Raw genomic sequence first — 57671 nt, forward strand, 5'->3', positions numbered from 1 at the left:
GCCGCAGGCATTGCGCCGCATCGTGGGCAACCTCGTCGACAATGCATTGAAGTTTGGCGGCGCAGCCGAGATCAGGATCACGGCGGTGCACGATGGGCAGACGACGATCAGTGTGCTCGACAGTGGGCCCGGCATTCCGGCCGAATCGCTGGAAGCGGTGTTCGAACCGTTCTACCGGCTGGAGACATCGCGCAATCGCCACACGGGCGGCACGGGGCTCGGTCTCGCCATCGCGCGGCAACTCGCGCTGGCGATGGATGCAACGTTGACGTTGCAGAACCGTGAGGGGGGTGGTCTGGAGGCGCGTCTGACGCTGAGCAAGCTGCTTTAGACGCGGGCAGTTCAGTGAAATGGTGCAGCGCGATGAAGCGCGAGATGCCGGCCGCGATTCAAATGTGGAACGCATCATTTCATCGAATGCTCGCGTTTAGAAAAATCCGCCGATTAAGCGCAGGCGATTTGTCCGTGCGAGAACGTTGGGTGATTGGTTTCGACCCAATATTGCCCCGATTCACGTCTTCCCAGTCATCGCCGCTGATAAAAACACAAAGTCGCCCTATCGAAAGTTCTTGTCGATTGTCGATGGTCGACATGCTGAATGTCGAGCGATCGGCCCTGCAGCGACTCTCTTTCTAATTTTTCCCTGTGCGAACGAATCGAGCCAGCAAGTAATCGGCCTGACCCGGATTGTCGTATTAACCAGGATTGAACCGGCGACATATAAGCGTCATGCATGTCGATATGCGTGGGTCAATGCCAGAGTCGACACTGGGTAAAGTCATACAGTGCGCAGAGGCGTCTGTAATATTGACTCCCAATCAATTGACAAAATCGTGTCGACGTACCATTCTTTTCCAGGTGGCGGTTGCAGAGTAGTGCCGCCGCGCTGCGCATGATGAAGCTGTGATAGATACGTTACGTTCGAAACTACCACCCTGGTTAACAAGGTAACTAAAAAGGAATCCGAATGGCGTCCACAGCTCAGAAAATGTCAAAGATGCAGCTCACGGCCATGGTGGTGGGCGGAATGGTCGGAGCGGGGATTTTCTCCTTACCTCGAACTTTTGCAAACGCCACCGGCCCACTGGGCGCCGTCATTGCGTGGCTGATTGCCGGCACCGGGATGTATATGCTGGCGCGAGTGTTCCAGTCTCTCGCTGAACGAAAACCTGAACTCGATGCCGGTGTGTTCGCCTACGCCAAAGAGGGCTTCGGCGACTACCCCGGCTTTCTTTCCGCCTTCGGCTACTGGATTGGTAGTTGTATTGGTAACGTTTCCTACTGGGTGCTGATCAAGTCGACACTGGGGGCCTTCTTCCCGGTCTTTGGCGAGGGCAATACGGTCGTGGCGATTGTCGTCGCCTCGATAGGGATATGGCTCTTCCACTTCATGATCCTGAAGGGCGTGCAGCAGGCCGCCTTTATCAACACCGTGGTCACGGTCGCGAAGGTCATCCCGATCCTGGTTTTCATCCTGATCCTGATCTTCGGGTTCCGGATGGGGCTGTTCCGGGTCAATTTCTATGGCGCAGGGTTGGAAGGCGGCATCTTCGAGCAGGTCCGGGCGACCATGCTGGTTACGGTGTTCGTCTTTTTGGGCATCGAGGGCGCGAGCGTGTATTCCAGGTACGCGAAAAAGCGCTCCGACGTGGGTGCGGCGACAATCACGGGCTTCATCATCGTCACCACGCTGATGGTGCTTGTGACTTTGCTTCCCTATGCCGTCCTGATGCGCCCCGACGTTGCAGTCATGCGTCAGCCGTCGATGGCGACCGTTCTCGAGGCAGTAGTGGGGCCGTGGGGTGCGGTCTTCGTCAGTATCGGGCTGCTCGTCTCGGTGTTGGGTGCATACCTCGCGTGGTCGCTGATTTGCGCCGAGGTGCTGTTTACTGCCGCCAAGACGAAGGACATGCCGTCTGCCTTCGCGAAGGAAAACAAGAACAAGGTTCCCGTGGTCGCGCTGTGGGCGACCAACATCGTCGTGCAGTTGATTGTCATCACCACGTACTGGTCGCGGGACGCGTTTTCGCTGATGCTGAATCTGACCAGTGCGATGGCTCTGATTCCGTTCCTGTTGGTGGCGGGGTATGGCCTGCAATTGACCAAACGCAGGGAAACCTATGACGTCCGGCCAGGGGAACGCAACCGCGATTTCATCATCGCCGTCATCGCCACGGTTTATACGGCTTTCCTGCTCTACGCCGGGGGCATGAAATTTATTGTCCTGTCAGCGGTTCTCTATGCGCCGGGAACGGCGCTCTACTTCTGGTGTCGACGCGAGCAGAACGTACCCGTATTCACCAAAGCGTCCGACTGGATCATTTTCGTTCTCGCGGTTATTGGCGCAGTCGTCGGTATCTACTGGATCGCGACAGGTTACATCACCATTTAACGAATGGAGTTCGTCATGGCGACTACAGATGTGAAAGATGCTGGGTTTGGTGTGCACTCGGAAGTCGGACAATTGCGCAAGGTGATGGTGTGCGCACCAGGGCTGGCCCATCAGCGGCTCACCCCTAGCAACTGCGATGAACTGCTATTTGATGACGTGCTATGGGTCGAGAACGCCAAGCGCGATCACTTCGACTTCGTCACCAAGATGCGGGACCGCGGTGTGGAAGTGCTGGAGATGCACAACCTGCTGGCGGAAACCGTGGCGGTGCCCGAGGGCAAGAAATGGATTCTCGATAACCAGGTCGTCCCCAATCAGGTAGGACTCGGTTTCATCGACGAGTTGCGCAGCTATCTTGAAGGTCTCGAGAATCGCAAGCTCGCTGAGACGCTGATCGGCGGGCTGTCGACTCACGATTTCCCGGAAGCGCATGGTGGCAAGGCGCTGGAGATCGCGCGCGAAGCGGCAGGGGCCACCGAGTACCTGCTGCCGCCTCTGCCGAACACACTTTACACGCGCGACACGACTTGCTGGATTTACGGCGGGGTGACGCTGAATCCGCTGTACTGGCCGGCGCGTCATGAGGAAACGATCCTCACGGCGTCGATCTACAAGTTCCACCCCGACTTCGCGGGCAAGGTCAACGTGTGGTGGGGCGACCCGACTCAGGACCATGGTCTCGCGACGCTCGAAGGCGGCGACGTGATGCCGATTGGCAAAGGCGTCGTGCTGATCGGCATGAGCGAGCGCACCTCGCGCCAGGCAATCAGCCAGTTGGCGGCGACGCTGTTCCAGAAGGGCGCGGCCGAGCGCGTCATCGTGGCGGCCATGCCGAAGATTCGCGCGGCCATGCACCTCGATACGGTGTTTACGTTCGCCGACCGCGACTGCGTATTGCTCGCGCCGGACTTCATGAACAAGACGCGTACGTTCTCGTACCGCCCGAGCAGCCATCCGAGTGGCGTGGAACTGCATCGTGAGGACAAACCGTTCGTCGACGTGGTGGCTGAAGCACTGGGGCTCAAGAAACTGCGGGTCGTGGAAGCGGGCGGCAGCGACTATCAGCGCGAACGCACGCAATGGGACAGCGGTGCGAACCTCGTGTGCGCGTCGCCGGGTGTGGTCTATGCCTACGACCGCAATACTTACACCAACACGCTGCTGCGCAAGCAGGGCATCGAGGTGATCACGATCGTCGGCGCGGAACTCGGTCGGGGCCGTGGCGGTGGCCACTGCATGACCTGTCCGATCCAGCGCGATCCGGTGGACTACTAACCAGCGAACCGCGTTGGCGCCGCGTCGCCCGCCTGCCGATGTCGCGGCGAGCAGGCGGCGCGCTCGCGCCGCTACGGGACTTCATCGAAGCATTATCAGATGGGCCACAGTTGTTGCCGACATGGGGACAAGCTTAAATGAAGAGGCCCGAATCACCCGAACCGGTGACGATGATCGAGGCGATCATCCCCGTCGCCAGCCTGATTGTGCTGGTGGGCCTGTCGTACTATCTGTTTGGCGATGCCGGTGCCAGCGGCCCGAACCAGGTGGGCCTCGTCGCCGCGACGATGATCGCGGTGTTTATCGGCTGGCGTCGCGGGCATTCGCTGGCCTCTCTCGGCGAGGCCGCGGCCGCGAGTGTCAGCACGGGTATCGGTGCGATCTTCATCCTGTTTGCGGTCGGTGCGCTGATCGGCACGTGGGCGCTTAGCGGGACGCTCGTGGCGATGGTCTATTACGGCCTCCAGCTGCTCAATCCCAACTACTTCTACGTCACCGCGGCCGCCATTTGCGCGCTCGTTGCGGTGAGTATCGGCAGTTCGTGGACGGTGGCCGGCACCATCGGCATTGGCCTCATGGGCATTGCTCACGGCATGGGGCTGAATCCCGCGATCGCGGCCGGTGCGATCATTTCGGGCGCCTATTTCGGCGACAAGTCTTCGCCGCTCTCCGACTCCGCCAATCTCGCTGCTGCTGGAGCCGGCGTCGATCTGTACCGGCACATTCGCGAGATGTTTCTGACGTCGGCCGTGTCGATGACCATTTCACTCGGCGTGTTCTATCTGTTGGGGCAGCCCGGCGATTTCGACGCGAGCGCCGAAGTAGAAGCCATGCGTGGCGCCTACCACATCTCGTTGTGGTTGTTCGTGCCGCTTCTTCTCGTGATTCTGCTGGCGATCTTCAGAATGCCGCCATTCACGGCAATCTTTCTCGGTGCGCTGGCGGGCGGTGTGCTCGCCGTGTGCGTGGCCCCCGAGCGTGTGATCGCGTTTGCGTCGGCGAAAGAGGGCGTGCCGGGGTGGCTCGCGCTTTTCAAGGGCGTATGGCTCGCATTGGCGAGCGGCTACAAGGCGTCGACGGGCAATACCGAGCTCGACATACTCGTGACACGCGGCGGCATGGACAGCATGCTGAACACGATCTGGCTGATCATCACGGCGTTGGCGTTCGGCGGCGTAGTCGAAAAGTGCGGGGTGCTCGAACGGCTGATTGGCCCGGTCATCGAAAAAGTGAAATCGGCCGGTGCGCTGGTCGCTTCACTCGTGGCGGCGATCGTCGCCACCAACGTGGTCACCGCCGACCAGTACATCGCCGTGGTGCTTCCCGCGCGCATGTTCAAGACCGCGTTTGCGCGGCGCGGGTTCGAGCCGGTGGTGCTGTCGCGCGCAGTCGGTGATGCGGCCACGCCGACCGGCGCGCTGATCCCATGGAATAGCTGCGGCGCCTATATGGCGGCGACGTTGGGGGTATCCACGCTGAGTTACGCGCCTTTTGCCGTGTTCTGCTTCGCGAGTCCGCTGTTGACCATAGCGATTGCGTATGCGGGCATCCGGATGTGGCGTCTACCCGCCGCGCAGATCGAGACTGCAACTGGGGCCGCTGCGCCGCCTGGCGATAAATGAGGGCCGCTGGCGAACGATTTAGTGGGCCGAAATTTTGCCGGCCATTTTGAAAGCGCCGGCTATTGCCGGCTTGACCTCGCGGGCTATTGGCTATCAACGGGCATCCCGGCTTGAAGTCGAACGTCCTTTTACTATACTCAGATCGACTACGAGTAAAACCCGAATTAACACTTCTTTCCTGAGCATGTCGGGTAATTGCATTCGGAATTTCTGTCGCCGAATACAATGAACATCGAGTCATTCGATTGGCTACGGTATCGGCCCCAGATACTCTTCGAACCTTGCATTGCATAACCAGGCAGTCTATCCATGGCATGAATGCGGGTGTCGCAACGATGCACGATTACCTTCACATGAGTCGAGCAGTCTGTGGAGAGAATGGGCATGGTGACGTCGAGAAGGCATTGGACGCTGTGACACCCTAACCTTTCTTCCACAGCAGGGAGGTTTGATCATGAACAAGCGGATCATTGTGCAACTCGTCGCCCTTTCTCTCTCCGGCATTTCGCTCGTTGCCATCGCGGCCGGTCCGCCGCCGGGAGGGGGCGCGCCGATGGCCAATTCGTCAATGGGCCGCCAGCAGGTCATGCCGACGATTCCCCATCGGGACTGGAAGAAGGGGCAACGCATTCCCACCGAGTACCGTACCTACAACTTCATCATGGACGACTGGCGTGGTCATGGGCTCAATGCGCCGCCGCGTGGACAGAAGTGGCTAGGCGTCAACGGAGACTACGTGCTGGTCTCGACCAGGAACTGGACTATCTCCAACATCGTCTCCGGAACGCCCTGACGCGGCATACAGGAAGCGGATGCAACACACGTGCCGCGTACGCAAGCGTGCTGCCGGATCGGGCCGAAAGAGACGCTCGCGTGCGTTGGGTGCTACTGCGGATTCCCGAACGTCCGCCGCTCATTGCCTACACAGTTTGGCGGCCATGTTCGGCCCGATCGTTCACACGCGTTTCAGTGTGCATGGCGGGCTAGTTGTGGAACCGGCTGTTCAATCGCCTGCGCCGCGAGCAGCACATTTGCGTCATAGGTACTCGGCGTTTGCGTCCACGCTATTGCAGGAAACGTGCGACAGGCTCATCGGCGAGACGAAGACGTCGGTAGCGTATCCGTGAGATGTATCAGATGTTGATGCGTCAACCCGGCGAGTTCCCGGGCATGGAAGTGGTCGCGAAAGCGCTGCAGATGACGAGCCGCACGCTGCGGCGTCGGCTGGAAAGCGAGGGCACGTCGTTTGTGGCGATTGTCGATGACGTACGTTGCTCGCTAGCGACCGAATACCTGAAAACCACCAGGATGAGCACCGACGACATCGCGATGCTGTTGGGATTCAGCGACCCGGCGAACTTGCGGCGCGCGCTGAAGCGCTGGACGGGCAAAGGGCCGGGGGAATTGCGTCGCTAGACGGCTAAGTCGATTGCGCAAGCTTCCTGTTCAACCGGCGCATTCCATCGAAGACCGCATCGGCCACGTCCATCGGGAAATCCGTGGGCAAGCGCGACGACACTTCGTCGATCACTGCGTCGGTGCGTGCCGTCAGTTCGCCAATCATGCCCTCGACGGTCGCCGCGGAAAAGCCGACGCGTTGCCCTTCGGCAATCCAATGCCGCCGCTGGATCTGATTGAGCAGATAGTGAACGTTCCTGCCGTGCACGGCCATCGCCAGCTTGACCTTCTGCGCCGGCAATCGGCCGGCGCCCGCACCGATGATCGGATGAGCGGACAGCACGTCGTAGAGCGGCGTGGATTCGTACTGGTTGCCCGGCAGGTGCGCGATGCTGAAGTTCTTTGCATGACCGTCGGTCGCGGCGAGTAGCCAGAAGACCATCTGCGTGATGAAGAAGTTGCGCCGATCGAGCGCCGCGCGCGCGGAGCCGGAGAGTACTTCCATGATGGCCTCGATCCCTGGGCCGCCATCGGACTCGTACTTGTGGAGCGCCGAGGTGGCCGTCGCCTGGCACATGTCCTCTTGCGGCAGCCGCACGATCCATGTTGCGTCGCTGGACGGACGGCGATCGAATCGCTCGACGATCAGCACCTTCTGATCCTCGAATCCGGCGATCTCGCAACGGGCGACGGGCAGTCCATAAGCCGCGACGATTTGCGAGCAGAGCCACTCGTTTTCGACGGAGGTGCGCATGTCCGCTCGCATGTTGCCAACCAGTCCCAGTGGCAACTTGAAGATATGCGTGGTCGGCGTGCTACCTTCGGGCAGCAGCCAGCGGTCACGATGCCGGAGCAGGGCGGTCTTTTCCTGCGCGCCCGCGATCGACAGACGTAGATCTTCCAGGGGATCGTGTTGTCCCAGCGGTGACGTCGAGGTCGTGCCGCGCAGCAGCTGGGCGATCTCGCCGTCGCTGAGTTCGCGGCCGTGGATGCTCGTCAGGTTGGTGGGGGACTCGTCCGGCGGCAGCATCTGCAGCGCGCCGACGCAGTCGCGGCCGAGCGTGGCGAGCAGTGCGAAAGGCGCGGTGCTGCCGGTCCGGTAGCGTGTGGCGATCCGGCGGCGGATCGGTTCGCTGTCTGGGAGCAGGTTGTCGAAATAGTCTGCGACGACCTGGCCGCGATACGGCTGGTTACCCGGCGTGAAAGGCAGCGACAGCGACAGCGGGCGTCCTTGCGGATCGTCGAGCCAGTCGTCGCGGTATGCCAGACGTTCGCCGTTACGCGCCGTTTCCCAATGTCCGACCTGCAGGCCGTTCATCCAGAGGTTTAGCCGGCTGGGTTGCGTGCTTCGCGCCATGCTTACCAGTTCTCCCGTTTCTTGCTGACGCGCCTCGCCTTCGCGGGGGCGCGTTGGGCCTCAGAGGCGGTATTGCCGCCGACTTCCCGCGTGTTTGTTCTCGCGCCAGGTTTCGCCTGGCTTTTGATGCGCGCCGGGGTTTCGGCGGAAGTTGTCTGCTTGCGTGTCGATGGCGTTTTGCGTTTGACGTCGCCCGTTGCTGCGGCCGATGCTTTCTTTGCGGGGCGTGCGGACGTGGTGCGAGCTGCTACAGGCGTGGCGGCGCGGACAGACGCTGCATTTTCCACGGCGGCGCTTTCGGCTGACTCGCCAGCGGCTTGGGTGAGCTTCAGATCGACCTGGAGCACTCGCAGGACCTTGACGAGCCGCTCCACGCTGACCGCGGCTGGATTGGCCTCCAGTTGCGCGTAGGTCTGCTGCGTCACGCCGAGATGACTCGCCATCGCGGCTTGGGTGAGACCGGCGGTTTTTCTGAAGCCCTGCAGAATTGGCCTCAATTGGCTCAGTGTTTTGATGGAGTAGTCCACGGCGATTCTCCGGCAGGTGCGTTGGCACCACGACAGGCTAAAACCTGTAAATTGTCGCTACAGTCTATACGCTGTATTTTGCAAATACAAGCTAAAGACTGTTAATAGTAGATGCAGGCAAAACGGACCCGGCGTCGATGCCGTGTGCGCTCCCGGTTCGGACTTTTTACGCAACTAACGGTCAAGTCGCTTTTCCCGCCCCAGGCGCGGCCGCTGCTGCAATACCGCTATCCGAGAAACCGGCCGCGATCAATGACGGCACCGGACGGTAAAGACACATCTCCCAATTCCGCATCTTCTTTCGGAATTTTCAATGTTTATTAGATAGGCTGCGAATTATTCTGACGTCGGCTGAACGCACGGGCGACGGACATGAGAGTGAATGAATAAAAGGCTGGATTCGTTGCATCAAATGGTCAACGAGGAATTGCCTTTTGCGGGTCCGATCAACCTTCAAGGCCGTTCAGAATTTTGCGCAAACGCGCTGCTGCAACCTATCCCGCGAGCCAACGTAAAAAATTTCTCGAAGCAGAAATTGCCAAATGGCGCTTCAAATTGCAAAGCGAGGTGCATGACGCACGATTCGATCATGTTCGTCATGTTGTTCGGGAGGAACAGCTACGCCTGCCGCCCAGCCAATAACGCGCCGCAAACTGAGCATCCCTTCGACGTGTATTGAACAAAGACTCAATTGAGATAGAAGTGCGACGGCACGGGGAAACTGCAGTCCATTTTTATGATTGGAATTTTAAAAAGATAACTTTTTATATTTAAATAACAAAAATGCGTGAAATTGCTGTGGTCGGAATGGCGTGCCGCCTTCCGGGCGGGCTGGACGATCTTGATTCGCTGCTGGCCGCCCTTCGTGAACGTGTCGTCACTGCCGGTCCCATACCGGCGGATCGCTGGGACGCCGCCCGCTACTATTGCGCCAACGAGAGCGTGAAGGGCAAGGCGTATGTCGACAAGGCCAACTTCCTGAAGCAGGACGTCCGTTCGATCGACGCGGAGTTTTTCGATCTGCCCGCGCGCGTCGCCGAAAACCTCGATCCGCAGCAGCGGCTGCTGCTCGAACTGATCTGGGAAGCCTTCGAAAACGCCGGCCTCGATCTGCCTGCCCATGCCGGTCGCAAGGTCGGCGTGTATGTCGGCGGCTTCATGCTCGATCACATGATCACGCTGATGCAGGTCGAGAATCGCACGCGGCACAACGCCAGCACGGCGGCCGGCATGATGATGACGATGTTGGCGAACCGCCTGTCGCATGCCTTCGATCTGCGTGGGCCGAGCCTGTCGATCGACACGGCCTGCTCGTCGTCGCTGGTCGCATTCAGCTATGCGTGCCGCGACATCTGGTCGGGCGACTGCGACGTCGCCGTGGTCGGCGGCGCGAACATCATGACGCGGCCCGAGTATTCGATCGGTATGAGCAAGGGGCAATTCCTGTCGCGCGACGGGCAGTGCAAATCTTTCGACGCTCGCGCCGATGGCTACGGCCGAGGCGAAGGCGGCGGCATCGTGCTGCTGAAGACGCTGGAAAAAGCGCTGGCCGACGGCGACACGATTCTCGCAACGGTCGCGGGCGCAGGGGTCAATTCGGACGGCCGCACGCCCGGCATCTCGATGCCCAGTGCCGATGCACAAAGCTTGCTGATCCGCGAGGTATGCGAACGCTTCGACATCGATCCGGCGCAGGTGCGCTACGTGGAATGTCACGGCACCGGCACTGCCGTCGGCGATCCGCTCGAAGCGGCGTCGATCGGCTCCGTGTATGGGGTGGGCCGCACTGGGGACGAGCGCGTCGTGCTGGGCTCGATCAAGAGCAACATCGGGCATCTGGAAGCAGGCGCCGGCATTGTCGGCGTGATCAAGGCGGTGCTCACGCTAATGCATCGCGAGGCGTTCCCGCTCGGCAATCTGCAAACGCCGCATTCGGGCATTGCGTTCGAAGACCTCGGGGTGCGTCTGGCCGACAAGGCGATCCCGCTTGCCGCTTCGCACGAGCCGTTCCTTGTCGCAATCAATTCATTCGGCTACGGCGGCACCAACGCGCACGTGGTGCTGCGCTCTGCGCCGGAAGCTGCGCCCGCTGGCGCGGCCGAAACAGTGGCGGCCGCGCGTCCTGAAGGCTTTCCGCTCTACCTGCCGCTGTCCACGCGCAGCGCACCGGCGCTCAAGGCACTCGCGCGACAGTATCTCGACCGGCTGTCGAAGGTCGACGCTCCGCTCCAGGACCTGCTGCATTGCGCCGCGCTGCGTCGCGCTTCGCTGAGTCATCGCGCGGTCGTGCTGGGCGCCGACAAGGGCGAATTGCGCGACGCGCTTGCTGCGTTGCTGCAAGGCGAGAAATCCGACCATGTGGTCACCGGCCAGCAGCCGGTCGCAGGCCGCCCGCTGCCGGTGTGGGTGTTCACCGGCATGGGCCCGCAATGGTGGGCGATGGGCCAGCAACTGTATCGCGACGAGCCGGTGTATCGCGCAGCCGTCGACCACGCGGACGGTCTTTTTCAGCAAATCGCCGGCTTCTCCATTCTCGCGGAAATGCTGAAAAGCGAAGCGCAATCGCAAATCACGCGGACCATTTACGCGCAGTCGGCGAACTTCATGATCCAGTGGGGCATCGCCACCGTGCTGCGCGCCGCGGGCGTCACGCCGGGCGCGGTCGTGGGCCACAGCGTCGGCGAAGTCACGGCTGCTTGCGTGAGCGGCGCACTGAGCCTCGAAGACGCACTGCGCGTGAGCTACGAGCGCAGCCGCCTGCAGGCGCGCACGGCGGGCTGCGGCAGCATGCTCGCGGTGGGCATGGACCATGAGGGTGTCGTGGCGTTGCTGCAGCCGTTCGAAGGGCGCGTCGAAATCGCGGCGGTCAACGGTCCTGGCACGCTCACGTTGTCGGGCGAGACGACGGCGATCGAAGCGCTCGCCGCCGAGCTTGCCACGCGCGAGGTATTCCATCGCGTGCTGAATGTCGAGGTGCCCTACCACAGCCACTTGATGGACCCGATTCTCGACGAACTCGCGTCGTCGTTGCACGCAATCGTCGCCTGCGAGCCGGCGGTTCCGCTGTATTCGACGGTCACCGGCGGCCGTGTGGAAGGCCCGTCCTTCGGCGCAACCTACTGGCCGCAAAACGTGCGCCGGCCGGTTGCCTTTGCCGGCGCGGTCCAGTCTCTGCTCGACGATGGCTTCACCACCTTTGTCGAAATCGGACCGCACCCGGTGCTGTCGGGCGCGCTGCGTGATTGTGCAAAAGCGTGCGCGAAACAGATCCAGCTTGTGGAGACACTGCGCCGCAACGAAGCGGAGCGCGTGCGCCTGCATCGCGCCGTGGCGCACGTGTTCGCGAGTGGCTGCGAGATCGACTGGACGCCGCTCAATGGGTTGGGCCAAGCCGTCGTCCTGCCGAACTATCCGTGGCAACGCGAACGTGCGTGGGTCGAAACCGAGCGCGCGGTCCATCAGCGCGTCGGCACGACCGAGCGCCCGCTGCTCGGCTGCGAGCAATACCCCGCGCCCGACGTGTGGGTCAACGATCTCGAGCATCAGGGCCTCGCCTATCTGAAAGACCACATCGTCATGGGGACGTCGATCATGCCGGCCGCGGGTTATGTCGAAACGTTGCTCGAAATCGCCGCGTTGCTGCATCCAGACGCGCCGGGCTGGCGCGTCAACGATGTGGAAATCCACGCGCCGCTGGTGATCTCCGGGGACCGCGCGATCGACTACGTATCCAGCTACGAGCGCAACACGCGCCGCGTGGCGATTCGCAGCCTTGAAAGCGGCAAGATCGGCGATGGGCAATTGCATCTCACTGGCAGCGTCGGAGCATTGGAGTCGGCGGAAGCCCGTGATGTCGATCTGGCATCGCTGAAGGCAACGCTACGTGTCGAACGGGACCCGGCGGTGTTCTATCGCGAGTTGTCACGCATCGGTTTGCAATATGGACCGCACTTCCAGTCGGTGCGGTCACTGCGTATCGCCCCGCAAGGCGGGCGCGTGCTCGCGCTGATCGAGCGCGGCCCCGATCTGGCCAGCACCGGCTATTGCGCGCAGCCTGCGATGCTCGACGCGTGCTTCCAGGTGCTCGTCAGCATGCTCGACGACAACGAATCGACTTTCCTGCCAACCGGCTTCAAGGAGTTGCGCCTGCTCGCGCCTGCATTGCCGGATCGTTACTGGTGCGATGCGGTGCAGGTCAACGCCACGCCGCATCACGTCGACGCCGACCTGACGATCGTCGACGACACGGGCCGCGTGCTAGCGGTGATTCGCGGGCTGCGCGTGAGCGCGTCGTCGGCAAAGGTGGAGCGTACCGACGCGCACGGCGATCCGGTGAAGCTGCAGATGCCGCGCTATGAATGGAGCGATGCCGGGCGCCTGTCCGAGCCAAGGCGTCTCGGTCACTGGCTGATCGTGCAAGCGCGTGATACGGCGGCGCTGGCCGAGCGCCTGGCGGGCGGCCTGGAAGCGTTCGGCGCGCGAATCTGCGCGCGGCTCAGCGCGGGTTCATCGTTCGACGTCGAGGGTGTGCGAATGACCGCGCGCTCCGACTCGGCCGACGACATCGCCCGCGCACTGGAAGCCGCCGGCACGCTGCATGGCGTCGTGTTCGTCCACGGCGCGAATGCGAAGCTCGACGGTGCTGATCCAACCGGCACGCAGGCGCTGCTTTTCATGCACGCGGTCACGCGGCAGCTGGCAGGCTTGCCGGTGGCGCAACGGCCGCGCGCCTATGTGCTCACGCGTGATGCGTTCAGCGTCACCGAGCATGATGCGCCGGTGCAACCCGCGCAGTGCGCGCTGAATGGTTTCGCTCGCGTCGCCTTCAACGAACTCGAAGGCATGCGCTTCAGCACTGTCGACATTCCGGCGTCCGCCGCTGATGACGATCTCGATGCGGCGATCCTCGAATTGCTGTGCGACGCGCCGGAAGACGAAGTTGCGATCCGCCGCGGTCGCCGCTATTTCAGCCGACTTGCGGTAAGTCCGGTGCTCGCGCAGCCGCGCATTGAGCCGATGTCGCTGAGCGCCGAGCGCGCAGTCCAGGTTCGTCATGTCGGCGAGCATGAAGAAAGCGCAGGCAGCGTCAAACTGATCGAGATCGCCCGCCTGCCGCTGCGCGACGACGAGATCGAACTGAAGGTCGATTGTGTCGCGTTGACGATGCGCGCGTTGCGCGACTCGAACGGCGACTCGCTCGATGCGGATTTCGTGGAAGTCGTGGCAACGGTCCAGAGCATCGGCGCGCAAGTGGCCGACCTGCACGCCGGGCAGCGGGTCTACGGTCTTGCGCCTGCCGAATTCGCCAGTCACATTCGCGGCCCGCGCTCAGCCTTCCATCTGGTCGAGGTGCCCGACGACGTCGCCGCGGCGTCGTTGTTGCTGGCAACGGTGCGTGAGGCCGTGTCCGAACGCGTGATCGAACAGGCCGATCTCGACGAGCACGCTCGCGTGCTCGTCGAAGCGGACGAACTCGGCGTGTCGGTGCACGCTGCGCTGCGCCGGCGCGGCATCCATACGACGCTGCTCGCGCGCCCGGACGCCACGAACGCGCAGCAGGTGGCCCGCTGCACGCCGATCGCCGGCACTCATGCCGCGCTCGAAGCGGCGGTCGCAGGCAGTACGAACGGCAAGGGCTTCGACGCGATTGTCGGTCCACTCGCCGCATGGGCCGATACCTTCGGCTGGCGTGCACTTGCCCCCGGCGGCGTGCTGATAGACACCGCACGGCGTGCAAATGCATTCACCGTGCCGAATTCGGCATCGTCGATCGTACGCGCCGATCTGTCGGTGCTGACGCAGCGTGCCGGCCGTTTTGCCTCAGCGCTGCACAAGGCCGTCGAGCGCGCGCGTAGTGGCGAATTCGCCCGGGCCGAAAGCCTGTCGGTGTCGATCGTCGATCTCGCTACGAGGAAGTTCGCGCTGCCCGATTCCGACCTGCCACTGATCGTCAGTTTCGACGATGCGTTGACCGCGTTGCCGGTGCACGTGCTCGAAGCGATGACTTTCAGGCCCGATGCGACTTACCTCGTCACGGGCGGCCTTGGCGGCTTCGGTCAGAAGACCGCGCGCTGGATGGTGGAGCGTGGCGCGCGCCACCTCGTGCTGGCCGGGCGCAGTGGCGCGAACACGCCCGAGCGGAGCGCTTTCCTCGACGAACTGCGTGAGCGCGGTGCGAACGTCGTCTGCGTGAAGTGCGATCTCGCGCACGAAGGTCAGGTTCGCGACCTGTTCGCCACGATTGCGTCCGAGGCGCCTGCGCTGCGCGGCGTGTTCCATGCGGCGGCGGTGATCATCGACCAGCCGATCGGAGAGCTGGTCCCGCAGGACCTTGTTGCGGTGATGAACGCGAAGGCCGAGAGCGCGAGGTTGCTGCACGAGCTGACCCGCGAGATGACGCTCGATCATTTCGTTCTCTATTCGTCGATCGCCAATCTTGTCGGCAATAGCCGGCAGGCCAGCTATGTCAGCGCGAACGGTTTTCTCGACGGCCTCGCATGGCACCGCCGCGCGCTCGGGCTGCCCGCGACCAGCATCAACTGGGGGGCGATTGCCGATGTCGGCGTAGTAACGCGTGACGAAAAGCTTGAACAGTTCATGCGCTATATGGGGCTGCGCGGCATGGAGTCGGCCGAGGCTTTGCACTGGCTCGAAAGGGCGATGTCGCGTGAGCTCACGCAGCTCGGCGTCACGCTGATCACGAACTGGAGCGAATGGGGACGCTACGAAACGCTTGGCGCGCAGTCGCCCCGCTACGCCGAACTGATTGCCGCCGACGCGAGCCCGGACGCCAATCCCGCCGCCGTGTTGTGCGCCGAACTGGCGGAGCTGCCGGCTGCCGACCGCTTCACGGTACTGGCGAGTCTCGTCGCGTCGCTGATCGCCGACGAGCTGGAAACCGCTCCGGAGGCGATTCCGGTCGACCGTCCGATCCTCGATCTCGGCGTCGATTCGCTGATGGCCACCGAAATCCAGTTGTTGCTCAGCCGTGATCTCGGCATCAGCGTGTCGGTGCTCGAGATTCTGGACGACCTGACGATTCGCGCGATCGTCGACAAGGCGCTCAACGCTTTCGGCTGGGGCGACACGGGCGACGCCGTCGCGCCGGCCGCCCAAGCCGCATGACGTTGCAGCGAGCGGCGCTTGCCCGGGCAATCTCAAAGAGAGTTGAAGATGAGTTCTGATATTCACGTCGAGCGCCTGCGCGCCAGATTGCTCGGCAAACAGGGGGGCGCGCTGGTGGACCGTGAGGCGCAGGCCGCGCGCGCGGTGGCGCCGAAGGTCGCAACCGGTCCGGAGCACTACGACTTCGCGCAGTTCCCGGAGTTGCGCGAGTACGCAAACACGCGCTGGTACTACGACAAGCAGGGCTACGAGTGGAACATGTTCCGCGAGCACGCCGGCGTGGTCAGTGCCGAGGTCGACGTGGCCGGTCGGCGGATGATCAATTTTTCGTCGTACAACTATCTGGACCTGTCGGGAGACCCCCGCGTGCAGGCTGCTGCGAAACAGGCAATCGACGACTACGGAACTTCGACCGGGTCCGGCCGCATCATCATGGGCGAGATTCCTCTCTTCGCCGAGTTCGAGAGGGAGCTGGCCGACGCACTCGGCGTCGAAGACGCGGTGCTTGGCGTCAGCGGCTACGGCACCAACGTCGCGACGATCGGCTACCTCGCGCGCAAGCAGGACCTGGTGCTGTACGACGAACTGGTCCATAACAGCATGCTGGTCGGTGCGAAATTGAGCGGCGCGCGCCGCTTCGCGTTCGCGCACAACGATTGCGACGCGCTCGAGCGGCTGCTGATCGAGCATCGCAGCAACTTCGAGAGGGTGCTGATCCTGACCGAAGGCGTGTTCAGCATGGATGGCGATATCCCCGATATGCCGCGGCTGATCGAAATCAAGAAGCGTCACCATGCGCTGCTGATGGTCGACGAAGCGCATTCGATGGGCGTGATCGGTGCGCGCGGCTTCGGCGTCGTCGATCACTTCGGGCTGAACGGCGCGGACATCGACATTCACTACGCGTCGATGAGCAAGGCCTTCGCGACGATTGGCGGCTATGTCGCCGGGCGCCGCGAGCTGATCACGATGCTCAAGTACTACGCACCGGGCCTCGGGCTCTACATTGCGTCGCCTATGCCGGCCAACGCCGCGGCCGGACTGGCGGCGCTGCGCATCATGCGCGACGAACCGCAACGCGCGCGGCGCGTCGTGGAGAACGCCGGCTATTTCCGCGCGCAGGCGCGGCTCGCGGGCTTGAACGTCGGGCGCAGCGAAGGCTCGGCTGTGATCCCGGTGATGCTGCCCGACGCCGAGCTGGCGCTATGGATGGCCGCGCGCATGTTCGAGAACAACATCTTCACGTTCCCGATGATATTTCCGGTCGTGCCGCGCAACGCCGCGCGCCTGCGCTTCTTCGTCAACACCGCTCACACGCGCGAACAGATTGACCGCACGGTTCGCCTGCTGGTCGAACTGAAGGCCGTCGCGCCGATCAGCAAGGGGCTCTTTTGAAACAGATTCGTTTCGACAGGTTCGGCGTGCCGTCGCAGGTGGCGCGCTGCTGTGAAAGCGCGGCTCCCGGCGCGCCGTCGGCGTGGGAGGTACTGGTCGACGTCGAGGCTTGCACGGTCAATTCCGCCGACCTCGCACGGCTCGCCGGCCGCTACGGCGAATTGCCGAGGTTACCCGCCAGCGTGGGCCTGGAAGCCGTGGGGCGGGTCGTCGATTGCGGTGCATCGGTGCACGAGTTGGCGATGGACCGGGTCATCCTGGTCGGCAACGACAACTGGTGTCAGCAGAAACGACTCGCCGCGTCGCAAGTGTTCAAGGTCGCGGCGGATCTCGATCCGCTGCAACTCGCCGCGCTCAAGGTCAACGCGTGCACGGCACTCGAACTGGTGCGCCGTCACGCGGCATTGGAGCGCGGCGCGTGGATCGTACAGACGGCGCCGCTGTCGGGCGTCGGCCGCGCGGTAATGCAGATCGCGCGTCACGATGGCTTGCGCACGGTAAACGTCGTGCGACGCGCCGATGCGATCGCGCAGGTTCGCGCGGCTGGTGGCGATGCCGCCATCGTGGACGGTCCCGAACTGGTGCAGGCGGCCAAGGCCGTGACAGGCGGTGCGCCGATGGTGCTCGCGCTCGACGCGGTCGGCGGCGATGGTGTCGCGCGCCTCGCACCGCTGCTCCAACGCGGCGGCTCGATCGTGAACTACGGGATGTTGTCCGGTAAGCCGATTCAACTCGATAGCGACGCGCTGATCTTCAGGGACATCGTCCTCAAAGGCTTCTGGCTGACGCAGCGTTTGTCGCGCATGACGCTCGTGCAGCGCGACGCACTGATGGCGGAAGCCGTCCTGCTGCTGCGCGCGGGCGTACTGCATGCGGAAGTGGCCGCGACCTATCCGCTCGAAGCCGTTGGCAAAGCGCTGCGTCATGTCGACGAGCCTGGGCGCCGCGGCAAGGTCTATCTGCTGCCCAATGGGCCTATCGGGTCGTTTGTCCCAGGTGGCTCCGTCGATTCGATCGGCAGTGCCGCCGCAAGCCCGCACGCGATAGCGGCCCGCACCGCTTCCGGTTCGACTTCGCAAATACATTGGGGACACTCGTGAAACTCGAACCGCGTGAAACCGCGCTGCCCGGCGCGGACATCGCGTCGGCCGCGAGTTGTGCGGCGCCGGTCGTACGTCTGAGGGGCGTCGGCAAGACGTATGGCCAGATCCACGCGCTTGCCGATATCCATCTGGATGTTCAGGCCGGCGAGATGCTGGCGATCGTCGGCCCGTCCGGCAGCGGCAAGACCACCTTGCTCAATCTGATCGGCCTGCTCGACAAGCCGTCGACTGGAGCGATCGAAGTGCTGGGCGAGCCGACCGCCTGCCTGAGTGCAGCCGGGTACGCGCGACGTCGTCAGTCGTCGATCGGCTTCGTGTTCCAGAGCTACAACCTGATCCCCGTGCTTGATGCGCTCGACAACGTGCTCTTGCCGCTGCGGCTTGGCGGACGCACGAGTGCCGCGCAGACCGCACAGGCGCGCGAACTGCTCGATGAGGTGGGGCTCGACGGGCATCACCACAAGCGCCCGGACCGCATGAGCGGCGGACAACGGCAGCGCGTGGCGATTGCACGCGCGCTGATCGCGAAGCCGTCGCTCGTGATTGCCGACGAGCCGACGGCCAGTCTCGACGGCGGTAACGTGCACGCCGCGATGCAATTGTTCCAGCGGCTGAACCGCACACATAGCGTGACCTTTGTGTTCTCAACCCACGATGAGCGCGCGCTGAGCTATATGACCCGCTCGATACGCCTGTGCGACGGGCACGTGCGTGATGGAGACAAACGTTGATGCATTCGCTGGTTCTTGCACTGAAGAACGCTTTCCGCCACCGTCGCCGGAGTGTTGTCACGCTCGCGGCGATCGCGCTCGGCCTCGCCGCGATCAATCTGTTTAGCGGCTACATCGCGAATGTGTACGCGGGCCTCGAGCAACAGGCCGTGATGGGCGAGCGGCTCGGGCATCTGACTATCTTCAAACGTGGCTTCCTGCTCGAAGGCAAGCTGCAGCCGAAGCGCTATCTATTCACGCCGGAAGAAGCCCGCAAACTGGAGGCGATCGTCATGCACGAACCCGGTGCGAGGCTGGTGTCGCCGCGCCTGAGTCTGAACGGCCTGATTTCGAACGGTGAGGCGTCGACCGTGTTCATCGGCGAAGGCATCGTCGCCGAACATAACGACATGCTCGGCGCGGCCGACGAGAGCGACGCCGGCGGCCGGCTCGACCGGCACCGGCAAGAAGGCGTGGCGGTGTCGTCGGATCTCGCCAGGCTGCTCAATCTTCGCAAAGGCGAGACGTTCAGCCTGCTCGCATCGACCATCGACGGCCAGGCGAATGCGGTGGATGCGGATGTCGTCGATATCTTCAATACGGGTAGCGCGGGCACCAATGACAAGTATGTGCTGACCAGTCTGGGACTCGCGCAGTCGCTCATGAATACCGACTCGGTGGAACGCTTCATCGTGCTGCTCGACAACGCGGCATTGACGCAGCGGGCGAAGCGGGACCTTCTCCATCGACTGCGCGCCCGAGGTTTCGACGTCGAGATCAGAACATGGCAGGAAATGTCGAGCTTCTATACGCAGGTGAAGGGGCTGTTCGACATGATCTTCTCGTTCATTGCGAGCATCGTGCTCGTCATCTCCGCAATGAGCGTGGCGAACACGATGTCGATGGCGGTGGTGGAGCGCACACGCGAAATCGGCACGTTGCGCGCACTGGGGTTGACCAATGCGGGTGTGATTCGCCTATTCGCGTTCGAGGGACTCTGGATTGCGCTGCTGGGCTGTCTGCTCGGGCTCGTCGTCACGCTAGCCGCCGCGTGTGCGATTAACGCATCCGGGATCGGCTATACCCCACCCAATTCGTCCGATCGCGTGTTGCTGCAGATCGATCTCGACTGGCTGCGCATGGGCGCGATCGCCCTCGCGGTGAGTTTTTTCGCCGTGCTGTGCGCGGCTTATCCGGCCTATCGCGCAACCCGTATCGAAGTCGTCGACGCACTGAGCTTCGTGTGACGGCGCGGCCCGCTTTATTGTTGATTAATGAGCCATCGCGAATATGCAGTGTTATAAAAAATCCATTCTTCTGCTGGCTTCATTGCTTGTGGCGAGCGCGTCCTTTGCAGTCGGTGCATCGGCAACGGAAACCCTGGACGCCGCGCAGATCGTCGCGGCAAGTGATCGCGCGCGCGGCGGTGGGCTGAGCGGCGTGCAATGGACCATCGATATCACGGGCCAGGATTCCGGCGGCCCGATCGACAGAAGGACTTACATGGTCCGCGCGAGCGGCGAAGACAGCCTTGCGCAGGCCACGTATCCTCCGCGGGAAGCGGGTAGCCGCCTGTTGCAGAATGGCCGCAGCATGTGGTTCGGCAAGCCGACGCTGACCAAGCCCGTGTTCATTTCGACGCGCCAGAAGATGGTCGGTCCCGCGTCGAACGGCGATATCGCTTCGACCAACTACGCGAAAGATTACGACGCAACCGTGCTGCGTACCGAGCAGGTGAACGGCGAAGACGCCTACGTCCTCAACCTGGTCGCGAAGAACAAATTCGTCACCTACGACCGGATCGTCTACTACGTTTCCGTGTCGCATCTCGTGCCGTTGAAGGCCGAGTTTTATACGGTTTCGGGAAAGCTCTTCAAGACGGCCGTGTTCGAAATGAACAACCGGCTCGACATCGACGGCAAAGCACAGCCGTTCATCAGCAAGATGAGCATTCAGGACACGATTGAAAAGTCGAACTTCTCGCTATTGCAGTACAGCGAGGTGCGGACGAAGCAATTCGGTGCCGACACGTTCAATCTCGGTTCGCTGAATCGTCCCTGATCGCAGGTTGTCGAAGTGATGAAGCTGAAACGCGCCGGGGGGCGGCGATGTTGCGAGTCGCGCAGGCCGCGCATCCTGCTCGGCCTGTTTCATGCATTCGCATTGGCTTGCACCGGCATCTCGGGGCCGGCATCGGCGGCCGATGGGCAGGACGGCGGCGCGTTCGGCGGCATTGCTTTTCAGCATCACACGCAGATTGTCGGCTTTGGGACGGGCGCCGTATTAAACCGGCGCTCGCTGGCCAATCCGGACAACCAGATAGCGAAGCTGCCGGAAACCCAGGGTGAAATCGATCCTCGTGTGGATCTGACGCTCAAGGTCGATCCGTGCTATCTGCAACTCAAGCCGCGCGGGTTCTTCGTCTGGCAAGGCAGCACGCCGGGCGCGGGCGCCCGCGCGTCGACCGATGCTTACCTGAACGAAGGGCGGCTGTCATGCCAGATGCCCGGCAACGTGAACCTGGAAGTGGGCCGCGGCGTGCTGCTATGGGGCAGCGCGATACTACTGTCGCCGAGCAATCCGTTCTTTGCGGAAACGGGCAGGACCGACCCTGTCAGGGAGCAACTCGGCCGTGATATGGTGCGTGCGAGCGCGCAGATCACCCCGTCGTGGAGTGTCGAAGGCATCAGCAACTTTCACGTCGATACGCGCGATGCAACGAAGGCCTACTTCTCCCCGGTCACGGCGATCAAGGTCAACTGGACCGGCGACTCGGTGTCGGCAAGCGCGCTTGTGTCGCATCGCGACAATGGCGTGGACCGGCTCGGCGCATACGGCACGTGGACGGTGTCGGATGCGCTGTTGCTGTACGGCGATACGTCGGTGGGGCAGGGGCGCAACGCGCTATTCGCCGAACAACAGGCAACGGCGCCAGCGGGCTGGACGCTCTCGCAGAATCAGACACGCGACAGCGCATGGCGCGTCAGTGCGCTGCTGGGCGCAAGCTACACGCTGCTGTCCGGATGGACCCAGACACTGGAACTGCTCTATAACGGCGACGGCTACACGAGCGGCGAGAGACGTGCGTATCAGAATGCGATCCGCTCTGGCAACACCGCGCTTGCTATGGGCGACGCCGCGGCCGCCGGTTTGTTGGGCCAGGCGTTGAACCCGCAGCAGAGCTTGCTCGGACAACGCTATGCATTAGTCCAGCTGGGCCGCACGGACCTGTTCAATAGACTCGATCTGACACTGCGGTATATCCAGGCATTCGATATGCCATTTGGAGGAAACTTGGCATTGTCACTTACCTACAAATTGGGTCCCTCCGCCGAGTTGTTTGCATTCGGCCAATGGAACGTCGGCAACCCGCAATCGGAGTTCTTACAGCTTTATAGATATTCCGTCATCAGCGGCTTTCGCTACTACTGGAACTGAATTCAACGCGGTATGCACGAGTGACAGTTTCTTGTTTCCCCGATTGACCGGCGCCGCTTTCCTTCCAGACCAAATTGTATTGAATTGTGACACGAGGCAAATACGGTCCTCTGCGGTTTCGACCGGGTGGAAATGACCTTGGAAATTATAGGAAACGGCCCTAGACTCTATATCGCGCCGGTTGTTCAGGTTAACTGACTATGCCGGCCGGCCGGTCGTATCCGCAATCAATGCCAGTTATCCATGTGAACATCTGTCACCTGGCGTCGTTGGAATAGCAGTCCGGTAACGCCGGAGCGAATGACTTCACTGCGTGAGTCGAGTCTGAACAAGGAGACCCCAACAGACCCCAGACCATTCCTCGACACAACTCGATCGGCGCCGCCGGAGACGGTCGGCAGCAAGCTGCTGGAGCACATAACTTCCATGGAGTACGTGATGGCAACTAAACCACAATGGCGAACGCTGTTATCTCTCGGTTGTCTGTCGTTCGCCCTGATGGGCAATAACGCCCGCGCAGAAAGCATTCCGATTGTGACAGGCGAGCAGTGGGTCGCGTCGTCGCCGGAGGCCAAGAAGGCGTATCTCGTCGGCGTCGCCAATATGCTCGAAATCGAGCGCGCCTACGCCGGCAACGCGGCCGCCCATAGCAACGATATCGCGCCGCGCTTCTCGAAAGGCATGCAAGGTCAATCTCTCGACAGCGTGCGCCAGGGGCTCGACAACTGGTACGCCGCGAATCCGACGAGAATCCAGCACCCGGTGATTGAGACCCTGTGGTTTGAAATGGTCGTGCCCGGCCTGAAGAAAAACCAATGAGGAAGACGATCATGAAACGACTTGGATGGATCATGGGCATTGGCGTTTTCGCGGTCGTCGTCGGATGTACGGACATGAGCGCGCGACAACAGGGAACGATGAGCGGCGCGGCGATCGGCGCGGCCGGCGGCGCGGGCATTGCGGCGATCTCGGGCGGTGACGCATGGACCGGCGCACTCATCGGCGGTGCGGCGGGTGGGGTGGCCGGCAATATCAGGGGCGGGCGACAGTAAGACGTCGGGACGGGGCACGGAGTGGTCTGTGCATCGCGCCCCGTCCGCGTTCGCGGCGCGTGTCGACGCGCTTTGCATCAAGCCGGGCGGGTCGACTATCGAGTCGTCCGGCCATCTAACGGCATGGGCTTGAGTGTCTGCTGCCGCATTACAAAAAGCTATCCGATTCTGCGGGTCGAGAGTGATTTGCCGCAAGGCGACGCCATGTGAAAGCCTTCCGCTGTCGTCACGTCGCGTTTTGCATTCAAGGCGCGAGACCGGTCACCCCATTCATCCTTCCAGCACTGCCCATCGCGGCGCCTGCGCCCTTCGCAGCTCAGTTCATCGCACCCATGGCCTCCTATGCAAATGTCAAAAGTGCATTGCGAGCGCCGAAGCGATTCATCGGTCTGCGCGAGAGTTTGAACGGATGGATAAAAGACCTTAGGATATCCAGGCGGGAACAGGCAACGAACGCGCGCCGTGATCGCAGCCAGACCGGAAAAACCATCGCGGCGCTCTTTCATAGCGTCGCTCAGTCCGCTCGATGAACGACGTTCGCCTTGCAGGCCGCTGCAAGGCCCGACCGGCGCGTATGATCGGACCACGGACACTGCAAGCCGAGGCTTGGCGCTCGAGCCCTTGAACGCCGTCGAGGTGGCGGCATGAGCACAAGACGCAAGCGCCAAGCCTGCGAGAATGTGCAATCCTCACTAAGAGAGCACGAATGCTACGCACGTCGCTGAAGGTAATAAAGATAAGTGCATTGATTCTGGTTCTGCTGATCATCGCCGCGCTAGGGATGCGCGCATGGTACGCGCAGCGTGCTCCGGACTTGTCGGTCTGGCATACCTATGTGCCGCGCGAAATGACGATCGAGGAAATGGACGCCGGCGACTGGAACGCCTATATGAAGGCAGAGGCGCGGATTTTTAACGACGTGCGCGTCAATGTTGTCGAGAAACTGAGACCGGCCGAGCGCGTGCCGTCGAACCGCTACTACAAAGGCTCGCCGATCTATCCGGAGCAGTTCGCGGAGAACTGGAACCGCTCGTACATACTTGAACCATCGGGGCCGCCCGTGGGCGCGGTGGTATTGCTGCATGGCCTGACGGATTCGCCTTTCAGCTTGCGCCATATTGCGCGCCGCTACCGGGACCGGGGCTTTGTCGCAATCGGCATTCGTCTGCCGGGACACGGTACGGTGCCGGCCGGGCTGACGCGCGTCGAATGGCGTGAATGGGCCGCCGCGACGCGGCTCGCGGTGCGCGAAGCGCGCCGGCGTATCGGTCCGGACAAGCCGCTCGAATTGGTCGGCTTCTCGAACGGCGGCGCGCTGGCGCTGCAATATGCGCTGGACTCCATCGAGAATCCTGCGCTCTCGCGTCCGACGCGCGTCGTGCTGATCTCACCGATGATCGGCGTGACCCGTTATGCCCGCTTTGCCGGACTGGCCGGCTTGCCTGCGGTGTTCCCGGCATTCGCGCGGGCCGCTTGGCTCGGCATCGTGCCGGAGTTCAATCCGTTCAAATACAACTCATTTCCGGTCAACGGCGCGCGTCAATCCTACCTGCTCACGAGTACGATTCAGGATCAGATCAACCGGCTGCATCGTGAGAACAGGCTGCTTGCCTTGCCGCCGGTGCTGACGTTCCAGTCCGTGACCGATTTCACCGTCAGCACGCCGGCGGTGATGTCGTCGCTCTACGATCAGCTTCCCGAGAACGGCAGTGAAGTCGTGTTGTTCGACGTGAATCGCAGTGTGAGATTCAGAACCTTTCTGCGCGTGGCGTCGTACACCGCGCTCTCACGATTGCTGCGCACCGGGCCGCAAAACTATCGCACCACGGTCATCGCAAACGCGTCGCCGGATTCGAGCCATACCGTCGCGCGCAGTGTCGATGCGGGTCAAGTGGAGACGCATGTCACGCCTCTGAACATCGAGTATCCACAGGATATTTTTTCGTTGTCGCACGTCGCGATTCCGTTCCCGGTGACGGACGCACTCTATGGCATCGCTCCGAACGACGAGGAAAATTTCAACGAAAATCTGGGCACGCTCGCCCCGCGAGGCGAACGCGGTACGTTGATTCTGACGCTCGACTCCATGTTCCGGATCGCATCGAATCCGTTCTTCCCCTATCTGCTGGAGCGCATTGACGAGGGCATCGGCAAGCTGCCGAATCCGGTGGTCAAGTCGCCCGAACGTTCTCACGAAACCGCGGCGGGGCAGCCGGACGCAACGGCGGACGAGCTACCGGAGCTCAACGAGGTCGGGTCTGATGAGCCGTGACAAGCCGATGCCGCGGTAGTCGGCCATCCACGAGAGACTGCGCCCGCTCATCGCAGTCTCTCGAATCAAGCGAAAATTACGGCTGATAGGACGGATCGACGATCGTCCAGAACGCCGCTTTCGGCTGCAGGTTGGCCGCGAACAGCAGCGGCAGATTGTTGCGCGGCACCGGCGTCGATGTCAGCCATGTGTGCTTGTCGGTATAACCCCACAGTGTCACCGCCTTGATGCTCGCCTCCTGTTCGAACAGGTCGAACACGGCGCGATAGCGCTGAGCCTGGGCGCGCATCACGTCGTTCGGCACCGGACGGCCGAGGTCGGGCAGACACGCATGCGGGTTGCTCCAGCATTCGCCGGAGTCGGTATAGAGGCTCACGTCGAGTTCCGTCACCTGGTTTTCGAGTCCGAGCGCGGCGACGTCCTCAATAGCCTGCTTGATGTTAGGCAGTGGCGGCCAGTTGACGCTGATGTGCATCTGATGCCCGACGCCGTCGATCGGCACGCCCTCGGCGCGCAACTCGCGAATCACGGAGAGCAGTTTCGCGCGCTTGGCTGTGTCGTCGGTGTTGTAGTCGTTGATATAGAGCTTGACGTTCGGATCGGCCGCTCGCGCCGCGCGGAACGCAATCGCAATGTAGTCCTTGCCGAGCGCGCGATACCACGGACTGTCTTCGCGATAGACCAGATGCGGGTCGTCGCTGATGACTTCATTGACCACGTCCCACGCATAGACCTTGCCGCGGAAATGTGTGACCACGTCGGTTACATAGCGGCGCAGCCGTGCCGCGACGATGTCGTGATAGTGCGGATCGTTGGGGTCGCCGGCAAAGAACCAGTCCGGCGCTTCTTTCCAGCCGCCGCTCTTGAAGTGCCAAACGAGCGTGTGCCCGCGCACCGCGATGCCGTGGGCCTCGGCGAACGCGACGATCTCGTCGGCCGGCGCGAAGTTGTACTTGCCCTCGGCGACGCCGATCGTGCCCGGCTTCATCTTGTTCTCGGCGGTCAAGCTCGAAAACTGTGTGGCGAGGAGCGCGGCGTCAGCCGGGTTTTCGATCGAGTCAGGTTCGATCGCGGCGCCTACCTTGAAATGCGCAGCCATTACGTTTCGCAGTTGCGGCGGTGTTTCTGCGGGCACGGCGGCGAGGGGCGGGCCGTCTTGAGCGGCGCTCGCCTGGCTGCTCGCGCAGCCGGCGCTCCAGACAACCGAGCACAGAGCGGCGGCCATGCAGAGCAGGCGTAACGGGGGACGTCGAGTGCGCATTTATCTGTCTCCTGGCGGTGTGTTTTCGATTCGAGCGATTTTTAACTACGTGTAACGTTAGCGGTAACATCATGATGTTAAGGAGCGCCGGAGGCCCTCGCTATGCGGGGTTAACCTGACTGATCCGGCGCAGCCGATGCGATGCGCAGCAGGCGCGCGACGCTGCACCGTCATCGATACGCCGGAACTCGCGGTGCCCACAAACTCGTAAGGCAGCAGCGCGCCAGTTTGATAAGCGTGGCCGGATCACATCCTTGGCCAGACCAGCGCATGGGCATTCGACAGCTCGCCGGCGAGCTCAATCTTCCTGTTTCGACGATCTCGCGCGCGTTGAACGACAGCGACGAAGTCCGCGCCGAGACCCGCGAACGTGTGCGCGCTGCCGCGCTTGCCCACGGCTATGCGCCGAGCAAGTCGGCCGAGAGTTTGCGCAAGGGCCGCCTGACATCATCGGACTGATGCTGCCGATGCGGCGAAGAAGAGAAATACACGCTCGGCGTCTTCATGACCCTGGCTGATGACCAACCGCCATTTCCCGTTCGTAGCGTTGGGCCGCAGCGAATCGGGCGGCGAGCACGCCTGGGTCGACCTCGATTTCGAAGCCGTGGCTGATGCGGGTGTCGCGCGGCGCGTGGCGCTCGGGCATCGGCGCATCGCGCAGGGGTCGACGCCATTCAAGTCGACAGAAGCCGTGCGCTATCGACCGTGCGCACCGCCGAAATCCATTCCGATCTAAACGTATCAAAGCCGCATCAGTTCTTTTGTCATCCACTCGTGGACGGCTCTACCCAGTTCTTGCTGTGACAGGTCTCGAGGGGAAAATGCCGGACCGACAACCACACGAATTTGTCCGCGGCCGCTGGGCCAGCCTTTGGCCGGCCAGACTTTGCCCGCGTTGAGAACCACCGGGACAGCAGGTACGCCAGTCGCGCAAGCCAATCGCACGCCTCCCGATGTCATCCTCAACGGGGCATCATGTGGCACCCGTGTACCCTCCGGAAAGATGACAACGACGTCTCCCTTCGCCAGTCGATCGGCGCTTTCTTGCGTTACAGCCTGGTGAGCCTGTCGAGCGGAGCCGCGGTTCAGACTAACCATATCAAGGCCGCGTAGCACCCATCCAAAAAAAGGAATACGAAGAAGCTCTTCCTTGAAAACGAAACTGATACGCTGTGGAAAAAGTGCGAGAAACGCGAGGGTCTCCCACGTCGATTCGTGACGGCACAGTAGTATCGCCGGTCCTTCGGGAATATGTTCAAGCCCGTCTACCGAACAGGAGACTCCCGGCAGCACGCGCATCACAATCACCAGTGCCCGGCACCATTGTTTTGCCAGCCAGTATCGTCCAGCCCGGCCGACGAAAGGAAACAGGAGCAATATGACCATCGAATACAGTGTCCCGCTACCGAGAAGGTAGACGATGAACAACCATTTGGTGAATGTCGAGCGCATCGGGGCCTGATTTAGATTGGTTTCCGGCGAAACACCCCACCGTTGACAGGTAAGACCACGCCATGAACGATGGGTTCTCTCCCCAAGACTGAAAGTGACAACCCGCGCCCGAAATATGACGCACTCAGCAAGCCATCGGTTCTAGCTGCATGTGCGTCCGGCGAATTCAAAACTTTTCTGCAGTTCTGCCTCTTGGGTACCGAAGCATCAAAGATTCATGAAATCGGACCGCAATAATAAAGACGTGGTGGCGGGCATCGCACCATCATGACCACGTCATCGCGCGGGTTGCTGTCTGCGGAGAAGCACAACAAGCGTGCGCATCCGCCAGCAATTCACGAATCATCGCGCAGGGAATGCAGTTGCCGAACTTTCTCGAACAGCCACTGGAAAACCGAATGGTCTGTGTCCTTCGCTACAGGAATAGCGGTCATTAGTTTGCTAATCGCATCCTGACGATAGGCCAGCAATTGGCACATCTGCTTCGCCACTTGGGGATGCTCTTTCAGGAACGAAGTCATGTCGTCCTTGCTTACCTGATATAGCAGGCAAGGGGTAAGAGTCGCTATGGAAACATGCATGGGAAGTCCGGCGAGCAGCCCGGTTTCGCCAAATGTTTCGTCCGGCCCGATACGAGCAATCTCACGGCTGCCGGACGATTCAGCATAGGTAACGGCAAGTACGCCGGAGTGGACAATTGAAAGACTGTCTGGGACTGCTTCAGACGCCAGAATTTGTTGATTGGCCTGATATTCGTGTCTCGAAAGCCGCGCTGCAAGCCGTGTGATTTCGTCGCCTGTCAGGCTTTCGAACAGGCTCACCCGTTTTAGAAGTGCTTCCCTCGCGTCATGCGCGGTAGGGGTTGGCGCGGGCATCCCCAATGCACGCAGTGCTACGCCTGACGCGGCGAGATGCCGATAACAGAGGTCGAAAAGCTCGTTGGATGCATTGAGCTTTTTGTTCATATCGTCGACGAAACCAACCACCTCGTATTGCACCGAATTCAGCGTAGTACGCTTCATGCGGGCCGAGGGAGCAGGGGCGGCAAGGATGGCGTTGCAACCGGTCAGCGCCTGGCCTAACGCATCGAGCACCGTCTTAGGCCGTGCCTCTGGCTCAATCTCCAGGACCAACGATAGACCATGAACATTCGCCGGCCTGCTGTTGTTAGAAATCTTTGCCTTCGCGGCGACGGCATTGGGAACAATAAGGGTGTTTCCCTGACCGGTGAGCAAATGCGTGGCGCGCCAGTTCATCTCGACCACCTTGCCTTCAACGTCATCAATCATCACCCAGTCGCCAACTGAGTAAGGTTCGGTGGTGTTAAGCACGATGCCTGCGAAGACGTCGCTGAGTGTGCTCTGGATTGCCAGGCCAAGTACGATAGCGAGGGCGCCCGATGTGGCGACGAGCCCACGCACCGGCAACTCAAGCACAAAGCCAAGAGCTGCCACGACCGCGGCAAGAAAGACGACAGCGCCGAAAACGTCCGAGAATAACCGCTGCCGTCGCCATGCACTCGGGAGTAACAGCGTATCAAGCGAGAGAGTGAGCAGTCGCGCGGCCATCAACCACCAGATTATTTCCAGCACCTGGCCCAACCAGTGCTGTTCGACCGCGTTCAGGTCGGGTGCCTGTGTGAATGGACTCAGGCCGGACCAAAAGAGTACCCAACTCAGCACGGAAAAAAGCGCAAGCCGTAGCAGCAGTCGCGAGAATTCGTGAGCAGGAAGTCGGAAACGCCACACGATGACGTCGATAGCGACGATACCGAATCCGAGAATAAGTGGATATTTCACAGGCGGTTCCCCACAAGGCAACCTTGGGAGGATACACACATCGCATCAATGCGGGCTTGCGGGAGCGCACGAAGAGATACATCTGCCACGTCCCGCTGGTGGCTGTAGCGCCGGCCATGCAGCGTCAAAAAACCTGTATATTTATACAGTATCGTACGCGCGATTTCGCGGCTGTGAACTGGCACTTTTAATTGAGGCCATCGCTACACGGCTTCGCGTCGGCGGCCGGTTCCCGAGCGCAAGGCTGACACGCCCAAGGAAGCGGTGGCGTACCGCGTGCGTCACCGCTTACGGCCAGGCGCATACGGCAGCGGAGCTGTGTTGGTCGAATTCGTGACTTGAGCAACAGGCGATGCCCTGGCATGAGCACAGGCATGACGACGTGCTTGCTTCATTGAGAGGAGATTCCATCGTGAGAGCGGATGAATGGGTCAGAGAGGCCGAACGGGAAACGAAACTTGTCGATGCTCTGTACAAGGCGCGTTCCCTGATTTCGATGCACAACGGTATGACCGTGAGGTGCGACGGCGAGGAATGGGCGCTTGACTTTGGGCAGGAGCTGAAGATGATTGACGCAACGTTGAAGATGGCTGGAGTCGACACTCGGCGCCCTAGGCAGTAGCTAGTTGTCGAGCCGCTCGAGTCGAGGCAATTATTGGTGGAAAGCGGTGCGAAGGACGACGCGTAATTTAGTCCGGTTTGCGCAATTGCCAACGGCCGGCGCGCCTGCGTCAATACGTTCCGCCAACTCTCCAAATCTACGCATGGGACGCTCCGCATCACAGGGATGGAGTGCAGACATACCACTCCAATTTGCTGGCTTCCGTTGCGGGTAACGCAACAACTCGCGCGACCGCGCCAGGGGTCACGCGATCGCCGAATCTGAGAAATAAGATGCCTGCTTTCGTCTTGGGGGCACGTCGCCCTCCAGCGGGAAGGCATCCTGCCTGGCGGAGCGCTATACGGCCAGCGGGAAACTGATTAGGCGCTTGGGATTCTCAGCTACTAACGAAAGTGAATGTTGGTAACCGCACTCGGCGCATCGTCACGCCAACCACTGCACGAAGAGCGACGTGAAACCCGTCGATAAGGCATAGCTTTTAAAGTTACCCGACGCTCGGCCACATTTTATTGTCACCGGCACCGTGCCTTATTGGCCCGGTACAAACTTTATTGCCACTCGTTACCGCGACGCTCGCCTGAATCGCCGACCATCTTCACATTGTGTGTCCGGGAAACCGGTGGGCAGGTTGCCGATGCGGGTCGGGGAATCGGGCGTGAACATCACTTTGCCGATGGGCGAGGGCGAGGTGACGGAACGCGTTCGATGGCTCTATCGTGTCGAGCCGGGCGTTGCGCACCGGGCACTGACGTTCCCCGCAACGCTTGCGGACGCCGTGCTCACCGCGGGCGCTGCCGCTTAAGTTGACCGATTGATGTAGTCACTGACATGACCTCGCTGTTGTTCAGGTAGTCCAGCGCAGGTCCATTTCCCCAGCGATCAAAACTGCCGAAGCAGACCGACATTGAGCGCGCGGACGGTTTGGCCGTCGTCCGCGCAGCGATATCGTTTGACTTCAACGTCAATTCAATCTTCCCCCCGATCGCGAAAGCAGATTGTTCACCGAGGTGACACCGTCAACCGTGCGGGCGCTTTGCTCCGCTAGCGCGACCTGGGTGCCCTCGGGCACCCATCCGACCAGCGTGACCTGTCCCGATCGCGCGAAGACGAATACGTGAGACAGGCTGACGCCGCTATGGGCAAAGCTGACGCGGACGTTATGGGCGAGTTGCCGGTCGGCGGCCGACGAATCGCCTTCTGCGTGGACTGCGGGTGCGATGGCGCTGGAAATCAACAATGCGAGAGTGGAAGCAATGGCTAGTTTCACGATAGCTCCTTAACGAGAGGCAACTGTGCCGGCGAACTCCGGCAGCAAGTCTTCCGGTCCACTACGGGGAGGGGCCGCGGAAGGGGATGACAAAAGTCCCTGTGCGCACCATGCCTGCCTCTATGGATGGCGCGATCAGGGGTTTGTCTGTCGGGACGGTTGGGAGTTTTGTTCTCGCCCGGCGAATAACTTGCGCGTTCATCGTGGGGAACGCGGCGTTGGATTGTCGGCCATGAGGCCAAGCCGCCGGGGCGCCGTGGTGAAGGCCCATTGAACCACTTCCGCCTGGAGCGGCGAACCATCGTTGATGCGTCGACGAGATCGCACTTCGCGATCTGCCAACACGAAGCACGAGTTGTGGCCCAGCGTCGTATCAATTGATCATAGCCCCGAATCCCGGAGCCTGCTGACGAAGGCCAGAACGGCGTTCCGAAGCTCCCTCAGCCAGGTGATTCGCGTGTCACTGCGGGTCGTGCCAAGGGGCGAGAGCCACATTTCTTGTTACCGGTACCTCGATTTCGACAAGCGGCGCGCAATTCGTCGTTGCATTTGCACAACATCAAGACCGGCGCACGTGCGTGTTCGAACGCTTGTTCGCGTCCCGTGAATCGCCGGGCAGGCGGCGCGCGTCGTTTGGGCGGTTTTTCGCTGCACGGATTCAAACGGATCTGCCAGGCACATGACCACGGCCTCATGGTCACGAAGCGCGTGCTACTGCGTCATTGAATTGCGCGCAACAGCTATGTGCAACAGCGTTTTCCCTGACACGGAAGATCGATACGCCGCGCATTGGCGCTACCTATAATCGCCTCGAAATGTGTATCGGACATTTCAGCAAAGCGGGGAGTGTGCGATGAATCAGCACATCCTGAGCGGCTTGGAGACGCCAAAATGTATATAGGATATCTAATGAAAAAAGAAGTTCTTGCTTTGTCCATGATGGCAGCTGCGACGGTGGCCCACGCGCAGAGCAGCGTCACGCTGTATGGCCGTATCGACAACGGTATTCAATACGAGACCGGCCTGCCGGGTGGTCACGCATGGGCCGCGCAGAGCGGTAACTGGGGCTGCTCGTGGTTCGGCCTTGAAGGCGCCGAAGATCTGGGCGGCGGCACCAAGGCGGTCTTCCAGTTGGAAGGTCAGCTGAACACGATGACCGGCGCGTCCGCGGGCAATCTGTTCGGCCGCCACGCTACGGTCGGCTTCACGAACGACCGTTTCGGTCTGTTCAAGATGGGTAACCTCGGCGCCGGCGAACTGTCGCAGGACAGCTGGGGCACTGATCCGCAGCTGATGCAGCGCTACGCTATCTCGACTTTGGTGCGCGGCCGTAACTGGGCAAGCGCCAGCAACGGCGCGGAATACAACTCGCCGGTGTTGCTTGGCGGCCTCGTCCTCAAAGGACAGTATTCGCTGACCAACAACACGAGCTGGAACTCGGCGCCGAACAACGCGCAAGGTGTTCCGACCGGTCAGGGCCGCACTAACGCCGTCGAAGGGATCTACACGTTCGGCAGCGGCGACTTCCGTGTGATTTACGACGAAGTCCGCGGCGCGAACGGTTCGTTCAACAACGTCTACTCGGCTTCGCGTTCCATCCTCGCGGGCGGTACGTATGTCTTCGGCCCGGTGAAGCTGTACGCTGGCTACCAGCACCTGAGCGCACCCGACGCAACCAATTCGAGCATGGGTGTGAGCGACGCTTCGCAGCCGATCGGCGTGAGCGCGCCGACCAGCGTCAACCACGAATGGGTCGGCGCAGCGTGGCAGGTGACCACGGCCACGGCGATTACCGGCGCGGTGTTCCACGCGAACGCGAACAACGGCAACGGCAACGCGACGCTGTTCACGCTCGCCGCGACCTACGCCCTGTCCAAGCGCACCTTCCTCTATACGGAAGCCGGCTACGTCCACAACAGCTCGACGTCGAACCTGAACCTCGGCAACGGGCCGTACGGCAACAACAACTTCGATGCGGCGACCAACACATCGTCCAACAGCAACCCGAACTACGGTCAGAGCCAGACCGGCGTGTTCGCGGGCATCATGACGACGTTCTAAGCTGGACCTGCCTTAACGGGCAGGTAGCGTAGTGATCTCCGGGTTTTAAAGTACTGCTTATATCTCTTCACTAGAGAGGCCGGTGCGACGTAATCCTCCACCCTCGTCGCGCTGGCTGTTTTTTTTGGATCATCCTCCCAGCGTCTATGCGGTATCGGGTAGGGTTTACTCACGTTTGAAAGCGCTTTCAAAAAACGTTATGCTGCGAACATGATCGACGACAGCCCTAATCCACCCAATGTGACACTTGAGGAAATCGCTCGGGCAGCCGGCGTTTCTCCCAGCACGGTGTCGCGCATCCTGAACGGCACGGCGCGCGTATTGCCAGCCAAGCAGAAGGCGGTGGAGCAGGCTATCGCGCGATTTAATTACCGGCCCAACGTGCTGGCGCGCAGCCTCGCGAGCGGCAGGACCGACACGATCGGCGTGCTCACGCAAACCGTGTCCAGTCCGTTTTATGCGGAGTGGCTGCGCGGTATCGAAGACGGTCTGTCGGAGACGGGCTTCACGGCGCTCTTCGTCAGCAGTCGCTGGAACGTCAAGGACGAGATGGCGCGCCTCGAGCAATTCATCGCGCGCCGCGTCGACGGAATGATTCTGCTGCACGCCCAACTCGACGAGCCCTCGCTGAACGAATACTCCAGGCATGCGCCCTTACTTGTATTGGGGCGCTCGCTGCGAAACAGCGCGACGCTCGCGAGCTTGCCGCTCGACAACGTGCAGGGCGCGCGCGATGCAACCAGGCATCTGATCGAGCAGGGCCATCGCAGGATCGCGTTCATCGCGGGGCCGCCCAATCACGAGGATGCGATTGAGCGCCTCGACGGTTACCGGATGGCGCTCGAAGAAGCGGGCATCGGCTTTGACGCCGAACTCGTCGAGCAGGGCGATTATCTCGAGACGGGCGGCGTGGCGGCGATGGCGCGATTGTTCGCACGCGCCCCTGCGTTCAGCGCGGTCTTCTGCGCGAACGACCAGACTGCCTACGGCGCGCGTCTCACGATTTTTCATCGTGGTCTGCGCGTGCCGGAAGATATCTCGCTGGTCGGCTTCGACGATTTGCCTACCTCGTCGTACATGACGCCACCGTTGACGACGGTCCGCCAGCCCACCTATGAAATCGGGCGCCTCGCGGCTCAGGGCATCGTGCAGATGATCCGCAAGCAACCCATTGCGCTGAACCCGATTCCGCTCACGCTCGTGACACGGGAAACCACTTGCCGGCTCGCGCCTCCCTCCAGGCGAAAAGCGGCGCGAAGTTAGCCATCCCGCAGCCATAAGGCTGCAGCACCCCGCGGGGCTTTTTTTTGCCGCGCCGTGAAAGCGCTTTCAAACATGTCGAGTTTTTAAGTTACCGCTAACAATTCATAGGCAACGCCGAAAGCAAGCACAAAGAAGCAAACGAAGCAAAAGAAGAAGCAACAAGCAACCGAACGCAATCAACAAAACGGTTCACAAGGAGACGAGTAATGAAATTTCGCTTTTCAGGTCCTGCCGCCGCCGTGCTGCTCAGCCTTGCGGCAGCCGGCGCGCAAGCCAACACCACGTTGACGGTCGCGGTCTTTCCGAAGCTCGATCAGGAGATCAAGGACGCGCTGCCCGCATGGAAGAAGCTCCATCCAGACGTCGATATCAAGGTGTCGTCGCTGGCGATCGCTGACCACCACAACGCGATGACCACCGCGCTCGCGACCAGCTCCGATCTGCCCGACGTGATGGCGGTCGAAGTCGGCTTCATCGGCCGGTTCGCGGCGGGCGGCGGCCTGGAAGACCTGTCGAAGGCGCCCTACAACGCGGGCCAGTACAGGAACCAGTTCATCCGCTACACGTTCGCGCAGGCCACCACGCAGGATGGCGCGATCGTCGGCATGCCGGCGGACATCGGCCCGGGCACGCTGTTCTATCGCAAGGACATTCTCGACAAGGCGGGCGTCACCGAAGCCGATCTGAACAAGTCGTGGGACTCGTATCTCGCTGCGGGGCAGAAGATCAAGAAGGCCACCGGCGCGTACCTGATGGCGTCGTCGCGTGATATCGAGGACATCTACATTCGCGCCGACCTGAAGGAAGGCGACGGCGTGTACTTCGACAAGGCCGGCAATCCTGTCGTTACGTCGGAGCGCTTCGTCAACGCATTCAAGCTCGCGAAGAAGGCGCGCGATCTCGGCCTCGACGCGAAGATCACGCCGTGGTCGAACGAATGGGCCGAAAGCTTCAAGCGCGGCACCGTCGCCACGCAAATGATGGGCGCGTGGCTCGGCGGCCACCTGTCGTCGTGGATCGCGCCGGACACGAAGGGCCTATGGCGTGCGGCCAATCTGCCGAACAACGCGTACGCGTCGTTTGGCGGCACGTTCTACGCGATTCCGGTGAAGGCGACCCAGAAGCCGATGTCGTGGGAATTCATCAAGTTCCTGACGACGCGCCAGGACACGCAACTCGCATCGTTCCGTTCGATCGACGCATTTCCGGCGCTGCTCGCCGCGCAGAACGACGGCTTTTTCGCCGAGCCGGTCGCGTTCCTCGGCAACGAAAAGGCGCGCCTGATCTGGCGCGATGCGGCCGGACATATTCCGTCGATCCAGCGCAGCAAGTACGACCAGGTGGCCGAAGAAGCGGTGCACTCGGCGCTCGACAAGGTCGTCGACAGCAACGAAGACATTGGCACGGCACTGAAGGAAGCGCAGGACCAGATCGCACATCGCGTCCGACGTTGAGGAAGCGGCACGGCGCTGCGCGCGCCGTGCTGAGTTTGCAATAGCGTGGCCGGCGTCGCTCGCCGGCTGCGCCAGACTGGATGGACGGAACTACCGATGAGCCTTTCGCTGCCCACACCCGAACCGGCCGCCCCTGACGGGCGCATCGCCGACGTGCGCCTGCCGCTGAGCGCGCCGCGCAAGAAGTCACTGATCGATCCGGTGAAGATCGCGCCTTACCTGTTTCTCACGCCCTTTTTCGCGCTGTTCGCGTTGTTCATCGCTTTCCCGCTGCTGTTCTCGTTGTATCTATCATTCCAGAGTTGGGACGCGACGGCGGGACTCGCCAACATGAAGTGGGTGGGCCTGTCGAACTTCACGTTCACGCTGACCGACCCGTGGTACTGGAAGTCGCTCTACAACACGGCATCGATGGCCATCATGTCCGGCTTGCCGCAACATCTGGTTGCGCTGCCGCTCGCGTTTTTCCTGCAGACCGCGTTTCGCCGCTGGCGCAATTTCGTCGTCGGTCTGTACTTCCTGCCGTTCATCACGTCGAGCGTGGCGATCGCATTGATCTTCTCGTCGCTGTACTCGACGGACTTCGGCATGATCAATCTCGCGATTGCCGAGATTGGCAAATTGCCGGGCCTGCACTGGATCGTGCCGGCTCATCCGATCGAATGGCTGTATAAGCCGGCCAGTGTCAAGCCGGCGGTGTCGGTGGTGATTTTCTGGCGTTATGTCGGCTGGAATACGGTGCTTTATCTGTCGGCGCTGCAAACCATTCCAAAGGATCTGTACGAAGCCGCGAAGATCGACGGCGCGAACGGCTGGCAGCAATTCACGCGCATCACGATCCCGCTCATCAAGCCGATGATTTTCTTCGCGGTGACGCTGTCCATCATCGGCGGTCTGCAACTGTTCGAAGAGCCGTTCATCCTGCTGCCGAACGAAGGCATGGGCACGAGTCAATCGGGTTTGACCACGGCCGTCTACATGTACCGCACGGCTTTCCACGACGGCGATTTCGGCACCGCGAGCTCGATTGCGTGGCTGCTGTTCATCACCATCGCCGCACTGATGTGGCTGAACACGCGCATCTTTCACCGCAGCGGCATGAACGAGGAGAACCAGCGATGAAACTGTCGCAACTGTCGAATAACAAGGCCCGCTATACCGGCTATGCAATCGTGCTGGCGGGCGCGCTGCTGATGTTCTCGCCGTTCTATTTCATGTTCGTATTCGCGACGCACACCAGCTCCGAAATCTTTTCGATGCCGCCGCCGTTGTGGTTCGGCAGCGCGTTTCTGGACAACATGGCCTCGCTGATGCGGCACATCCCGTTCTGGCGCAATCTCGGCTGGAGCTTCTATACGGCCACCATGCAGACCCTGCTGACGCTGCTCGTCACGTCGATGGCGGGCTACGCGTTCGCGATGTATGAGTTCCGCTTCAAGAAGGCGCTGTTCGCGCTCGCGCTGACGGCGATGCTGGTGCCGCCGTTCCTCGGCATGATTCCGACCTTCATGACGATGAACCTGCTCGGCTGGATCAACGAGCCTCGCGCGCTGTACGTGCCCGGCGCGGCCGCCGCGCTCGGCGTGTTCCTGATGCGCCAGTACGTTGCATCCGCGATTCCGTCCGAGCTCATCGAGGCGGCGCGCATCGACGGTTGCGGCGAATTCCGCATTTACTGGAGCGTGGTGCTGCCGCTGCTGGGACCGGCATTGGGCACGCTTGGGCTCATCAGCTTCATCCAGGCATGGAATAACTTCCTGTCGGCGCTCGTCGTGCTGCGCTCGCCGTCGATGTACACGCTGCCGCTCGCGCTGCGCATTCTGCAGAGCCCGACCAATTCGGATTGGGGCGCGGTAATGGCGGGTTCGGCGGTTGCGGTGCTGCCGCTCCTCGTGCTGTTCGCGTTCACTTCACGCCGGTTGATCGACGGTCTGACGACCGGCGCGGTCAAGGCCTGATCTGGTTTCATCCGACTACTTCGAGCCCTCACCGGGGCATGACTATCCAGGACAACATTATTTATGTCGACATATCGGTTCAAGGAAGACTTCGTTTGGGGCGTCGCCACCAGTTCCTATCAGATTGAAGGCGCAGCGCATGAAGACGGCCGCGGCCCGTCGATCTGGGACGCGTTCTGCAGCGTGCCGGGCAAGGTCGTGAACGGCGAGAACGGCGATGTCGCGTGCGATCACTATCATCGTCTCGAGCAGGATCTCGACCTGATGGCCGAACTCGGCATGCAGGCCTATCGCTTCTCGATCGCATGGCCGCGCGTGCAGCCGGACGGCCGTGGTGCGTTCAACGAGAAAGGCCTCGGCTTCTATGAGCGTCTCGTCGACGGCTTGCTCAAGCGTGGCATTCAGCCGTTCGCGACGCTGTATCACTGGGATTTGCCGCTCGCGTTGCAGGAAACGCAAAACGGCTGGGAAAACCGCGACACGGCCTATCGCTTCGCTGACTACGCGCGCAAGATCGGCAGCGTACTCGGCGACCGGGTGGCGTCGATCGCGACTCACAACGAGCCGTGGTGTACCGCGTGGCTCGGCAACGCGACCGGCTATTTCGCGCCGGGCAACGCAGACCTGAAAAAAGCCGCGAACGTCTCGCACCATCTGCTGCTCTCGCACGGCCTCGCATTGCAGGCACTGCGCGCCGACGGCGTGAAGGCGCCGCTGGGGATCGTGCTGAATCAGTCGCCGGCGCACGGCGCGACCGATTCGCCCGAGGACCAGGCCGCCGCGTCGCTCGAATATTCGAAGTTCGTCAGCTGGTATATGGACCCGCTGTTCAAGGGCGAATATCCGGCCACGGCGCTGCAATGGTACGGCGAGAACGGCCCGCAGGAAGTGATTCGCGAGGGCGACTTCGACATCATTGGCACGCCCATGGACTTTTTGGGCATCAACTATTACACGCGCATTTTCGCGAGCGCATCCGGTGAAAAGCGGCCGCCGGGCGTACTCGGCTTCACGGACATGGACTGGGAAGTCTATCCGCAAGGGCTGACCGAATTGCTGAGCGGCCTGAACGCGAACTACAAACTGCCGCCCATCTACATCACCGAAAACGGCTGCGCGGCCAGGGACGTGCTGGACAACGGGCGCGTGCGCGACACCGACCGCATCGAGTTCTACGACCTGCATCTGGCTGCATTGTCGGATGCCGCGCAAAAAGGTGTCGACGTGGCCGGCTATTTCGCGTGGAGCCTGATGGACAACTTTGAATGGGCGTCCGGCTACGACAAGCGCTTCGGCATGGTGCACGTCGACTACGCAAGCCAGCAGCGCACGCCGAAGGACAGCGCGCACTGGTATCGCGACGTGATCGCGCAGCACGTCGGCGCGGCGTTGCCCCGCTGAAGCGCAGGCACCGGCATCACAACCTGCGTGACGCGCGCCACGGGCGGCGTCGCGCGGGAGAGCAAGGTCACGGATTCAGGAGAAGCTAGACATGGGCGAACTCGTATTGCGCAACGTCGCGAAGACGTATGGTGAAGGGCCACAGGTCATTCAGGGCATTGATCTTCACATTCCGGATGGCCAGTTCACGGTTTTCGTCGGGCCGTCCGGGTGTGGGAAGTCGACCATGCTGCGCATGATCGCCGGGCTCGAATCGGTGAGCGGCGGCGACATTCTGATCGACGGCGTACGGGTCAACGATCTGCAGCCTGCGGACCGTGGCATCTCGATGGTGTTTCAGAGCTACGCGCTCTACCCGCACATGACAGTCGCGGAAAACATGGGCTTTTCGCTGAAACTGTCGGGCAAGTCGAAGCAGGAAGTCCGTGAGGCGGTCGGACGGGCGGCAGAGATTCTGCAGATCAGCCATCTGCTCGAACGCAAGCCGAAGGCGCTCTCGGGTGGTCAACGGCAACGCGTCGCGATAGGGCGGGCGATCGTGCGCAAGCCGCGCGTGTTCCTGTTCGACGAACCGCTATCGAATCTCGACGCTGCGCTGCGCGTGCAGATGCGCATCGAGCTCGCGAAGCTGCATCGCGAACTTGGCACGACGATGATCTACGTCACGCACGACCAGGTCGAAGCCATGACGCTGGGCGAGAAAATCGTCGTCTTCAACAAAGGACATATCGAGCAGATCGGCGCGCCGCTCGATCTGTATGACCGGCCGGCCAACCGTTTCGTCGGTGGCTTTCTCGGCTCGCCGCAGATGAACATGCTGCCCGCCACGCTCGTCTCGCAAGGCGAAACTCAAACCGTCATCACGCTTGCCGGTGCGACTGAACAGATCGTGTTGCCCGGCCGTCCGGGCAGGCCGCTCGGCGGCAAGCTGACACTCGGAGTGCGGGCCGAGCATCTCGGCATCGGCGCGGCGGGCGAAGGACTCGGCGCGCGCGTCGAACTGGTCGAGCATCTGGGCGACGTATCGCTGCTGCATGCGCACCTCGACGGCGCGGGGCAGGCGATTTCACTGAAGCTCGACAAGAAGGATGCGCAGCATGCGGTCGGCGCGCGCGTCGGCATCAAGGTGGCGGCGTCGGCGGTAACGCTGTTCGATGCGGACGGCGTTGCGGTGCCGTTCGAGCGTAGCGAAGTCGAAGGGCATGTCCACGCGATGATTTGAGCGCGTCGATAACCAACAACCGGTCGGGTGGAGAGCGCAATGGAAAAGAGAGTATCGAAAGCCATATTCAAGTCCAGGGCATGCGAACTGTTCCGGCAGGTGGAGTCGCTGGGGGAAACCATGGTGGTCACGGATCGTGGGCAACCGACCATCGAGATTCGCCCCTATCGCAGCAAGCTCGGCAGTCCGCTTGAACTATTGCGCGCATCGATCGTTCATTTCGATGCTACGCAGGCGTCGCAGCCTGAGCCGATAGAAGAAGAGCAGTGAATCGGCTTAATGCTGCCGCGGGAACCAGCGGCCGTTTGGGCATGCGCTGGGTACCTGTAACGTTAGCGATAACGCTGTCCTGTTCACCATGCTTTATCCGCAACCTTGCAACATGCTTTCACCTGTCGGCAGGCGCCGCGCGGCGCTGTAGGCGAATCTCCGGAGCCACCTCGCGGGACCAGGTAAACTCCGCATGGCGGTCCCACAATGGTGCTATTAACATGTTCTAACGTTAAGGATAACGTTAAACATATTGCTGTTGCACTATCACGACGAAGGCGGCTATCGGCCAGATCGGAGCGCCGCTCCGCACGTGCGGCGACTCATGTGGCCGGACCGTCGCACGAGCGTTGTTGGAAATGAAGAAGCCGGAGAGAGCTTCCTTGTAGCAGGTTGAAAATCGATAACGAATATCTGGCCGCCAACCGCAATCGTTGCGGCCCGATCCAAAAAATAGCTGGTTGAATTATCTGGGTGGAGAGCGCAATGGAAAAGAGAGTATCGAAGGCCATTTTCAAGTCCAGGGCATGTGAACTGTTCAGGCAGGTGGAAATGCTGGGGGAGACCGTTGTCGTCACGGACCGTGGGCAGCCCACCATCGAAATCAGGCCCTATCGCAACAAGCAGGAGAACCCGCTCGAACTGTTGCGTGCTTCGATCGTGCATTTCAACATGAAGCACTTGCCCCTTCCTGTCACGGCGGAGCAGGAAGATCGATGATCACGCTCGATACGCTTGCACTGGTGTGCTGGCTGAGCAGACAGAAGGCATTGAGTCAGGCAGCACACGACGCGATCGATCGCGAACTGGACGGCGGTGAAATCCTGATTTCGGCGATCAGTGCGCTCGAAATCGCGGAATTCGTCAACGACGGCCGGCTCGGGTTGTCGATGGACGCGCGCTGGTGGCTGTCGACGTTCGTCTCGATGGAAGGTGTGCGGATGGTTCCGGTGGACACCGAAATCGCCTTGCGCGCGGCGCGGCTGTCGTCCGCGCTCACGTCCCATCAGCGCCTGATCGTCGCCACTGCCCGCACGTTCGGCGGCGCGCTCGTCACGTCGGACGCGAAGGTGCGCGCCTCGACTTACGTGGAAACCATCTGGTGACGTGCGCGGCGGCGCGGCTTCGTGCGCACTGGTCCGGTGGAGTCGCGCACGACCAGTTCCGCCGGCAGCGTGATGCGCTGCGAGGCTGCATCGATACCGGCGATCCGCGCGAGCAGCGTATTGACCGCCGAGCGCGCCATCTGCTGGAAAGGTTGGCGGATTGTCGTGAGTGCCGGATGAAATTGCTCCGACATCGGGATGTCGTCGAAGCCGATCACCGAAATGTCGTCCGGCACGCGCAAGCCCGCTTCCCTGATCGCGGCGATCACGCCAAACGCGCTTTGATCGTTCGCGGTGAAGATGGCGGTGGGCGGATCGGCGAGATTGAGCAGATCGAACGTGACATCGAACGCCATCATTTGCGACAGATCACCGGCTGCGACCAGCGCGTCCTCACGCGGCAGCCCGAGCCGGGCCAGCGTGTCGTGATAGCCGCGCTGACGGTCGCGCACCCCTTCGATCGTTTCGTCGCCCGCGAGAAACGCGATCCGCTTGTGACCGAGTTCCGCGAGATGCTCGACCGCAAGACAGGCGCCGCCATAGTTATCGACCGACACCGATGGAAAACCGGTCAGCGTGCCGCGCTGATCCACGACCACGACCGGTACCTTCGCGGTAGCGAGCGCTTCGAGACAGAGCGATTCGCGCGGCAGGATGGCGAGAATCCCATCCGAGAATTGCTGGATCAAGCCGAGCAGGTCGTGATGCGTATCGCGGTCTTCGTCGAATACCGTGTAGACGAGCATCTCGCAACCCGCGCCGCGCGCCGCGCGGCCCGCGCCGAGAATCAGCTCGCTAGAGAACTGGGTGTCCAGTGTCGGCGTGATGATGCCGATGATGCCGTTGCGGCCACCCGAGAGTTTCTGCGCAGTGCGGTTGACGACATAACCGATATCCGACGCGATTCGCAGCACTTCGTCGCGAGTTTCGCGCGACACGCCCGGGCGGCCGTTGAGCGCGCGCGAAGCGGTCATCTGCGAGACGCCGGCGAGCTTGGCGACATGCTCGAGCGTCGGGGTCTGCCTTGCCATGCGTGATGAGGGCGTACGAGAGGTCATGTCGAATTGGACTCGCCTTTAACGTTAGCGATACCGTTTATATTCTAACTATTCTACCAGAATAGGTTGCGCGCGCCGACCCTTCGCCAGTGGATCTTCTTGTAGTATGCAAGCCGCGCGGGCGGCGACCAGGTAAAATCCCGCATAGCGGTAGTTCACACGTCGGCCTAACATTGGCTAACGTTAAGGCTAACGTTACACGTTTCGGTTGGCATTCTAATATCCATAGAGGGGACACAAAACATGGCGTACCCGGCTTTTTCTAAAGTACGGTCAATTGTCAGCGCCACGGCGCTCGCATTTTCGCTGTCCGCAGTCGTTTCGACAGCTGCATTCGCACAATCGACGATCACCGCGTGGGATCAGCAGACCAATACGTCGTCGAGCAAGATCATTCGCGACGCGTCGGATCGTTTCGAAAAGGCGGCTCCAGGCTACAAGGTCGAGAATTCGCACATCCTGAACGAAGCATACAAGACGAAGCTGAAGGTCGCGTTCGGCGCGAACCAGCCGCCGTGCGTGTTCGAGAACTGGGGTGGTGGCGGCCTGCACGAATACGTGAAATCCGGCCAGATCGTCGACCTCACGCCGTACCTGAACAAGGACCCGGCGTATCGTAACCGCTTCATGCAATCGTCCTGGAATGTCACGACATACGACGGCAAGACCTATGGTGTCGCTGCCGAAAATGCAGCGGCCGCAGTGATCTTCTATAACAAGGACGTCTTCGCGAAGTACGGCGTCACACCGCCGAAAACGTGGGACGAACTGATGCACGTCGTTGCCGTGCTGAAGTCGCACAACGTCGCAGCGTTCTCGCTCGCGAACAAGAACAAGTGGACCGGCTCGATGTACTACATGTACCTCGTCGACCGTATCGGTGGTCCGCAAGTCGTGAAGGACGCGATCGAAGGCAAGGGCAAGGGCTTCGAAGATCCGGCGTTCGTCGAAGCCGGCAAGCGTATCCAGGAACTCGTGAAGGCTGGCGCGTTCGCGCCGGGCATCAACGGTCTGGATTACGACTCGGGTGCTTCGCGCCGTCTGCTGTACTCGGGCAAGGCTGCCATGGAGCTGATGGGCGCGTGGGAAGCTTCGACCATCGCGAACGAAAATCCGACGTTCTCGAAGGATCTCGATTTCTTCCCGTTCCCGAGCGTGCCGGGCGGCAAGGGTGATCCGCGCGACCTGATCGGCACGGTGGGCGATGGCTTCCTGAGCATCTCGACCGAGTGCAAGACGCCCGACGTAGCGTTCAAGCTGATCCAGGCAATGACCGACGACCAGGCGATGCAGGCTCGTGCGTCGGATGACCACAAACTCCCGCCGGTCAATAACGTCAAGATCGACGATCCGTTCACGCAGCGTCTGCAGAAACTGCTTGCCGCCGCTCCGAGCGTGCAGCTCTGGTACGACCAGGCACTCCCGCCGGCTCTCGGCGAACTGCACAAGGACACGACGCAGCAGCTGTTCGGTCTGTCGCTGACGCCTGAGGCTGCTGCGCAGCAAATGGAAGCCGCTTCGAAGAAGGGCGGTTAATCTTCAGTCCCAAGGGAAGTCCGGTCGGCACCGTAAGGCGCCGACCGGCATACAAGCTCGTGAATATCGCACTTTCCGCTACACCCGAACGCCGGCTGCGAATTTCATCGCAAACGCTCGTCACGACCGTGTTTCTTGCGCCGACGCTGCTGCTGCTGGCCGTATTCCTGCTCTATCCGCTCGTCTCCAGTCTGCGGCTGTCGCTGGTCGACTGGAATGGCCTCGGTAACACTGCCCGCTTCATCGGGCTCGCGAACTGGGGGCGCCTCGCCCACGACGCGGTGTTCTGGCAATCGCTCAGGAACAACGCGATTCTTGCGCTCGCGTCGATCGTGATCCAGCTTCCGATCGCGCTCGTGCTCGCCGTGCTGCTGGAAAAGGCCGGCCGTGGCTCCCGCGTGCTCAAGGTGCTCTATTTCCTGCCGCTGCTCATGTCGAGCGTGGCGATCGGCGTGCTGTTCAAGCAGATCTACGATCCGAATTTCGGCCCGCTCAACGTCGCGCTGCAGGCATTCGGGCTTGATGGCCTCGCGAAGGACTGGCTGGGCGACCCGCATTTTTCGCTGGGTGCGACCATCGCCGTGATCATCTGGCAGAACGCGCCTTTCTACATGATTCTGTTCCTCGCCGGTCTCTCGTCGATGCCGGCCGAGGTCAACGAGGCTGCCCTCCTCGACGGTGCTTCCGAGTGGACCATCTTCTGGCGCATCAAGCTTCCGCACCTGCAAGGCACGCTGCGCACGGCCGTGCTGCTGTCCGTGCTCGGCTCGCTGCGTTACTTCGATCTCGTCTTCGTCATGACCGGTGGCGGCCCCGAAGGCTCGTCCGAGTTGATGGCCACCTACATGTATCGCACGGTGTTTAGTTCGTTCCAACTCGGGTACGGCAGCACCATCGGCTCGGCGATGTTCCTTATCGTCATCACGGTGGCGGCGGTGTCGATGTACTTCACCCGCCGTTTTGCAACCGAGGTCTGAACCATGAACAGGAAACTACGCTTCCCACGCGTCGGGATTCCCCTGCTGGCATTGATCTGGCTGGGTGTCACGACGATCCCGTTTATCTTCATGGTCGTGTCCAGCTTCAAGAGCCAGGAAGAGACCTTCACGACGTCCGTGTGGGCGCCGCCAGGCCACCTGTATTGGGGCAATTACGCGGCTGTGCTGAAGGGGCCGTTCTTCACGTATTTCCGTAACAGTGTGTTCACGGTGGGCGTGTCGGTGCTGCTGATCGTCATCATCAGTGCGATGGCAGCCTACGTGTTTGCGCGCATGCGCTTCGCGCTGAACAAGCTGCTTTTCGGTCTCGTGATCGCCGGCATGATCGTGCCGCTGCATGCAACGCTCGTGCCGATCTATCTGCTCACGCGCAATCTCGGTCTTTACGATACCGCGTTCGCGCTACTGGGCCCTTATGTGGCCCTCAGTCTGCCGGTGTCGATCTTCATCCTGACCGAGTTCATGCGCCAGATTCCGCGCGAGCTCGAAGAAGCCGCACAGCTCGACGGCTGCGGTCCGTTCACCATCTTCTGGCGTATTTTCTTCCCGCTTTCGGGACCGGGGCTCGCCACTGTGGCGATCTTCAACGGCATTGGCCTCTGGAATGAGTTCATCTTCGCGTACATGCTCACGTCGACGTCCGAGCACCGTACGCTGCCGCTCGCGATCTGGGACTTCATGGGGCAATACGCGTCGAATATTCCTTCGATGCTGGCTGTCCTCGTGCTCACGTCGTTGCCGCTGATTGTTGCTTACGCGTTCGGTCAGGAGCGCGTGATCAAGGGGATGATGGCCGGCTCGCTCAAGGGCTGATCCGTATCGCATACCGCCTCCAATCGTGCGGGCTGAAGTGGCCCGCACACCGAACTTTGCATAAAACGATATGGCAAGCATTTCCCTCACCAACGTACAGAAGTCCTACGCGAGCGGCAACGCGGTGATCCGCGACGCCAACCTCGAAGTCGGCAACAACGAATTCTGCGTGTTCCTCGGACCGTCGGGCTGCGGCAAGTCCACGCTGCTGCGCATGATCGCCGGTCTCGAATCGATCACCGACGGCGAGCTGCGCATCGACGGCAAGCTGATGAACAACGTGTCGCCGGCGGAGCGCCGTGTCGCCATGGTGTTCCAGAACTACGCGTTGTATCCGCACATGAGCGTCTACGAAAACATGGCGTTCGGGCTGCGTCAGGCGAAGATCGACAAGGCGACGATCGACAGCAAGGTGCGTAGCACGGCTGCCACCCTGCAGCTCGATGCGCTGCTGGAACGCAAGCCTGCTGCATTGTCCGGTGGACAGCGGCAGCGCGTGGCGATTGGCCGCGCGATCGTGCGCGAGCCGGGCGTGTTCCTGTTCGACGAGCCGCTGTCGAATCTCGACGCAGCGCTGCGCGTGCAGACCCGTATCGAGATCGCGCGTCTGCATCGCGAATTCCGCCGGGCGAGCGCGGTTTACGTCACGCATGACCAGATCGAAGCCATGGCATTGGCCGACAAGATCGTGCTGTTGCAAGCCGGCGCCGAACTGGAAAAGCACGGCAGCGTTGCGCAGATCGGCGCGCCGCTGGACCTGTATCACCGACCCAAGAGCCGCTTCGTCGCGGGTTTCATCGGCTCGCCGAAGATGAACTTCCTCCCCGGTGTCGTGCAGACAATCGACGCCAAGGGTATCGAGGTCGAACTGACGAGTGGTGAGCGCGTGCGAACGCAGGTCGACGGCCGCAAACTGCAATTGGGCAACCATGTCACGCTGGGCATCCGCCCCGAGCACCTGAGTCTGCCCAACGGCCAGGCCGGCGCGCAGACGATTCGCTGCGCGGTGCGTCTCGTCGAGCGGATGGGTGAGCACAGCTACGTTCATATCGACGGCGGTAGCCGTGACGGCAACGCCCTGATCGCCAAATTGCCCGGTGACGGCGGCGTGTCGCACGATGAGCGCATAGAACTGGCGCTGGCACCCGAGGCATGCCACGTGTTCGACGAACAGGACTTCGCGCTGCCCCGTCTGCACTGAACTTTGCGTCGCCTTCAAGGACGCGATCGAATGATCTGCGGCCTTGAAGGCGACGCAACACGGCCTCGTCACGATTTCGAATTGAGAGAGATTTTCGCGCCTTTTATTGTTTGGTCAATTTAAAGGACTGCGAAGTTCCGCGAGAAGTGTGAAGTACAGCGGGCGAGGTTTCCGATGAAGCGACGCCGTCCCGTGCGAGTGATGAAAAACGGATTTGTCGGCGCCTTGCGCGCTCTGCACATAAAAAATATTTAAAGGAGTTCTTGATGTTGCTTCGCCAAAGTGATGTTCCGCTTTACCGCAACCCCGAGGCTGCCGTCGAGGAGCGCGTTGCCGATTTGCTGGCGCGCATGACCCTGGACGAGAAAATTGCCCAGCTTCACGCCGCCTGGCTGAAGCTGTCGTCCGATGGCAATCACGAAGCGCGTACGGTGGATTTCGCGCATGGCGACGCGGCCATTACGGTGGAAACGATCCTTCGGCACGGCCTCGGTCAGATCACACGCCCGCTCGGCACGCATACCGTCGATCCGAAGGAAGGCGTGCGCGCGCTCAACGCGTTGCAGCGGCAGATGGTGGAGGACACGCGTCTAGGCATCCCGGTGATGTCCCACGAGGAATGTCTGGTCGGCCTGATGATCAAGGACGCTACGTTGTTCCCGTCGCCGTTGAACTATGCGGCGACGTGGAACCCGCGTCTGGTTGGGCAGGTGGGCGAAATCATCGGCGAGCAGGCGCGCTCGATCGGCTGTCATCAGGGGCTCGCGCCGGTGCTGGACGTGTCGCGCGATCCGCGCTGGGGCCGCACCGAGGAAACGCTCGGCGAAGACCCGTATCTGGTCGGCGTACTCGCGTGTCATTATGTGAAGGGGGTGCAAGGCGAACGCCGCGATCTGCTCGCGACACTCAAGCATTTCGTCGGGCATTCGGCGAGCGAAGGCGGCCGTAATCACGCGCCCGTGCATGTCGGCCCGCGCGAACTCAATGACGTGTTCATGCTGCCGTTCGAGATGGCGGTCAAGCTCGCGGATGCGGGCTCGATCATGCCCGCGTATCACGACATCGACGGCGTGCCGTGTCACGCGGACCGCACGTTGCTGCAGGACACGTTGCGCGACAAGTGGGGCTTCGACGGCCTCGTCGTCGCGGACTATGCGGCGGTCGATCTGCTCTACAGTCACCATGCAGTCGCACGCGACAGCGCGGCGGCCGCCGCGCTCGCGTTCAACGCGGGGCTCGACGTCGAGTTGCCCGGCCACGAGTGCGCACTGCATCTGAAGGAAGCGCTGGCGCGCGGCGAGATCAGCGAGGCGACGATCGATACTGCCGTTTCGCGTGTGCTGCGCACGAAGTTCCGTCTCGGCCTGTTCGAAAATCCGTATGCGGATCCGGACAGCGTGGATGTGAAAAGCGAATCGGCCGGCGACACGGCATACCAGGTGGCGCTCGAATCGGCGGTGCTCCTGCGCAACGAAGGCGCTGTGTTGCCGCTGGACGCGAAAGGCGTGGCGAAGGTCGCGGTGATCGGCCCGACCGCCGACGATCCGTTGGCGCTGCTGGCCGGTTACAGTTTCCCGGTGCACCTGATCAACTCCGGCGAGCAGTCGGTCGCGTCGATCAGCACGCCGCTGAAGGCGCTGCGTGCACTGCTCGGCGACGAGCGGGTGATTCACGCACGCGGCTGCGACATCATCGCGGAGCGTCGTGCAGGTGCGCCGGTGTTCCCCGGCGACGTGTCGCTGGACACGATGCCCGACGCGAATCGCGACGAGCTGATCAGCCAGGACACCGGACGCATCGCCGCGGCAGTCGAAGCGGCGCGGCAGGCGGCTGTCGCGATCGTGTTCGTCGGCGATCTGGCCGGGCTGTTCCAGTCCGGTACGGTGGGCGAAGGCTCTGACACGGACAGCCTCGATCTGCCGGGCGTGCAGCAGGCATTGCTGGCGGCTGTGGTCGAGAGCGGCACGCCGACGGTCGTCGTCATGACGGGCGGCCGTCCGTACAATCTCGGCGGTCTCGAAGACCGGATCGCCGCGCAGATCATGGCCTTCGCGCCGGGCGAGCGCGGCGCCGAAGCGCTCGCCGATCTGCTGGTGGGCCGCACGAATTTCACGGGCCGCCTGCCGTTGTCCGTGCCGAAGAGCGCCGGTGCTGTGCCGTACACGTACAACCATCGGCTCAAGAGCGCCGGTACGCCGGTCGCCTATCATTTCGGTTGCCGCTACCCGTTCGGCTTCGGACTCAGCTACACGCAGTTCCGTTATGGCAATCTTGCGGTTGCGCAACGCGAAGTGCCGATCGGCGACGGCACGGTCGAACTCACCTTCACGGTCGAGAACACCGGTTCGAGCGAAGGCACCGAAGTCGTGCAGATTTATGTGCGCGACCGGCTGGCGTCGTCGGCGCGGCCGGTGCGCGAATTGAAGGCGTTTGGCCGTGTGCCGCTGGCCGCAGGCGCCTCGGCCCATGTTCGCGTGCGCCTTCCCGTCGACATGCTGAACTTCACCGATGGGCGCGGAGAGCGTATCGTCGAGCCGGGCGACTTCGACCTGATGGTCGGAAGCTCGAGCCGCGATATTCTGCTGAGCGACACGGTGACGGTCGCGGGCAACGCGGTGCGAACGCTCGAACGCGACTGGCGCATGGTGAGCGAGGTCGAGGTCCTGGCTTAACCGGCGGCGTGTCGAAGATGCGTCCGGCCGGGGGCGGCGGGACGCCATGTATTCGTTGTCATACTCGGAACAAGTGGAATATCAGATGTCGTACGCAATCTATCCCAGTCTCTCAGGCAAGACGGTTGTCATCACCGGTGGCGGCAGCGGCATCGGCGCCGCGATGGTCGAAGCATTCGCACAGCAGGGCGCGCGCGTGTTCTTCCTCGACGTCGCGGAGGGCGACTCGCTCGCGTTGCAGGAATCGCTGCGCGGCGCGCCCCATCCGCCGCTGTTCCGACGCTGCGATCTGCGCAGCGTCGACGCGATCCAGAGCACCTTCGCCGAGATTATGGAACTCGCCGGGCCGATCGAGGTACTCGTCAACAATGCGGGCAATGACGATCGGCATGAAATCGAGGCCGTCACGTCGACCTATTGGGACGAGCGCATGGCCGTGAACCTGCGGCACCAGTTCTTCTGCGCGCAGGCCGCGGCGGCCGGCATGCGCAAGATCGGCCGGGGCGTGATCCTGAATCTGGGCTCGGTCTCCTGGCACCTCGCGTTGCCGAATCTCGCGATCTATATGAGCGCGAAGGCGGCGATCGAAGGGCTGACGCGCGGCCTCGCGCGCGATCTCGGCGATGTCGGCATCCGGGTGAACTGCATCATCCCCGGCGCGGTTCGCACGCCCCGTCAGATGCAGCTTTGGCAGTCGCCCGAGAGCGAGGCGAAGGTCGTCGCGAGCCAATGCCTGCGCTTGCGCATCGAGCCCGAGCACGTCGCGCGCATGGCCCTGTTCCTTGCGTCCGACGACGCATCGCGCTGCTCCGGTCGCGATTATTTCGTCGATGCAGGGTGGTACGGAGAATGAAAGTCCGTCTCCCTGAGTGCGTGTGGCCGGTCAATGCCGAACTCGGCGAAGGTCCGCTGTGGCAGGCTGCGGAAAACGCGGTCTATTTCGTCGATATCAAGGGCCGCCATATCCATCGTCTGATGGTCGACACCGGAGCAACGCAGACGTGGCGGGCGCCGAACCAGCCGGGTTTCATCGTACCGCTCGCTGATCAGACGTTTGTCTGCGGGCTGCCGGACGGCCTCTATCGTTTCGATGCGGGCAGCGGAGAATTCAGCAAGCTCAAGGACGTCGAACCACATTTGCCGGACAACCGTCTGAACGACGGCTTCGTCGACGCCAGCGGCCACCTGTGGTTCGGCTCGATGGACGACGGTGAAGAACAGCCGAGCGGCACGCTGTACCGCGTCAGCGATGCCGGCGAAGTGGCCGCTCAGGACGACGACTACGTGATCACCAACGGCCCGGCCATGAGCCCGGACGGCCGCACGCTCTATCACAACGACACCATGCGGCGCGTGGTATATGCGTTCGATGTGAACGAAGACGGGACGTTGTCGGGCAAACGCATCTTCGCCGCGATTTCCGGCGACGGCCACCCCGATGGCATGGCGGTCGATGCCGACGGCTTCGTGTGGGTAGCGCTTTTTGGCGGCTGGCGTATCGAGCGTTTCTCGCCCGACGGCAAGCTGGTCGAGCAGGTGCCGTTTCCGTGCGCCAACGTGACGAAACTCGCTTTCGGCGGCGACGATTTGCAGACTGTCTACGCATCGACCGCGTGGAAGGGACTGTCGCCCGGAGAACGTGAGCGGCAACCGTTGGCCGGCGGCCTGTTTTCGTTTCGCGCGCCGGTGCCCGGCCAGCCTCAGGCGCGCTGCACACGAGGCTTTTCGCAATAGACCAGAAAGCGCAACGCGCTTGAGGCCGGCATCTGACGCTATGCACGGGCGGCGGTGAAACCTCGCCCTGTGCCGGGTGCCGCCAGGTATCATGTGCGTTCCGCAACTTCCGCGCACTTGCAGTGATCCCTACCATGACGTCCAGGCCGCCTGTCCCGCCCCGCATGTCCGATGTTGCCGAACGCGCCGGCGTGTCGAAGATGACCGTGTCGCGCGTGCTGTCCGGACGCAGCGTGTCGCAGGCGACCCGCGAGAAGGTGCAGAAGGTCATCGACGAACTGGGGTACGTGGCCGATGCAGCCGCCGGTGCATTGTCGTCGGGGCGTTCGGAGTTCGTCGCGGTGCTGGTGCCGTCGCTGTCCAGCTCCAACTTCTCCGACACGGTGCGCGGCCTTACTGCCGCGTTTAGTCCGCATGGTCTGCAATTGTTGCTCGGCGACACCGACTACCGTCTCGAGCAGGAAGAGCTGCTCGTGCGCTCGATGCTGCGCCACCAGCCGCGCTGCGTCGCGTTGACGGGCAGCCGGCACACCGAAGCGACCCGCACGCTGTTGCGGCGCGCGGGTATCCCGGTCGTCGAAATGTGGGACCTGCCGGCCGACCCGATTGACACCGCAGTGGGCTTTTCGAATGCCACGGCGGCGCGCGCGATGGTTCGCCATCTGCATGAGTGCGGCTATCGACGGATCGGTTTTATCGCCGGGGCGAGCGAGCGCGATCGCCGCGGTCTCGACCGGATGCGCGGCTATGTCGCTGAAATTAAGGCGCTCGGGCTCGGCGAGCCGCGCGTGATCCGCCTTGGCGAATCGCCGATCACGATGAGTCACGGCGCGCCGGCCATCGGCGCGCTGCTCGAAGCGTGGCCCGATACCGACGCCGTGATGTGCGTGAGCGACATGTCGGCGTTCGGCGCCATCATGGAGTGCCACCGGCGCGGGTTGTCGGTGCCTCGCGACATCGCGATTGCCGGTTTCGGCAACTTCGAGGTGTCGTGGTGTTGTCAGCCGACGATCACGACGGTGTCGGTCGATGCCTACGGAATCGGCTTGCGAGCCGGCGAGACTTTACTCGCGGCATTGGCGGCGCGCGAGGCGGGTCAGACGTCGCGCACGAAAGCGGTCAAGATCGACTTTGAGGTGATTGCTCGGGACAGTGCCTGAGCCAGCCGCGCCTGACACTCCGAGCCGTATTTAACGCAGAAGGTCAGGGATATCCCTTGGTTGTTCAGATGATGAGCCACGCGTAACATCCGGATTCAGAAATGTTACCGGTAACTTAAATCGGGGGCGATACAGTAGCCTGCATGGCACGCGGCCGTGGCGCCCGAACATTTCCTGGAAAAATACGCTGATGGAGATATGAATGACCACTGTGCCGTCCGCCATCGCCGCGACATCCGCGGGGAGCAGCGAGTTTGAAGAAAAGACCTACCGCAAGGTCGTGCGCCGCCTGTTGCCGGTGCTGTTGCTGTGTTACGTCGTGGCTTATCTGGATCGGGTGAACGTCGGCTTCGCGAAGCTGCAGATGCTCGATGACCTCGGTTTGTCCGACACCATGTACGCGATCGGCGCCAGCGTTTTCTTCTGGGGCTACTTCATCTTCGAAATTCCAAGCAACGTGTTCCTGCATCGCTACGGTGCACGCTTCTGGATCGCGCGGATCATGTTCACGTGGGGTCTCGTGTCGATGGCGCTTGCGTTCGTCGAGCCGCTCGCGCGCCTCGCGCATGTCGAAACCGCGACGATGTTCTACACGCTGCGTTTCCTGCTCGGGATCTGCGAGGCCGGTTTCTTCCCCGGCGTCATTCTTTATCTGAATTACTGGTTCCCGGCGCATCGGCAGAGCCGCGTCATGTCGGGTTTCCTGATCGCGATGCCGGTCAGCCTGATGCTGGGCGGCGTGGTGTCCGGCTGGTTGATGGACCACACCGCGGGCCTGTTCGGCTACCAGGGCTGGCAATGGATGCTGCTGATCGAAGGCGTGCCGTCGCTGTTGACCGCATTCGTCGTGTACTTCTCGCTCGATGACGGCATCGAGCGCGCACGCTGGCTCACGCCGCAAGAAAAGAGCCTGCTCGCGGCGAATCTGCAGCGCGAGAGCACGCACAAGACGGCGCGCTTCGGATCGGCGGTGCGCGATCCGCGCGTGTGGCTGCTGGTGGCGATTCTGCTGACCTTTAACACGGGCTTCTACGGCCTCGCGTTCTGGCTGCCGTCGATCATCAAGGCGACCGGTGTGCAGGACCCCTTGCATATCGGCCTGCTGACGGCTATTCCTTATGGTGTGGCGATCATCGCGACGCTCGCCAACGCGGCCCATTCGAAGAAAACCGGTGAACGGCGCATGCACGCGGCGATCCCGGCCCTGATCGGGGGTGTCGGGCTGATTCTGAGCGCGGCGTTTGCGCATCACATCGTATTGGCGATCACGTTCCTTACGATCGCCACCGCCGGGATTCTCGCGTTGATGCCGATCTACTGGACGTTCCCCGGCCAGTTGTTGTCGGGTGCGGCAGCGGCGGCGGGTATTGCGATGATCAACGCGATCGGCAACCTGTCAGGCTTCACGGGCTCGATGATCACGGCCGTCGCCAAGAACCTGACCGGCGATATCAACAATGGTACGTATGCGCTGGGCGCGTGTCTGCTGGTCAGCTGTGTTCTGATCCTGCTCGTGCCGCGCAGCATGCTTACACGGGCGGCGCCCGCTGGAGACGGCAAAGCCGCCTCTCAGGCGGACGTGCCGGGCAGCACGCAAGCGGTTTAACTTCCTCAAGACAGAGAGACAAGCAACATGTCAGCATCCACACCGCGCCGGCTGAGAAGCCAGGAATGGTTCGACGACCCATCGCACGCGGATATGACGGCGCTCTACGTCGAGCGCTTCATGAACTACGGCCTGACGCGCGAAGAACTCCAGTCTGGCCGGCCGATCATCGGCATCGCGCAGACGGGCAGCGACCTCGCGCCGTGTAACCGGCATCACATCGAACTCGCGGCGCGCACGAAAGCAGGCATCCGCGACGCGGGCGGCATTCCGATGGAGTTTCCGGTTCATCCGCTCGCCGAACAGAGCCGCCGGCCGACCGCCGCGCTCGACCGCAATCTCGCGTATCTCGGCCTGGTCGAAATCCTGCACGGCTTTCCGCTCGACGGCGTCGTGCTGACCACTGGCTGCGACAAGACCACGCCCGCCTGCCTGATGGCGGCGGCCACCGTCGACATGCCCGCGATCGTGCTGTCGGGCGGCCCGATGCTCGATGGCTGGCACGAAGGCAAGCGCGTCGGCTCGGGCACCGTGATCTGGCATGCGCGCAATCTGCTCGCCACGGGCGAAATCGACTACGAAGGTTTCATGCAGCTGACGACCGCGTCGTCGCCGTCGATCGGACACTGCAACACGATGGGCACCGCGTTGTCGATGAACAGCCTCGCCGAGGCGCTCGGCATGTCCTTGCCCGGTTGCGCCAGCATTCCGGCGGCGTATCGCGAACGCGGCCAGATGGCGTACGCGACCGGCAAGCGCATCGTCGACCTCGTGCGTGAAGACGTCCGTCCGTCGCACATCATGACGAAAGCAGCGTTCGAAAACGCGATCGTGGTGGCGTCGGCGCTGGGTGCGTCGAGCAACTGTCCGCCACACCTGATCGCGATTGCGCGGCACATCGGTGTCGAACTGAGTCTCGACGACTGGCAGCGCGTAGGCGAGCAGGTGCCGCTGATCGTGAACTGCATGCCGGCGGGCGAGTATCTCGGCGAGAGCTTCCATCGCGCGGGCGGCGTGCCCGCCGTGTTCCACGAGCTTGCCAAGGCGAACCTCGTCCACGGCGACTGCCTGACCGTAGCGGGCCGCACCATTGGCGAGATCGCGGCGGGTGCGCAGACGGGGGATCGCGACGTCATCAAGACGACTGAAGAACCGCTCAAGCATGGCGCAGGGTTCATCGTGCTGTCGGGCAACTTCTTCGACAGCGCGATCATGAAGATGTCGGTGGTCGGCGAGGCTTTCCAGAAGACCTATTTGAGCGAGCCCGGCAAGGAGAACACGTTCGAAGCGCGAGCAATCGTGTTCGACGGACCTGAGGACTATCACGCGCGCATCAACGACCCGTCGCTCGAAATCGACCAGCACTGTATTCTCGTGATTCGCGGTGCCGGGACCGTGGGCTATCCGGGCAGCGCCGAAGTAGTGAACATGGCGCCGCCGGCGGAACTCGTGCGTCAGGGCATCACGTCGCTGCCGACGCTCGGCGACGGCCGGCAAAGCGGTACCTCCGCGAGCCCGTCGATTCTCAACATGTCGCCTGAGGCGGCAGTCGGCGGCGGACTCTCGCTGCTGCGCACGAACGATCGCATCCGCGTAGATCTGAATTCGCGCAGCGTCAACGTGCTGGTCGACGAGGACGAGCTCGCGCGGCGCCGTGAAACAGCGACGTTTTCGATTCCGCCCGCGCAGACGCCGTGGCAGGAGCTGTATCGCCAGACGGTGGGCCAGCTCTCGACCGGCGGCTGTCTCGAACCCGCGACGCTGTATCTGAAGGTGATTGCCGAGCGTGGCAATCCGCGGCATTCGCACTGAAATGCAGGTTGCAGGGCCGGGCCTGGATTCGAGCCCGGCTCTCTTCGTCTTCCAACTTTCCTGAAGAAATCCATTCCATGTCCGCAACTTCTCAATCCAGTTTCCTTCCGGACGACCTCGATCAGGCGCTGCTCGTGGGTCGCGTGTGGCGCAAGACCGACCAGCACGAAGGTCCGTGCGTGGTCGTTGTGCGCGGCGGCGAAGTGTTCGACATCACCGCCACCGTGCCGACCACGGCCGATCTGTTCGACCGCGAAAACGCCGCGCACATCGCGCGGA

The 57671-nt window shown here is 62.0% G+C and carries 48 protein-coding genes and 1 pseudogene (1 of these 49 running past the window's edge); 42 read left to right on the forward strand and 7 right to left on the reverse strand.

The genetic code is table 11. The features are described 5' to 3' along the window. The 6 genes and pseudogenes from HV770_RS35030 to HV770_RS35055 all read left to right on the forward strand — a co-directional run. Window positions 1-331: sensor histidine kinase (locus tag HV770_RS35030; RefSeq protein WP_175166032.1), on the forward strand; the 331-nt coding region annotated here is incomplete at its 5' end. 636 nt (window positions 332-967) lie between these two features. Then, window positions 968-2392 (forward strand): basic amino acid/polyamine antiporter, encoded by a 1425-nt coding sequence (locus HV770_RS35035; RefSeq protein WP_175166033.1) that lies wholly within the window; start codon window positions 968-970, stop codon window positions 2390-2392. Between the two features lie 15 nt (window positions 2393-2407). After that, window positions 2408-3667 carry an arginine deiminase gene (arcA, locus tag HV770_RS35040; protein ID WP_175166034.1) on the forward strand — a complete coding sequence of 420 codons (1260 nt, stop codon included), beginning with the start codon at window positions 2408-2410 and terminating at the stop codon, window positions 3665-3667. 137 nt (window positions 3668-3804) lie between these two features. Beyond that, window positions 3805-5289, forward strand: coding sequence for a Na+/H+ antiporter NhaC (gene nhaC, locus HV770_RS35045; protein WP_175166035.1), 1485 nt, complete (start codon window positions 3805-3807; stop codon window positions 5287-5289). A gap of 454 nt (window positions 5290-5743) precedes the next feature. Beyond that, window positions 5744-6082 (forward strand): RcnB family protein, encoded by a 339-nt coding sequence (locus tag HV770_RS35050; protein ID WP_175166036.1) that lies wholly within the window; start codon window positions 5744-5746, stop codon window positions 6080-6082. A gap of 235 nt (window positions 6083-6317) precedes the next feature. Then, window positions 6318-6705 (forward strand): annotated as a pseudogene (locus tag HV770_RS35055) (helix-turn-helix domain-containing protein); the annotation flags it as partial. A 4-nt stretch (window positions 6706-6709) separates the two neighbouring features. Here HV770_RS35055 and HV770_RS35060 read toward each other — a convergent pair. Beyond that, window positions 6710-8044 carry a type II toxin-antitoxin system HipA family toxin gene (locus HV770_RS35060; RefSeq protein WP_175166037.1) on the reverse strand — a complete coding sequence of 445 codons (1335 nt, stop codon included), beginning with the start codon at window positions 8042-8044 and terminating at the stop codon, window positions 6710-6712. Between the two features lie 2 nt (window positions 8045-8046). Next, window positions 8047-8571 carry a helix-turn-helix transcriptional regulator gene (locus HV770_RS35065; protein ID WP_175166038.1) on the reverse strand — a complete coding sequence of 175 codons (525 nt, stop codon included), beginning with the start codon at window positions 8569-8571 and terminating at the stop codon, window positions 8047-8049. A 382-nt stretch (window positions 8572-8953) separates the two neighbouring features. On the opposite strand from HV770_RS35065, the gene HV770_RS35070 reads away from it, so the two are divergent. The 12 genes from HV770_RS35070 to HV770_RS35125 all read left to right on the forward strand — a co-directional run bounded on the left by HV770_RS35070 (window position 8954) and on the right by HV770_RS35125 (window position 25666). Beyond that, window positions 8954-9250: a hypothetical protein gene (locus HV770_RS35070; RefSeq protein WP_175166039.1), complete on the forward strand. Its 297-nt coding sequence runs from the start codon at window positions 8954-8956 to the stop codon at window positions 9248-9250. Between the two features lie 104 nt (window positions 9251-9354). Then, complete coding sequence (locus tag HV770_RS35075; RefSeq protein WP_175166040.1) at window positions 9355-15696, forward strand: type I polyketide synthase; 6342 nt, start codon at window positions 9355-9357, stop codon at window positions 15694-15696. A 48-nt stretch (window positions 15697-15744) separates the two neighbouring features. Next, entirely contained in the window at window positions 15745-17091 is a 1347-nt protein-coding gene (locus HV770_RS35080) for an aminotransferase class I/II-fold pyridoxal phosphate-dependent enzyme (protein WP_175166041.1), read from the forward strand. Beyond that, window positions 17088-18191 carry a zinc-dependent alcohol dehydrogenase family protein gene (locus HV770_RS35085; RefSeq protein ID WP_175166042.1) on the forward strand — a complete coding sequence of 368 codons (1104 nt, stop codon included), beginning with the start codon at window positions 17088-17090 and terminating at the stop codon, window positions 18189-18191. The genes HV770_RS35080 and HV770_RS35085 overlap by 4 nt, the downstream gene beginning before the upstream one ends. Further along, complete coding sequence (locus tag HV770_RS35090; protein ID WP_217468688.1) at window positions 18188-18925, forward strand: ABC transporter ATP-binding protein; 738 nt, start codon at window positions 18188-18190, stop codon at window positions 18923-18925. Before HV770_RS35085 ends, HV770_RS35090 begins: the two co-directional genes overlap by 4 nt. Next, entirely contained in the window at window positions 18925-20151 is a 1227-nt protein-coding gene (locus HV770_RS35095; RefSeq protein ID WP_175166043.1) for an ABC transporter permease, read from the forward strand. Before HV770_RS35090 ends, HV770_RS35095 begins: the two co-directional genes overlap by 1 nt. A 43-nt stretch (window positions 20152-20194) precedes the next feature. Then, a complete protein-coding gene (locus HV770_RS35100; RefSeq protein ID WP_175166044.1) occupies window positions 20195-20965 on the forward strand; it encodes an outer membrane lipoprotein-sorting protein in 771 nt (256 codons plus the stop codon). A gap of 18 nt (window positions 20966-20983) precedes the next feature. After that, window positions 20984-22342, forward strand: a complete 1359-nt coding sequence (locus tag HV770_RS35105) for a hypothetical protein (protein WP_175166045.1) — start codon at window positions 20984-20986, stop codon at window positions 22340-22342. Between the two features lie 300 nt (window positions 22343-22642). Beyond that, the gene (locus HV770_RS35110) at window positions 22643-23161 is read left to right on the forward strand and encodes a hypothetical protein (protein ID WP_343048403.1); all 519 of its coding nucleotides are present in this window, start codon (window positions 22643-22645) and stop codon (window positions 23159-23161) included. Window positions 23162-23172: 11 nt separating this feature from the next. Further along, window positions 23173-23394 (forward strand): YMGG-like glycine zipper-containing protein, encoded by a 222-nt coding sequence (locus HV770_RS35115; protein WP_121325094.1) that lies wholly within the window; start codon window positions 23173-23175, stop codon window positions 23392-23394. 206 nt (window positions 23395-23600) lie between these two features. Continuing rightward, the gene (locus HV770_RS35120; RefSeq protein WP_175166046.1) at window positions 23601-23924 is read left to right on the forward strand and encodes a hypothetical protein; all 324 of its coding nucleotides are present in this window, start codon (window positions 23601-23603) and stop codon (window positions 23922-23924) included. Between the two features lie 176 nt (window positions 23925-24100). Then, window positions 24101-25666 carry an alpha/beta hydrolase gene (locus tag HV770_RS35125; RefSeq protein ID WP_175166047.1) on the forward strand — a complete coding sequence of 522 codons (1566 nt, stop codon included), beginning with the start codon at window positions 24101-24103 and terminating at the stop codon, window positions 25664-25666. A gap of 76 nt (window positions 25667-25742) precedes the next feature. On the opposite strand, the gene HV770_RS35130 is transcribed toward HV770_RS35125, so the two are convergent. Next, window positions 25743-26927, reverse strand: coding sequence for an endo-1,4-beta-xylanase (locus HV770_RS35130; protein ID WP_175166048.1), 1185 nt, complete (start codon window positions 26925-26927; stop codon window positions 25743-25745). A 270-nt stretch (window positions 26928-27197) separates the two neighbouring features. On the opposite strand from HV770_RS35130, the gene HV770_RS35135 reads away from it, so the two are divergent. Next, window positions 27198-27386 (forward strand): LacI family DNA-binding transcriptional regulator, encoded by a 189-nt coding sequence (locus HV770_RS35135; RefSeq protein ID WP_175166049.1) that lies wholly within the window; start codon window positions 27198-27200, stop codon window positions 27384-27386. 58 nt (window positions 27387-27444) lie between these two features. Next, window positions 27445-27663: a hypothetical protein gene (locus HV770_RS35140; protein ID WP_175166050.1), complete on the forward strand. Its 219-nt coding sequence runs from the start codon at window positions 27445-27447 to the stop codon at window positions 27661-27663. Between the two features lie 5 nt (window positions 27664-27668). Here HV770_RS35140 and HV770_RS35145 read toward each other — a convergent pair whose 3' ends face one another. Both HV770_RS35145 and HV770_RS35150 read right to left on the reverse strand, forming a co-directional pair. After that, window positions 27669-28379, reverse strand: coding sequence for a lysophospholipid acyltransferase family protein (locus HV770_RS35145; RefSeq protein ID WP_175166051.1), 711 nt, complete (start codon window positions 28377-28379; stop codon window positions 27669-27671). A 335-nt stretch (window positions 28380-28714) separates the two neighbouring features. Continuing rightward, a complete protein-coding gene (locus HV770_RS35150) occupies window positions 28715-30178 on the reverse strand; it encodes a mechanosensitive ion channel family protein (RefSeq protein WP_175166052.1) in 1464 nt (487 codons plus the stop codon). A gap of 1277 nt (window positions 30179-31455) precedes the next feature. Here HV770_RS35150 and HV770_RS35155 point away from each other — a divergent pair. Next, window positions 31456-31602 carry a hypothetical protein gene (locus HV770_RS35155; protein ID WP_175166053.1) on the forward strand — a complete coding sequence of 49 codons (147 nt, stop codon included), beginning with the start codon at window positions 31456-31458 and terminating at the stop codon, window positions 31600-31602. Between the two features lie 159 nt (window positions 31603-31761). On the opposite strand, the gene HV770_RS35160 is transcribed toward HV770_RS35155, so the two are convergent. Further along, window positions 31762-32067: a BON domain-containing protein gene (locus HV770_RS35160; protein WP_175166054.1), complete on the reverse strand. Its 306-nt coding sequence runs from the start codon at window positions 32065-32067 to the stop codon at window positions 31762-31764. Between the two features lie 909 nt (window positions 32068-32976). Between HV770_RS35160 and HV770_RS35165 the strand changes: the two genes are divergently transcribed. The 10 genes from HV770_RS35165 (at window position 32977) to HV770_RS35210 (ending at window position 42802) form a co-directional block, all read left to right on the forward strand. Continuing rightward, window positions 32977-34128: a porin gene (locus HV770_RS35165; protein ID WP_175166055.1), complete on the forward strand. Its 1152-nt coding sequence runs from the start codon at window positions 32977-32979 to the stop codon at window positions 34126-34128. 210 nt (window positions 34129-34338) lie between these two features. Continuing rightward, the gene (locus tag HV770_RS35170) at window positions 34339-35391 is read left to right on the forward strand and encodes a LacI family DNA-binding transcriptional regulator (protein WP_175166056.1); all 1053 of its coding nucleotides are present in this window, start codon (window positions 34339-34341) and stop codon (window positions 35389-35391) included. A 206-nt stretch (window positions 35392-35597) separates the two neighbouring features. Continuing rightward, window positions 35598-36845, forward strand: a complete 1248-nt coding sequence (locus tag HV770_RS35175; RefSeq protein ID WP_121324575.1) for an ABC transporter substrate-binding protein — start codon at window positions 35598-35600, stop codon at window positions 36843-36845. 96 nt (window positions 36846-36941) lie between these two features. Further along, window positions 36942-37967, forward strand: a complete 1026-nt coding sequence (locus HV770_RS35180) for a carbohydrate ABC transporter permease (RefSeq protein WP_175166057.1) — start codon at window positions 36942-36944, stop codon at window positions 37965-37967. Beyond that, the gene (locus tag HV770_RS35185; RefSeq protein ID WP_175166058.1) at window positions 37964-38803 is read left to right on the forward strand and encodes a carbohydrate ABC transporter permease; all 840 of its coding nucleotides are present in this window, start codon (window positions 37964-37966) and stop codon (window positions 38801-38803) included. Before HV770_RS35180 ends, HV770_RS35185 begins: the two co-directional genes overlap by 4 nt. Before the next feature lie 63 nt (window positions 38804-38866). Then, entirely contained in the window at window positions 38867-40204 is a 1338-nt protein-coding gene (locus HV770_RS35190; RefSeq protein ID WP_175166059.1) for a GH1 family beta-glucosidase, read from the forward strand. A 91-nt stretch (window positions 40205-40295) separates the two neighbouring features. After that, on the forward strand, window positions 40296-41426 hold the full coding sequence (locus HV770_RS35195; protein ID WP_175166060.1) for an ABC transporter ATP-binding protein: 1131 nt from the start codon (window positions 40296-40298) through the stop codon (window positions 41424-41426). Window positions 41427-41465: 39 nt separating this feature from the next. Continuing rightward, window positions 41466-41696 carry a type II toxin-antitoxin system Phd/YefM family antitoxin gene (locus tag HV770_RS35200; RefSeq protein ID WP_175166061.1) on the forward strand — a complete coding sequence of 77 codons (231 nt, stop codon included), beginning with the start codon at window positions 41466-41468 and terminating at the stop codon, window positions 41694-41696. A gap of 486 nt (window positions 41697-42182) precedes the next feature. After that, window positions 42183-42416 carry a type II toxin-antitoxin system Phd/YefM family antitoxin gene (locus HV770_RS35205; RefSeq protein WP_121324570.1) on the forward strand — a complete coding sequence of 78 codons (234 nt, stop codon included), beginning with the start codon at window positions 42183-42185 and terminating at the stop codon, window positions 42414-42416. Next, the gene (locus tag HV770_RS35210; RefSeq protein WP_175166062.1) at window positions 42413-42802 is read left to right on the forward strand and encodes a type II toxin-antitoxin system VapC family toxin; all 390 of its coding nucleotides are present in this window, start codon (window positions 42413-42415) and stop codon (window positions 42800-42802) included. Before HV770_RS35205 ends, HV770_RS35210 begins: the two co-directional genes overlap by 4 nt. Here HV770_RS35210 and HV770_RS35215 read toward each other — a convergent pair. Further along, window positions 42781-43833, reverse strand: a complete 1053-nt coding sequence (locus HV770_RS35215) for a LacI family DNA-binding transcriptional regulator (RefSeq protein WP_121324568.1) — start codon at window positions 43831-43833, stop codon at window positions 42781-42783. The two genes, HV770_RS35210 and HV770_RS35215, sit on opposite strands and share 22 nt — an antisense overlap. A 270-nt stretch (window positions 43834-44103) precedes the next feature. Here HV770_RS35215 and HV770_RS35220 point away from each other — a divergent pair, with 270 nt between their 5' ends. The 11 genes from HV770_RS35220 to HV770_RS35270 form a co-directional block, all read left to right on the forward strand. Continuing rightward, entirely contained in the window at window positions 44104-45396 is a 1293-nt protein-coding gene (locus HV770_RS35220; protein ID WP_175166063.1) for an extracellular solute-binding protein, read from the forward strand. Window positions 45397-45455: 59 nt separating this feature from the next. Further along, the gene (locus HV770_RS35225; RefSeq protein WP_246291511.1) at window positions 45456-46373 is read left to right on the forward strand and encodes a carbohydrate ABC transporter permease; all 918 of its coding nucleotides are present in this window, start codon (window positions 45456-45458) and stop codon (window positions 46371-46373) included. Window positions 46374-46376: 3 nt separating this feature from the next. After that, window positions 46377-47207, forward strand: a complete 831-nt coding sequence (locus HV770_RS35230) for a carbohydrate ABC transporter permease (protein WP_175166064.1) — start codon at window positions 46377-46379, stop codon at window positions 47205-47207. 70 nt (window positions 47208-47277) lie between these two features. Then, on the forward strand, window positions 47278-48408 hold the full coding sequence (locus HV770_RS35235; protein ID WP_175166065.1) for an ABC transporter ATP-binding protein: 1131 nt from the start codon (window positions 47278-47280) through the stop codon (window positions 48406-48408). A 266-nt stretch (window positions 48409-48674) separates the two neighbouring features. Then, a complete protein-coding gene (locus tag HV770_RS35240) occupies window positions 48675-51080 on the forward strand; it encodes a glycoside hydrolase family 3 N-terminal domain-containing protein (protein ID WP_175166066.1) in 2406 nt (801 codons plus the stop codon). A gap of 85 nt (window positions 51081-51165) precedes the next feature. Then, window positions 51166-51933 (forward strand): D-xylose 1-dehydrogenase, encoded by a 768-nt coding sequence (gene xylB, locus HV770_RS35245; RefSeq protein ID WP_175166067.1) that lies wholly within the window; start codon window positions 51166-51168, stop codon window positions 51931-51933. After that, window positions 51930-52814 carry an SMP-30/gluconolactonase/LRE family protein gene (locus HV770_RS35250; protein WP_175166068.1) on the forward strand — a complete coding sequence of 295 codons (885 nt, stop codon included), beginning with the start codon at window positions 51930-51932 and terminating at the stop codon, window positions 52812-52814. The genes xylB and HV770_RS35250 overlap by 4 nt, the downstream gene beginning before the upstream one ends. A gap of 164 nt (window positions 52815-52978) precedes the next feature. Next, the gene (locus HV770_RS35255) at window positions 52979-53974 is read left to right on the forward strand and encodes a LacI family DNA-binding transcriptional regulator (RefSeq protein ID WP_175166069.1); all 996 of its coding nucleotides are present in this window, start codon (window positions 52979-52981) and stop codon (window positions 53972-53974) included. Window positions 53975-54176: 202 nt separating this feature from the next. Further along, window positions 54177-55580 (forward strand): MFS transporter, encoded by a 1404-nt coding sequence (locus HV770_RS35260; protein WP_175166070.1) that lies wholly within the window; start codon window positions 54177-54179, stop codon window positions 55578-55580. Between the two features lie 27 nt (window positions 55581-55607). Then, the gene (locus HV770_RS35265) at window positions 55608-57392 is read left to right on the forward strand and encodes an IlvD/Edd family dehydratase (protein WP_175166071.1); all 1785 of its coding nucleotides are present in this window, start codon (window positions 55608-55610) and stop codon (window positions 57390-57392) included. 77 nt (window positions 57393-57469) lie between these two features. Next, a protein-coding gene (locus tag HV770_RS35270) for a fumarylacetoacetate hydrolase family protein (protein ID WP_175166072.1) crosses the window boundary here: on the forward strand, window positions 57470-57671 show its 5' portion. The gene runs 986 nt beyond the window's last position; the window shows 202 of its 1188 coding nt (coding positions 1-202); its start codon is at window positions 57470-57472; its stop codon lies beyond the right edge, outside the window.

The organism is Paraburkholderia fynbosensis (assembly GCF_902859935.1).
GTDB classification, from domain to species: domain Bacteria; phylum Pseudomonadota; class Gammaproteobacteria; order Burkholderiales; family Burkholderiaceae; genus Paraburkholderia; species Paraburkholderia fynbosensis.

Bases quoted from the DNA above. Each gene is read 5' to 3' on its own strand.
- HV770_RS35185 (WP_175166058.1), top strand. From the start codon at position 37,964: ATGAAACTGTCGCAACTGTCGAATAACAAGGCCCGCTATACCGGCTAT.
- HV770_RS35250 (WP_175166068.1), top strand. From the start codon at position 51,930: ATGAAAGTCCGTCTCCCTGAGTGCGTGTGGCCGGTCAATGCCGAACTC.
- HV770_RS35110 (WP_343048403.1), top strand. From the start codon at position 22,643: ATGACTTCACTGCGTGAGTCGAGTCTGAACAAGGAGACCCCAACAGAC.
- HV770_RS35215 (WP_121324568.1), bottom strand. From the start codon at position 43,833: ATGGCAAGGCAGACCCCGACGCTCGAGCATGTCGCCAAGCTCGCCGGC.
- HV770_RS35080 (WP_175166041.1), top strand. From the start codon at position 15,745: ATGAGTTCTGATATTCACGTCGAGCGCCTGCGCGCCAGATTGCTCGGC.
- HV770_RS35200 (WP_175166061.1), top strand. From the start codon at position 41,466: ATGGAAAAGAGAGTATCGAAAGCCATATTCAAGTCCAGGGCATGCGAA.
- HV770_RS35060 (WP_175166037.1), bottom strand. From the start codon at position 8,044: ATGGCGCGAAGCACGCAACCCAGCCGGCTAAACCTCTGGATGAACGGC.
- HV770_RS35165 (WP_175166055.1), top strand. From the start codon at position 32,977: ATGAAAAAAGAAGTTCTTGCTTTGTCCATGATGGCAGCTGCGACGGTG.
- HV770_RS35235 (WP_175166065.1), top strand. From the start codon at position 47,278: ATGGCAAGCATTTCCCTCACCAACGTACAGAAGTCCTACGCGAGCGGC.
- HV770_RS35035 (WP_175166033.1), top strand. From the start codon at position 968: ATGGCGTCCACAGCTCAGAAAATGTCAAAGATGCAGCTCACGGCCATG.
- HV770_RS35100 (WP_175166044.1), top strand. From the start codon at position 20,195: ATGCAGTGTTATAAAAAATCCATTCTTCTGCTGGCTTCATTGCTTGTG.
- HV770_RS35205 (WP_121324570.1), top strand. From the start codon at position 42,183: ATGGAAAAGAGAGTATCGAAGGCCATTTTCAAGTCCAGGGCATGTGAA.
- arcA (WP_175166034.1), top strand. From the start codon at position 2,408: ATGGCGACTACAGATGTGAAAGATGCTGGGTTTGGTGTGCACTCGGAA.
- HV770_RS35175 (WP_121324575.1), top strand. From the start codon at position 35,598: ATGAAATTTCGCTTTTCAGGTCCTGCCGCCGCCGTGCTGCTCAGCCTT.
- nhaC (WP_175166035.1), top strand. From the start codon at position 3,805: ATGAAGAGGCCCGAATCACCCGAACCGGTGACGATGATCGAGGCGATC.
- HV770_RS35195 (WP_175166060.1), top strand. From the start codon at position 40,296: ATGGGCGAACTCGTATTGCGCAACGTCGCGAAGACGTATGGTGAAGGG.
- HV770_RS35135 (WP_175166049.1), top strand. From the start codon at position 27,198: ATGGGCATTCGACAGCTCGCCGGCGAGCTCAATCTTCCTGTTTCGACG.
- HV770_RS35240 (WP_175166066.1), top strand. From the start codon at position 48,675: ATGTTGCTTCGCCAAAGTGATGTTCCGCTTTACCGCAACCCCGAGGCT.
- xylB (WP_175166067.1), top strand. From the start codon at position 51,166: ATGTCGTACGCAATCTATCCCAGTCTCTCAGGCAAGACGGTTGTCATC.
- HV770_RS35210 (WP_175166062.1), top strand. From the start codon at position 42,413: ATGATCACGCTCGATACGCTTGCACTGGTGTGCTGGCTGAGCAGACAG.
- HV770_RS35255 (WP_175166069.1), top strand. From the start codon at position 52,979: ATGTCCGATGTTGCCGAACGCGCCGGCGTGTCGAAGATGACCGTGTCG.
- HV770_RS35095 (WP_175166043.1), top strand. From the start codon at position 18,925: ATGCATTCGCTGGTTCTTGCACTGAAGAACGCTTTCCGCCACCGTCGC.
- HV770_RS35115 (WP_121325094.1), top strand. From the start codon at position 23,173: ATGAAACGACTTGGATGGATCATGGGCATTGGCGTTTTCGCGGTCGTC.
- HV770_RS35130 (WP_175166048.1), bottom strand. From the start codon at position 26,927: ATGCGCACTCGACGTCCCCCGTTACGCCTGCTCTGCATGGCCGCCGCT.
- HV770_RS35125 (WP_175166047.1), top strand. From the start codon at position 24,101: ATGCTACGCACGTCGCTGAAGGTAATAAAGATAAGTGCATTGATTCTG.
- HV770_RS35180 (WP_175166057.1), top strand. From the start codon at position 36,942: ATGAGCCTTTCGCTGCCCACACCCGAACCGGCCGCCCCTGACGGGCGC.
- HV770_RS35050 (WP_175166036.1), top strand. From the start codon at position 5,744: ATGAACAAGCGGATCATTGTGCAACTCGTCGCCCTTTCTCTCTCCGGC.
- HV770_RS35190 (WP_175166059.1), top strand. From the start codon at position 38,867: ATGTCGACATATCGGTTCAAGGAAGACTTCGTTTGGGGCGTCGCCACC.
- HV770_RS35070 (WP_175166039.1), top strand. From the start codon at position 8,954: ATGAATAAAAGGCTGGATTCGTTGCATCAAATGGTCAACGAGGAATTG.
- HV770_RS35105 (WP_175166045.1), top strand. From the start codon at position 20,984: ATGAAGCTGAAACGCGCCGGGGGGCGGCGATGTTGCGAGTCGCGCAGG.
- HV770_RS35170 (WP_175166056.1), top strand. From the start codon at position 34,339: ATGATCGACGACAGCCCTAATCCACCCAATGTGACACTTGAGGAAATC.
- HV770_RS35075 (WP_175166040.1), top strand. From the start codon at position 9,355: ATGCGTGAAATTGCTGTGGTCGGAATGGCGTGCCGCCTTCCGGGCGGG.
- HV770_RS35220 (WP_175166063.1), top strand. From the start codon at position 44,104: ATGGCGTACCCGGCTTTTTCTAAAGTACGGTCAATTGTCAGCGCCACG.
- HV770_RS35140 (WP_175166050.1), top strand. From the start codon at position 27,445: ATGACCAACCGCCATTTCCCGTTCGTAGCGTTGGGCCGCAGCGAATCG.
- HV770_RS35145 (WP_175166051.1), bottom strand. From the start codon at position 28,379: ATGCGCTCGACATTCACCAAATGGTTGTTCATCGTCTACCTTCTCGGT.
- HV770_RS35230 (WP_175166064.1), top strand. From the start codon at position 46,377: ATGAACAGGAAACTACGCTTCCCACGCGTCGGGATTCCCCTGCTGGCA.
- HV770_RS35260 (WP_175166070.1), top strand. From the start codon at position 54,177: ATGACCACTGTGCCGTCCGCCATCGCCGCGACATCCGCGGGGAGCAGC.
- HV770_RS35265 (WP_175166071.1), top strand. From the start codon at position 55,608: ATGTCAGCATCCACACCGCGCCGGCTGAGAAGCCAGGAATGGTTCGAC.